Annotated in this window: 48 protein-coding genes and 1 pseudogene (2 of these 49 running past the window's edge); 34 read left to right on the forward strand and 15 right to left on the reverse strand. The window is 61.1% G+C overall.

What is annotated here, in order from left to right; genetic code table 11:
- Nucleotides 1-418 carry the 5' portion of a 3-hydroxyacyl-CoA dehydrogenase NAD-binding domain-containing protein gene (locus Q7V46_RS15750; protein WP_304914491.1) on the reverse strand. 1760 nt of this gene lie to the left of the window's left edge, so the window shows 418 of its 2178 coding nt (coding positions 1-418); its start codon is at nt 416-418; its stop codon lies off the left edge, out of view.
- 21 nt (nt 419-439) lie between these two features.
- Entirely contained in the window at nt 440-1645 is a 1206-nt protein-coding gene (locus tag Q7V46_RS15755; RefSeq protein ID WP_304914492.1) for an acetyl-CoA C-acetyltransferase, read from the reverse strand.
- A 124-nt stretch (nt 1646-1769) separates the two neighbouring features.
- Between Q7V46_RS15755 and Q7V46_RS15760 the strand changes: the two genes are divergently transcribed.
- Nucleotides 1770-2933, forward strand: a complete 1164-nt coding sequence (locus Q7V46_RS15760) for an acyl-CoA dehydrogenase family protein (RefSeq protein ID WP_304914493.1) — start codon at nt 1770-1772, stop codon at nt 2931-2933.
- Nucleotides 2934-3106: 173 nt separating this feature from the next.
- Here the strand turns inward: Q7V46_RS15760 and Q7V46_RS15765 are convergent.
- Nucleotides 3107-4016: pseudogene (locus Q7V46_RS15765) on the reverse strand (transposase); the annotation flags it as partial.
- A 375-nt stretch (nt 4017-4391) separates the two neighbouring features.
- Here Q7V46_RS15765 and Q7V46_RS15770 point away from each other — a divergent pair.
- The 20 genes from Q7V46_RS15770 (at nt 4392) to Q7V46_RS15865 (ending at nt 25037) form a co-directional block, all read left to right on the forward strand.
- On the forward strand, nt 4392-5444 hold the full coding sequence (locus tag Q7V46_RS15770; RefSeq protein ID WP_304914494.1) for a lytic transglycosylase domain-containing protein: 1053 nt from the start codon (nt 4392-4394) through the stop codon (nt 5442-5444).
- A 20-nt stretch (nt 5445-5464) separates the two neighbouring features.
- Nucleotides 5465-5806, forward strand: coding sequence for a TrbC/VirB2 family protein (locus tag Q7V46_RS15775; protein ID WP_304914495.1), 342 nt, complete (start codon nt 5465-5467; stop codon nt 5804-5806).
- Nucleotides 5807-5883: 77 nt separating this feature from the next.
- Nucleotides 5884-6207, forward strand: a complete 324-nt coding sequence (locus Q7V46_RS15780) for a type IV secretion system protein VirB3 (protein WP_304914496.1) — start codon at nt 5884-5886, stop codon at nt 6205-6207.
- Nucleotides 6208-6244: 37 nt separating this feature from the next.
- Nucleotides 6245-8728: a VirB4 family type IV secretion/conjugal transfer ATPase gene (locus Q7V46_RS15785; RefSeq protein WP_304914497.1), complete on the forward strand. Its 2484-nt coding sequence runs from the start codon at nt 6245-6247 to the stop codon at nt 8726-8728.
- On the forward strand, nt 8725-9183 hold the full coding sequence (locus Q7V46_RS15790; RefSeq protein ID WP_304914498.1) for a hypothetical protein: 459 nt from the start codon (nt 8725-8727) through the stop codon (nt 9181-9183). The genes Q7V46_RS15785 and Q7V46_RS15790 overlap by 4 nt, the downstream gene beginning before the upstream one ends.
- Nucleotides 9180-9863, forward strand: coding sequence for a hypothetical protein (locus tag Q7V46_RS15795; protein ID WP_304914499.1), 684 nt, complete (start codon nt 9180-9182; stop codon nt 9861-9863). Before Q7V46_RS15790 ends, Q7V46_RS15795 begins: the two co-directional genes overlap by 4 nt.
- A 235-nt stretch (nt 9864-10098) precedes the next feature.
- Nucleotides 10099-10491: a hypothetical protein gene (locus tag Q7V46_RS15800; RefSeq protein ID WP_304914500.1), complete on the forward strand. Its 393-nt coding sequence runs from the start codon at nt 10099-10101 to the stop codon at nt 10489-10491.
- A gap of 8 nt (nt 10492-10499) precedes the next feature.
- Nucleotides 10500-11105, forward strand: coding sequence for a hypothetical protein (locus tag Q7V46_RS15805; RefSeq protein WP_304914501.1), 606 nt, complete (start codon nt 10500-10502; stop codon nt 11103-11105).
- An 87-nt stretch (nt 11106-11192) separates the two neighbouring features.
- Nucleotides 11193-12812: a type IV secretion system protein gene (locus Q7V46_RS15810; protein ID WP_304914502.1), complete on the forward strand. Its 1620-nt coding sequence runs from the start codon at nt 11193-11195 to the stop codon at nt 12810-12812.
- A gap of 50 nt (nt 12813-12862) precedes the next feature.
- Nucleotides 12863-13291 carry a hypothetical protein gene (locus Q7V46_RS15815; protein ID WP_304914503.1) on the forward strand — a complete coding sequence of 143 codons (429 nt, stop codon included), beginning with the start codon at nt 12863-12865 and terminating at the stop codon, nt 13289-13291.
- Between the two features lie 68 nt (nt 13292-13359).
- On the forward strand, nt 13360-14259 hold the full coding sequence (locus Q7V46_RS15820) for a virB8 family protein (RefSeq protein WP_304914504.1): 900 nt from the start codon (nt 13360-13362) through the stop codon (nt 14257-14259).
- Between the two features lie 102 nt (nt 14260-14361).
- Complete coding sequence (locus tag Q7V46_RS15825) at nt 14362-15114, forward strand: TrbG/VirB9 family P-type conjugative transfer protein (protein WP_304914505.1); 753 nt, start codon at nt 14362-14364, stop codon at nt 15112-15114.
- Nucleotides 15114-16190, forward strand: a complete 1077-nt coding sequence (locus Q7V46_RS15830; RefSeq protein WP_304914506.1) for a TrbI/VirB10 family protein — start codon at nt 15114-15116, stop codon at nt 16188-16190. Before Q7V46_RS15825 ends, Q7V46_RS15830 begins: the two co-directional genes overlap by 1 nt.
- A gap of 101 nt (nt 16191-16291) precedes the next feature.
- On the forward strand, nt 16292-17341 hold the full coding sequence (virB11, locus tag Q7V46_RS15835; protein WP_304914507.1) for a P-type DNA transfer ATPase VirB11: 1050 nt from the start codon (nt 16292-16294) through the stop codon (nt 17339-17341).
- A 162-nt stretch (nt 17342-17503) separates the two neighbouring features.
- Nucleotides 17504-18325, forward strand: a complete 822-nt coding sequence (locus Q7V46_RS15840; protein WP_304914508.1) for a lysozyme inhibitor LprI family protein — start codon at nt 17504-17506, stop codon at nt 18323-18325.
- A gap of 61 nt (nt 18326-18386) precedes the next feature.
- Nucleotides 18387-20360, forward strand: a complete 1974-nt coding sequence (locus tag Q7V46_RS15845; protein ID WP_304914509.1) for a type IV secretory system conjugative DNA transfer family protein — start codon at nt 18387-18389, stop codon at nt 20358-20360.
- An 80-nt stretch (nt 20361-20440) separates the two neighbouring features.
- Nucleotides 20441-21271 carry a hypothetical protein gene (locus Q7V46_RS15850; protein WP_304914510.1) on the forward strand — a complete coding sequence of 277 codons (831 nt, stop codon included), beginning with the start codon at nt 20441-20443 and terminating at the stop codon, nt 21269-21271.
- Between the two features lie 11 nt (nt 21272-21282).
- Complete coding sequence (locus tag Q7V46_RS15855; protein ID WP_304914511.1) at nt 21283-23022, forward strand: hypothetical protein; 1740 nt, start codon at nt 21283-21285, stop codon at nt 23020-23022.
- Between the two features lie 171 nt (nt 23023-23193).
- A complete protein-coding gene (glmM, locus tag Q7V46_RS15860; RefSeq protein WP_304914512.1) occupies nt 23194-24537 on the forward strand; it encodes a phosphoglucosamine mutase in 1344 nt (447 codons plus the stop codon).
- Complete coding sequence (locus Q7V46_RS15865; RefSeq protein WP_304914513.1) at nt 24534-25037, forward strand: GNAT family N-acetyltransferase; 504 nt, start codon at nt 24534-24536, stop codon at nt 25035-25037. Before glmM ends, Q7V46_RS15865 begins: the two co-directional genes overlap by 4 nt.
- Nucleotides 25038-25053: 16 nt before the next feature.
- On the opposite strand, the gene Q7V46_RS15870 is transcribed toward Q7V46_RS15865, so the two are convergent.
- The 4 genes from Q7V46_RS15870 to Q7V46_RS15885 form a co-directional block, all read right to left on the reverse strand.
- Nucleotides 25054-26256 (reverse strand): DUF1343 domain-containing protein, encoded by a 1203-nt coding sequence (locus Q7V46_RS15870; protein WP_304914514.1) that lies wholly within the window; start codon nt 26254-26256, stop codon nt 25054-25056.
- 40 nt (nt 26257-26296) lie between these two features.
- A complete protein-coding gene (locus Q7V46_RS15875) occupies nt 26297-26818 on the reverse strand; it encodes a DOMON-like domain-containing protein (protein ID WP_304914515.1) in 522 nt (173 codons plus the stop codon).
- Between the two features lie 152 nt (nt 26819-26970).
- The gene (locus Q7V46_RS15880; RefSeq protein WP_304914516.1) at nt 26971-27441 is read right to left on the reverse strand and encodes a hypothetical protein; all 471 of its coding nucleotides are present in this window, start codon (nt 27439-27441) and stop codon (nt 26971-26973) included.
- A gap of 180 nt (nt 27442-27621) precedes the next feature.
- Nucleotides 27622-28950, reverse strand: a complete 1329-nt coding sequence (locus Q7V46_RS15885) for a hypothetical protein (protein WP_304914517.1) — start codon at nt 28948-28950, stop codon at nt 27622-27624.
- Between the two features lie 321 nt (nt 28951-29271).
- Here Q7V46_RS15885 and Q7V46_RS15890 point away from each other — a divergent pair, with 321 nt between their 5' ends.
- From Q7V46_RS15890 to Q7V46_RS15905, 4 genes are all read left to right on the forward strand, one after another.
- A complete protein-coding gene (locus Q7V46_RS15890) occupies nt 29272-30138 on the forward strand; it encodes a GNAT family N-acetyltransferase (protein ID WP_304914518.1) in 867 nt (288 codons plus the stop codon).
- On the forward strand, nt 30138-31052 hold the full coding sequence (locus tag Q7V46_RS15895; protein WP_304914519.1) for a UDP-2,3-diacylglucosamine diphosphatase: 915 nt from the start codon (nt 30138-30140) through the stop codon (nt 31050-31052). The genes Q7V46_RS15890 and Q7V46_RS15895 overlap by 1 nt, the downstream gene beginning before the upstream one ends.
- Nucleotides 31053-31260: 208 nt before the next feature.
- Nucleotides 31261-33339: a polyphosphate kinase 1 gene (ppk1, locus tag Q7V46_RS15900; RefSeq protein WP_304914520.1), complete on the forward strand. Its 2079-nt coding sequence runs from the start codon at nt 31261-31263 to the stop codon at nt 33337-33339.
- Nucleotides 33340-33356: 17 nt separating this feature from the next.
- A complete protein-coding gene (locus Q7V46_RS15905) occupies nt 33357-33839 on the forward strand; it encodes a histidine phosphatase family protein (RefSeq protein WP_304914521.1) in 483 nt (160 codons plus the stop codon).
- A gap of 293 nt (nt 33840-34132) precedes the next feature.
- On the opposite strand, the gene Q7V46_RS15910 is transcribed toward Q7V46_RS15905, so the two are convergent.
- The 4 genes from Q7V46_RS15910 to ppx all read right to left on the reverse strand — a co-directional run bounded on the left by Q7V46_RS15910 (nt 34133) and on the right by ppx (nt 40620).
- Complete coding sequence (locus Q7V46_RS15910; protein ID WP_304914522.1) at nt 34133-34735, reverse strand: hypothetical protein; 603 nt, start codon at nt 34733-34735, stop codon at nt 34133-34135.
- A 96-nt stretch (nt 34736-34831) separates the two neighbouring features.
- Nucleotides 34832-37780, reverse strand: a complete 2949-nt coding sequence (locus Q7V46_RS15915; protein WP_304914523.1) for a hybrid sensor histidine kinase/response regulator — start codon at nt 37778-37780, stop codon at nt 34832-34834.
- Between the two features lie 73 nt (nt 37781-37853).
- The gene (locus Q7V46_RS15920; RefSeq protein ID WP_304914524.1) at nt 37854-38975 is read right to left on the reverse strand and encodes a response regulator; all 1122 of its coding nucleotides are present in this window, start codon (nt 38973-38975) and stop codon (nt 37854-37856) included.
- 160 nt (nt 38976-39135) lie between these two features.
- Entirely contained in the window at nt 39136-40620 is a 1485-nt protein-coding gene (gene ppx / locus Q7V46_RS15925) for an exopolyphosphatase (RefSeq protein WP_304914525.1), read from the reverse strand.
- A 328-nt stretch (nt 40621-40948) separates the two neighbouring features.
- Here ppx and pstS point away from each other — a divergent pair, with 328 nt between their 5' ends.
- From pstS to phoR, 7 genes are all read left to right on the forward strand, one after another.
- Nucleotides 40949-41983, forward strand: a complete 1035-nt coding sequence (gene pstS / locus Q7V46_RS15930) for a phosphate ABC transporter substrate-binding protein PstS (protein WP_304914526.1) — start codon at nt 40949-40951, stop codon at nt 41981-41983.
- A 98-nt stretch (nt 41984-42081) separates the two neighbouring features.
- A complete protein-coding gene (gene pstC, locus Q7V46_RS15935; protein WP_370690362.1) occupies nt 42082-43104 on the forward strand; it encodes a phosphate ABC transporter permease subunit PstC in 1023 nt (340 codons plus the stop codon).
- A 25-nt stretch (nt 43105-43129) separates the two neighbouring features.
- The gene (gene pstA, locus Q7V46_RS15940; RefSeq protein ID WP_304914527.1) at nt 43130-43984 is read left to right on the forward strand and encodes a phosphate ABC transporter permease PstA; all 855 of its coding nucleotides are present in this window, start codon (nt 43130-43132) and stop codon (nt 43982-43984) included.
- A gap of 45 nt (nt 43985-44029) precedes the next feature.
- Nucleotides 44030-44851 (forward strand): phosphate ABC transporter ATP-binding protein PstB, encoded by an 822-nt coding sequence (gene pstB / locus Q7V46_RS15945; protein ID WP_304914528.1) that lies wholly within the window; start codon nt 44030-44032, stop codon nt 44849-44851.
- Between the two features lie 46 nt (nt 44852-44897).
- Nucleotides 44898-45599 carry a phosphate signaling complex protein PhoU gene (phoU, locus tag Q7V46_RS15950; RefSeq protein ID WP_304914529.1) on the forward strand — a complete coding sequence of 234 codons (702 nt, stop codon included), beginning with the start codon at nt 44898-44900 and terminating at the stop codon, nt 45597-45599.
- Nucleotides 45600-45642: 43 nt separating this feature from the next.
- On the forward strand, nt 45643-46374 hold the full coding sequence (gene phoB, locus Q7V46_RS15955; protein WP_304914530.1) for a phosphate regulon transcriptional regulator PhoB: 732 nt from the start codon (nt 45643-45645) through the stop codon (nt 46372-46374).
- On the forward strand, nt 46371-47681 hold the full coding sequence (gene phoR, locus Q7V46_RS15960) for a phosphate regulon sensor histidine kinase PhoR (protein ID WP_304914531.1): 1311 nt from the start codon (nt 46371-46373) through the stop codon (nt 47679-47681). The genes phoB and phoR overlap by 4 nt, the downstream gene beginning before the upstream one ends.
- A gap of 128 nt (nt 47682-47809) precedes the next feature.
- On the opposite strand, the gene Q7V46_RS15965 is transcribed toward phoR, so the two are convergent.
- The 4 genes from Q7V46_RS15965 to trxA form a co-directional block, all read right to left on the reverse strand.
- Nucleotides 47810-49633, reverse strand: coding sequence for a hypothetical protein (locus Q7V46_RS15965; RefSeq protein ID WP_304914532.1), 1824 nt, complete (start codon nt 49631-49633; stop codon nt 47810-47812).
- A 134-nt stretch (nt 49634-49767) separates the two neighbouring features.
- Complete coding sequence (locus Q7V46_RS15970; RefSeq protein WP_304914533.1) at nt 49768-50031, reverse strand: type B 50S ribosomal protein L31; 264 nt, start codon at nt 50029-50031, stop codon at nt 49768-49770.
- Nucleotides 50032-50330: 299 nt separating this feature from the next.
- Nucleotides 50331-51593 (reverse strand): transcription termination factor Rho, encoded by a 1263-nt coding sequence (gene rho, locus Q7V46_RS15975; RefSeq protein ID WP_304914534.1) that lies wholly within the window; start codon nt 51591-51593, stop codon nt 50331-50333.
- A gap of 203 nt (nt 51594-51796) precedes the next feature.
- Complete coding sequence (trxA, locus tag Q7V46_RS15980) at nt 51797-52129, reverse strand: thioredoxin TrxA (RefSeq protein WP_304914535.1); 333 nt, start codon at nt 52127-52129, stop codon at nt 51797-51799.
- Between the two features lie 113 nt (nt 52130-52242).
- Here trxA and Q7V46_RS15985 point away from each other — a divergent pair, with 113 nt between their 5' ends.
- Together Q7V46_RS15985 and Q7V46_RS15990 are read left to right on the forward strand one after the other, a co-directional pair.
- On the forward strand, nt 52243-54972 hold the full coding sequence (locus Q7V46_RS15985; protein ID WP_304914536.1) for a PD-(D/E)XK nuclease family protein: 2730 nt from the start codon (nt 52243-52245) through the stop codon (nt 54970-54972).
- A 94-nt stretch (nt 54973-55066) separates the two neighbouring features.
- Nucleotides 55067-57671: the 5' portion of an exodeoxyribonuclease V subunit beta gene (locus Q7V46_RS15990; protein WP_304914537.1), read on the forward strand. It continues 860 nt past the right edge of the window; 2605 of the gene's 3465 nt are visible here — the first part of the coding sequence; its start codon is at nt 55067-55069; the stop codon falls past the right edge of the window.

The following is a 57671-nucleotide window of genomic DNA, read 5'->3' on the forward strand; positions in this document are numbered from 1 at the left end:
CCGGCAGGCCAAACTGCACTTTGGGGTTGTTCACGGCAATGCGGTGGTGGCCCACCAGCGCCACCTCCCAACCGCCCCCGAGCGCTGCGCCGTTGAGGCAGCTCACCACCGGCACACCCTGCGTTTCAAGGGTGCGGAAGTTGCGCTTGATGCGTTCAATCTCGGTGAACACGCGGGGGCCGTCGGCCGCGGTGGAGCGCATCACGCCCTTCAGGTCAGCGCCCGCAAAGAAAGTGCTCTTGGCCGACGCCAGCACGATGCCCTTGATCTGCTCGCGGTCCTTGACCACTTGTGCAGCGATGGCGTCCAGGTCGTCCTGCCACTGCAGGCACATGGTGTTGACCGGCGAGCCCTGTTCGTCAAAGGTGATGGTCGCGATGCCGTTGGCGAGGTCGTAGCGGATGGTTTGGGTGATCATGTTTGTGGTCTCCGCTTTTGATCAGACGCGCTCAACAATCGTTGCAATGCCCATCCCGCCGCCAACGCAGAGGGTTGCCAATCCATATCTTTTCCCGGTGCGGTGCAGCTCATCAATCAGCGTGTTCAGAATCATCGCGCCCGTGGCCCCCAGCGGGTGCCCCATGGCGATCGCCCCTCCGTTCACGTTCACCTTCTCGTGCGGCACACCCATCTCTTGCATGAACTTCATGGGCACAGCGGCAAATGCTTCGTTCACTTCAAACAGATCGATCTGGTCGATGCTGAGTCCTGCCTTGGCCAACGCCTTGCGCGCGGCCGGCATGGGGCCGGTGAGCATGATGGTCGGGTCTGCACCTGAGAGGGCCACCGAGACGATGCGGGCGCGCGGCGTGAAGCCATGCTGTTTGCCTGCGGCCTCGCTGCCAATCAGCATGGCCGCAGCGCCGTCCACAATGCCTGATGAATTGCCCGCGTGGTGTACATGGTGGATGCGCTCCACCTGCGGGTAGCGCTGCAGGGCCACGGCGTCAAAGCCCATGGCACCCAGTTGCTCAAAAGCCGGCTTGAGGCCACCCAGGCCTTCCATCGTGGTGCCGGGCTTGATGAATTCGTCCTGCGCCAGAATGGTCTGGCCCAGCGCGTCTTTCACGGCCACCACCGAACGGTCAAAGTGGCCAGCCGCGCGCGCAGCCGTGGCGCGTCTCTGCGATTCCAGTGCGAAGGCATCCACGTCGGCGCGGCTGAACCCATTGAGCGTGGCGATCAGGTCTGCGCCAATGCCCTGCGGCACAAACAGCGTGGCGCTGTTGGTTTCCGGGTCTTGCGCCCAGGCCCCGCCGTCTGAGCCAATGGGCACGCGGCTCATGCTCTCCACACCGCCAGCCACCACCAGGTCTTCCCAGCCGCTCTTCACCTTCATGGCGGCCATGTTCACCGCCTCAAGGCCTGAGGCGCAGAACCGGTTGAGCTGCACGCCTGAACACCGCCAGTCCCAGCCCGCCTTGAGTGCGGCCACCTTGGGTAGCACAGAACCTTGTTCGCCAATGGGCGAAACCACGCCCATCACCACATCGTCCACAGCGGCCGTGTCCAGATCGTTGCGCCGCTGCAGCTCGCTCAGCAAGCCTGCCAGCAGGTTGACCGGCTTGACCTCGTGCAGGCTGCCGTCCTTTTTGCCCTTGCCGCGCGGCGTGCGGATGGCGTCGTATATGAAGGCTTCGCTCATGGTGGGTGTCTCCTGGGGAACGTTCTGGGGATGCCGCCGGTGGCCGGTACAGGCGAATCAGTATAGACTTTTGCCAAGCATTTGCTTTGTATAAATCTACCGACCCAGTCTGATAGGTGACACCATGATCGACCGCACCCTGTTTTCCCCCGACCACGAAGCCTTTCGTGACAGCTTTCGCCGCTTCATGGAGAAAGAAATTGCACCGCACCATGAGGCCTGGGAAGAGCAGGGCTACGTGGACCGTGCCGTGTGGAACAAGGCCGGTGAAAACGGCTTCCTATGCATGACCATGCCTGAAGCCTATGGTGGTGCGGAAGGCGACAAACTCTATTCAGTGGTGCAGATGGAAGAGCTGGCGCGCGGCGGCTTCAGCGGCATTGGCTACGGCCTGCACAGCGAAATCGTGGCGCCGTACATCCTGCATTACGGCACTGAGGCGCAGAAACAGAAATACCTGCCACTGCTGGCCAGCGGCGCCATGGTGGGAGCCATTGCCATGAGCGAACCCGCCGCCGGCAGTGATCTGCAAGGTGTGAAAACCACAGCGCTCAAACAGGCCGACGGCAGCTACCTGCTCAACGGCAGCAAGACCTTCATCACCAACGGCTGGCATGCCGACCTGGTGATCGTGGTGGCCAAAACCCAGCCCGACGCCGGCGCCAAAGGCACCAGCCTTTTTCTGGTGGAGCGCGGCATGCCCGGTTTTGAGAAGGGCAAGCGCCTGAAGAAGCTGGGCCTGAAGGCACAAGACACCAGCGAACTGTTCTTCGACAACGTGAAGCTCGACGCCAGCCAGTTGCTGGGGGGCACCGCCATGGAAAACCGTGGCTTTATCTGCCTCATGGAACAGTTGCCGTGGGAGCGCCTGCAGATCGCCATTGGCGCCGTGTCCGCCGCACAGGCCGCCATCGACTGGACTGTGACCTACGTGAAAGACCGCAAGGTATTCGGCCAGACCGTGGCCGCCTTCCAAAACACCCGCTACAAACTGGCCGAAATGCAGACCGAGGTGCAGGTGGCCCGCGTGTTTGTGGACAAATGCTGCGAACTCGTCAATGTGAACAAGCTGGACACGGCCACTGCCAGCATGGCCAAGTACTGGTGCTCAGATCTGCAATGCAAGGTGATGGACGAATGCGTGCAGCTGTTCGGCGGCTACGGCTACATGTGGGAATACCCCATCACCCGCGCCTATGCCGACGCGCGGGTGCAGCGCATTTATGGTGGCACCAACGAGATCATGAAAGAGGTGATCTCGCGGGGGATGGGGTTGGGTGGGCGCTGAACCCAATTGGTGACCCCGAAGTCGGCGTACCAGAGCCCATCTTGACCAACTGGGTGTTTGCCATGTTGTCCCTGGGCTGAGCAAGCGTCACCTCTGGGTAGGTAACGACAGGCATCAATTGCTGTCCCCAGAAATCGATTCTCCATTGCCAATGCTCGGAACCAGTGGGCGTGCTCAGCCGGTGCAAGCAGCATCTCGCGCACGAGATCATCTGGCAGTCCCTTACCCTCCCAGGCGCGCCAGGCGACCACTTCGCGGTCGTAGCAATTCTTGGCGAACGTGGTTGTCACCTTCGTTCCCGAGTCGCACATGATCTCCAGACCATCGGCGCACCAGCGCAGATTACTGCGCCCAACCGTTACCTTGCCCTCGTGCCTTCTGCTGGACTGGCGCCGTCGGGGGTGCCTTGGGTAGCAGCAACGCGGCTGCGCCATCACGGGGCAGGCGCACTGAGAATCGACCCTGCGCGTTGCGTTGGCGTTTGACCAGGGCGAAGGCACGTCGATATCCGTAGTTGGGCAGATCGGTGATCTGCTCCCGGATTTGGTCGTGCAACTGCGCATAGCCCGCCAGCGTGCGCCCCTTGCGACCAACGCGCCAGTCTTCGCAGCGGTGATGCAGCTCATCTAGAAGCGAGCGCGCCACGCCCAGTGCCCGGAAGACTATTTTCGTTGTTCGTCCCAGGGCAACAAGGGCGAGCACACCATCCACTTTTTCGGCTGCGTGCTCCACGGTTTCTTTGAGGATTTCGTTCTCCAGGGTCTTCTTGCCCGGCACCCGCGGCAGCTTGGCGATCTCGGCGTGGGCAGCGGTCAGCTCCGATGCCGACACCACCGCCTCTTCAGCACTGACTGCCATCAGGGCACCTTGGAGATCGAGCTTTTGCCTCTGGAACAGCAAGCTGGCCGTGACGCCCTCCTGGCGTGCCACCAAAGACACGCTCATGCCTGGCTCGTAGGTGCGCCGCACCAGCGCAGTTTTCTCCGTAGGGGCCCAGCGACTGTGGCGCCGGTTTTTCAAGATGACTTCAACCGTGTCCGTATGCCTGATCGCACTCGTAGTCCTACTTCCATCTTCAAAAATAAGCGATAGGACGGGTCCGGGGATTCAGGCGGCTATCTCACCCTTCTCAATCTCTATCGCTTCTTAGCAGCGGTTTGAAAGAATAAAAAAGAACGAATAGAGCAATAAAAGTAGGTATACCCTGTCAACATTGACAGGGTATCTTCCTGAATAAATACTACCTAAGTAGCTATACTCCCGCCCAGAATTAAACAGAGCAAGGGAGGGGTTTTCCACAGCAATCCGGTGCAACGGGTTCCGGCGAGCGCGTATTCGATCGTCCATCGGTCATGTGCATCGCGCGGTTTCCTGCACCTGTGCCCACCAGGGCGCACACACCATACGTTCGCCCGCTTGGGCGGAGGTGTCATTGCTGAGGTGGCCTGCAGGCACCACATGTTCGATTGTCCCGATCTGGCCGTTCCCCGAGAAGTCATGCAGCACGTGGTGCAGGTGGAGTCTTCTCGCAACCCTTTTGCTATTGGCGTGGTCGGCGGTTATCTGGCCCGTCAGCCGCGCAATGTCGAAGAAGCGCTGGCGGCTGTGCAACTGCTGCGGCAAGAGGGCTACAACTTTTCCGTTGGCATTGCGCAGGTCAATCGCTACAACCTGGCACCCTACGGGTTGAATACGTACTCAGAGGCCTTTGATGTTTGCGCCAACCTGCTGGCCGGGTCGCGCATCCTGCGCGAGTGCTACGACCGAGCGCAGGACTGGGGTAAGGCATTCAGCTGCTACTACTCCGGCAACTTCGTCACCGGTTTCAAGCACGGTTACGTCCAGAAGATCTACGCCTCGATGCGCAAAGTGCAGGCCGGCGGCTCCGACCGGGCAAGCCTTCGCATCATTCCATACAACAATCTGCCACGCCGCCCGGCTCGCCAAGAAAACCTGCCGCTGGGGGCGCCCAATGTGGTGCCGCCGGTGGACCACCGCGCGCCGTACCCGGAACCCTACGCTGTGCGGAAATACCTTCCACACACCCCGCTGGAGGTCAATGCCAAGGCCATGGCGCTCGCTCACAGCCAACCCACCAAGCCAGAGACCGCCGAGAGCCGGCCAGCCATTCCGGTGCCGGGGCCTGGAGCGGTGACGTCAGGCAACACTGGCCAAGCACCCAGCAGCCTTGCGCATATTCCGGTCCAGGTCGTCGGCGTCAATGGCAACCCCTACCAGACCCGAGTGATCCTGCCTGCTCCTTCAACGCCAGGCGAACAACTGCCCCTGCCCAATCCCCACGCGGTACCCGATTCGCCTGCCACCAGCAGCCGCACTGCAACTGTGTCGCGTTCAGGAACAGGCATGGCGGTGCTGAAAGGCGGCAGCCTGCTTCATTCCACCGAGCCTTCAGGGCAACCTGAAAACCCCGATGCCGGCGTTCGTTCTGGCGGCGGAGCCCAACCCCAACCGGACCCATCGGATGTTTCCGACAGGTCATTTGTTTTTTGACAACTCAAGGAAGTACCTCCATGCACCCCAGCGCAAATCGCAGTCGCATCGAAATGAATGTGGTCCTCACGACGATCGTCGGCCTTTGTCTTGTGGGCTTCATGCCTCAGGCTGTGGCTCAGGTGCCAGGGTTTGCAGAAGCCTGTGCAAACGTCGATGGCTTCATGCAAAGCGTCGTGACGCTGTTGGGTGCCGTCTCGATTGGCGTGGTCACTGTGGCGATCATCTTTGCGGGCTATCAGATCGCTTTCGCTCACAAGCGCCTTTCCGACGTCGCACCCATCCTCATCGGTGGCTTGCTCATCGGCGGCGCCGCCACGATTGCGACCTGGTTCGTGGGTTCATCGGTCGCCACTTGCTGAGCGAGTCGTGTGCATTCGGGATGGCGTAGCCACCTCGTGACCACACCACTTGCCCCTAACTGAAGCCCTGAGTCCACATGCACAAAGACACGCTGTTTCGCGGCTGCACCCGCCCCGCGACCATCCTCGGGGTGCCGTACATCCCGTTCCTGGTGGGCGCGGGTGGGCCGCTGATTCTCGCCATGTACGTCTCGCTGTACCTGCTGCTGGTGATCCCTTTCTCCATCTTGATCATGCGACTCATGACCAAGAAGGACGAAATGATCTTCCGCTTGATTGGGCTGAACCTGGTGTTTCGCTTTCTGCCGCGAAACCACGCGGCCTACCACAACGCCTGGGTGTTTTGTCCTGTGGCCTACCGCAAGCGGGCGGCCCGCATGCGCGGATACGACCAGTGCTGAACGCGCCTCTTCAGTGATACACAGCCCGGTCTCAAACATGTCTCTGCTTTCGCCCGACGCCAACTTCAGCAACTTCATCCCGTTCAGCACGCACGTGGATACGCACGTGGTGAAAACGCGTGAAGGCGACTACCTGATCACCTGGTTGCTCAGCGGATTCCCCTTTGTGGGCAGGGAAGACTGGGAGCTCGAGCACCGGCACAAGACCTTCAACAACCTGTTGCAGAGCCTGCGCGCACCCGACTTCGAGAACGTCGCCTTCTGGGCGCACGATGTGCGCCGCCGCAGACCACTGAAGGCGGGCGCACGGTTTCGTCAGCGCTTCAACCAGGATCTGCACGACCGCTACATCCAGCGTCTGTCCACCCAGCGATTGATGCAGAACGAGCTGTACCTGACCATGATCTACCGGCCCGTGGTCAGCGGCAAACGCTTTGCTGCGCTTTCCAGAGACATCGAAGAACTGCGCCACCAGGAAAAGGTGTCGCTGGAAAAAATCTACGAGCTCGCTGGCAACTGCGAAGCCTTGCTCAAAGACTATTCACCCTACAGGCTGGGCCTGTATGAGAGTGCCCAGAAACAGGTGTTCTCTGAAAACCTCGAGTTCTTTGGCTACCTCGTCAACCATGTGGACGAACCGGTGCCGGTGCTCAACGCACCCATCCACCAGTACCTGCCCACCAGCCGCCACATGTTCTCCACCGGCAGCGGCGACTTTGCCGTGCGCACCAGCAATGGCGACAACCATTACGGCGCCATTCTCAACATCAAGGAATACGCCGACAGCACCTGGCCGGGCATTCTGAACAGCCTCAAGTACCTCGAGTTCGAGTACGTGATCACGCACTCGTTTACACCCATGAGCCGTTATGACTCCATGAAGGCGCTGGAGCGCACCAAGGGGGCCATGCTGTCTTCTGAAGACAAGGCCGTGAGTCAGATCGTGGAGCTCGACTACGCCATGGACGAACTGGCCTCCGGCAACTTTGTGCTGGGCCAGTACCACTTCAACATGGTCATCTTTGCGGCGAGCCAGGAAGAGCTGTACACCAGCGTGGCGCAGGCGCGCGCACAGCTCTCCGGCGCAAGCTTCGTCACCACCAAGGAAGACGTGGCCGTGGCTGCTGCGTACTACGCGCAGTTGCCCTGCAACTGGCGCTTCCGCCCCAGGCTGGCCAACCTCAGCTCGCTCAATTTCCTGGGCCTGAGCCCGCTCCACAACTTTGCCACTGGCAAGCCCAATTTCAACCCATGGGGCCCCTCGGTCAGCATCCTTCAGACGCTGAACAACCAAGCCTACCACTTCAATTTCCACGCAACCAAGCCCAACGAATATTCGCTGGGTGAAAAGGCGATTGCGAACACCATGGTCATCGGCAAGTCCGGTACCGGCAAAACCGCACTGATCAACTTTCTGCTCAGCCAGGTCCAGAAGCTCGACCCCGAGCCCACCATCTTTTTCTTCGACAAAGACAAAGGCGCGCAGATCTTCATCCAGGCCTGCGGCGGGCGCTACTTCACGCTGGAGAAAGGGCAGCCCACTGGCTTCAATCCGCTGCAATGCGACAACACGCCTGAGAACGAGCAGTTTCTCGTCGAACTGCTGCAAACGCTGTGTGGCAAAGAGAAGTACAGCGCCTCCGAGTCCGAAGATCTCATTCGCGCCGTGCGCGCCATGCTCGACACACCGCGCCACCTGCGCACCATGACCAACCTGCGCAAGAGCCTGACCAATCACGGCGAAAACAGCCTGTACGACTGCCTCTCGCTCTGGTGCCAGGGCGGTCCGGCCGCCTGGGTGTTCGACAACCCGCGAGACGCGATCGAATTTGGTGGTGCCAGCATCGTCGGCTTCGACTACACCGAGGTCATCGAAGACGCCCGCACCCGCGAGCCCATCATCCAGTACCTGCTGCACCGCATGGAAAGCCTCATCGACGGGCGCCCGTTCATTTATGTGATGGACGAATTCTGGAAAGTGCTGGAAGGCAAGGGCGGGCTGAAGGAGTTCGCCAAGAACAAACAAAAGACGATCCGCAAACAGAACGGCCTGGGCATCTTCGCCACCCAGAGCCCACAAGACGCGCTCAACAGCGACATCTCAGCCTCGCTCATCGAGCAGACCGCCACCCTCATCCTGCTGCCCAACCCCAACGCCGATCCCAAGGACTACCTGGACGGACTCAAGCTCACGCGGGCCGAGTTCGAACTGGTGGTCGGGCTGGACGAGCGCAGCCGCTGCTTTCTGGTCAAGCAGGGCCACAACGCCGTGCTCTGCCAGCTCAACCTCAACGGCATGGACGACGAGCTGGCCGTGCTCTCAGGTTCCAGCGACAACGTGGAAATCCTGAACGATCTGCTGCGCCACCACCCCGAACCGGGCAACCCTGATGCCTGGCTACCTGAATTTCACGCCCGCCGAAAAGGCTTGCGCACCCAGCGCGAAACCTTCATGGCCAACAACCATGAGTTCCTGCGGCATGCCCGACCTCAGTCCGCCACTGAGGCGGTCGCTGGTTGAGCCGCAGCCCGCCGCACCGCAATACCAAAACACCGATCAGGAAGGCCGTCAAGAAAATGAAATCCAGACATTGGTTGTTGTGTGCAGCCTTGGCGTTGAGCGCCGGTCATTGTGCGGCCCAGTCGTCCAGTTGCGATGGCGTCGACGCACACGGTGAAACAGGCGGGGCCCACTTCAATTCCAACCTGCCGTATGAGCAGGACGTTTTTTCGTTCTGCCGCATCGGGTACCCCCTGCATTGCTGGATTTCAGTGGCACCTTCGGCCGGCACCTGGGCCTGGATTCCCAACTGTTATCCGCAGAACAGCCAGTGGATTCCTTCATTCATGCAAACCTGCCCTCAGTCTTCCACGGAAGGCACTTGGCAAGGGTCCGGTGGTCCGATGGAGGCGTTGGAGAAAAAGGGAGACCCCAATGGCACCAACGGAATCAGCGATTGTGAGCACCGCAGATGACGTACTTCAGCCAACTGGCACTTCTAGCTGACGATCATTTCCGGTGGTTTGGACTGAAGAGGTTCATCTCACAGATAGCGAACGGCATTCGCCCCCACATTGCAGCGCCTGCGATGCTGCTGGCCATTTCATTGCTCGGCGCTTGTGCAAGTCCACCCCAACCCGCACAAAAGGAGATTGTCGTTGATCTCAAAGCACCTTTTGAACTGACCGGGCGTGCGCCTGCCCATTGGCCGGAATGGAATAACCAGGGTCGAATTCGATTCCATCTCGCGGACTGGCTGAAATCGCCGAATGAATCATTGGCAGACCAAGCTGTTGTACAAGTCACCCGCCAAAACGAACGGGTAATGGAAGTGCAGTACAGCTATCCACGCGCGATGATCGATGCGAAAGCACCGCCTATCAACACGGACCAACAAGGCGTGTACCACTACTGCATTGCGGCCCGTCTGGCCGCTCTTCAGGGCACCAGCCATTGGGGCGCCGGAGACGCATTTGATGATGTTGCGATGGAAAAAGATCGATCCGTGCGGCTGTTGGCATTGGCGTTGGATGCAGAGCACGTGCCATACCGCCATCTGCTGCCCGAACACTTGCGGGATTCGATTGATGCCCTGGAATTTAGCAAGGCACGCGCGGTTTGTGAGGCGCACATGCGACCGGAGTTTTTATGGTGAGTGCTGTTATCGAATTGAATGCTTGGCCAGATGCGTGTTCCGGTCAATCCATGAATAAATATGTCAGTTTGTCACGCGCCAGGGAGGAAGAGTTCACGGACGGTGTTGTGCCTTGTGCGCAACACCGGTCCAGTGGACCAACGATCAAGACCTTGCGGACCTGTTCAAGCAATGTGCTTGTACTGGAACGCAGCTAAAGCCCAATTTTCACACCACTCAATTCAGGAGGATAGTTATGCAAGCCTACAAGAATAATCAAGTCCAACCCAAAGAGTTGCCAATTAATCGCCGCACTTTGGCGCGCTGGGCATTGGGGGGATCGACTGCGTTGGCGCTGGTTGCTTGCGGTGGCGGGGGCGGGGGCGATGATGACTCTGCACAGAGCGGAAAAAGCCTTAGACCTGCGCACGACGCTCTGCAAGCGGGAATGGATAGGCAGGATGTGATCAATGTGGTTGGCAGACTCCCTGATAATGACGCGCCCGAAACCATGACATGGGAGCAGAATGGGGAAGTTCTTCGGGTAACTTTTGGATGGATAAGTCGTACCGATGAGTACTACATTACCGGCTCCTTGTGGATTGCACCTTCACCAAGCCCTGTTCGTGATAATCGTCAGTTTGTATAGAAACTGCAATGAAATACGTAATTTTCACCGTTAGCTTGGCCATCAGTCAGTCTTGTTTGGCGCAGTGGGCTGTCTTTGATAATCGTGTGCATCAAGAGTTGGTCAAGATCAATAATGTGCGATCGTATACACAGCCTTCCCTGGATGATTTTGAAGAACAGGCGGAACTCGGTTCGGATTTTTCAACAATCGAATTGGCAGAGCGCGCGAGATTCATCACAACCGAGGAGGATTGTGGCGATGAGCGGCTTAATGAAAAACACTTCAAGGCGTGTCAAGGTTTGCGCAACTTGCGACTCAAGACTTTGGAGCAAAGCGAAGGATTGTTGGAAATTATTCATCGACGAAGAGAGCGGATCACCGCGTTGATTCGTACTGCGCGTGGAGCTTCTACGGAAGCAGGCCAGCTGCAGCGCTACCAGTTTGAACTTCAAGGCGTTCAAGCACAGATTCAGAACGACGCGATGCAACTCCAAGTCCTCATGGACGGCTACAAGCAGCGCGAAAAAATGTACGAAATGCAGATGGCGGAAGCTCGGCGTGTTTCCGATACGCGCAGACCTGGGTCAAGAAGCCTGGGCGCGGTGCCGTTCATGCCTGCTCTCATGCGGTAGCGCGGCCATGAACTCACATTTTTGTGCTCATCAGGGGCTGTTTCAGTTCGCCCGAAACGCCCAGGCCACGCGATTGGGAGGCTCCCCATGAACTGCGACGACGGCATATTGCTACAGGCCGTGGCGGCCTTGTTGATGATGGTGGCGCCAGAGTACGTCGCCACGCTGACCGACGCGGTGTTCTTCTGCACGGTTCGTGAGTACCTGATCCAGGACATGCTGATTGGCACCTACCGCGATGCGGCCGCAGCGCGGCTGGGCACGGCCCTGGGCATGTTGTCCACAACGATCGTGACGCTGTGGGTGCTGTACCAGGGCTTCATGGTGATCTCGGGGACCAACCGGCAGCCGTTTACAGGGCTTCTTTTCAAGACGGCAAAGCTCGTGTTCTTGCTTTCACTGGTCAGTCTGGTGGCCAGACAGTCGCCCGCGATTGCGGACACGGTGCTGGATTTTCAGCGGCTCGTGACCACGGCCGTGGTTGGAGAAGACACCAACGTCTATCGCATGATCGACATCAACCTGGGCCTGGCGCAGGTGATCAATCAAGTCATCAACAACCTCGCGGGCGGACAGCAGGCAGGTGTCTCGGGCAACAGCCTGACCACGGCGGCTGGTTTGCTGGGGCAAAGCGGGCCGGCCATGATCACCACCGTGTTGGCCTTGCTGGCGGAAATTGCCATCACGTTTGCCATCATGCTGGCGCCTCTGTTCATCTTTTTCTTGCTGTTTCAGCAGACGTCGTCCCTGTTCTGGTCGTGGGCCAAGTTTTTGCTGGGTGCCTTTGTGTCGCTCGCAGCGCTTGCCGTGGTGTCCGGTATCGCGCTCCGCATGTCGGCGATTTATGGCGCGTCTGTGCTGGCCGCCTACTACGCCAACGGCAGCGAGGGCCTCGGCTCAATTGCCTCCTTTGACATCTCCGGCAGCGCAATGCGCATGGCCACGCTGGGAACCCTGATGAGCGCCATCATCATTTCAGTGCCGCCCATGGTCATGCAGTTCTTCAACGCCGGCGTCGGGTTTGCCACCGGCGCCATGGGTGGAATGATAGGTGGTGCCATGGCGGGTCGCATGGCTGGCGGAGGCACCGGCATCCCGGGGATGGCTTATGGCGGTGCAGGTGCTTTAGGTGCAGGCCAGGGTGCGCAGGGTGAGAGTGGGTATCTGACGCCTCCGCCCAGTTTGCCTGCACCAGCAAACGGCCCCTCTGGTGACGGAAGCACGGGTATCGGTGGGCAGCAAGTCTCAAGGACCACCGGTCATCTCACTGGCGGAGATTCAACCGCCTCTGTGGGCGCAGCCCCAGGTACAAGAGGGTTGGCTTCTGAAAATTCCAGCGTTTCAAGGTTGGAGCAGATCAACGATGTTCAGGCGCGCTCGACAGAATTCCGAGATTTCGACACCGCCAACACCCAACACAACGGGCAGGGTAGCTGGAATGGGCGGGGCGGCCACCTGGGTGTGTCGGGTGCAGCCAACGAGCACGTGACACCCGCTGCCGCTTCGTCAGGCAGCAGAGCGAGTCACAACGGCACGACGAACACAGACGGTGGAGGAGGCAGCTCGTCGAGACCTGAGAACCCGGACACCTCAGTGCACCGCACGCTCCCGCCTGGCGCCACGCCCACGCCACCTGCACAAAGCGAGACGGCCTCGCGCCCGCAGGTGCCATGGGGTCAACGAAACACGGAAGGCGTTCGGTCGTGACTGCTCCGGTCAAGGCCACCACGCCCGCTCAGAACAGAACATCCTTCTTCATGACATCGCATCCCGATTTTTTTCCCACCCTGCGGCGCGGACTGCCCTTGTTGGTAGTCCTGCTCATGAAAGCCTGCGCCACCGTACCACCCATGTCCGAAGACTTTGGTGACAACTGGAAGCCAGTGAACGTTCTGGCAGAAACGCCCATGGAGATTCCCCTGAAGGAGGAGGTGGCCATGCACCGGTTCCAGTTGCTTCCCACAGACACCAGCCTGCAGGGTTTGCTGGAGCGCTGGGCCAAGGAATACGGTGGAACGCTGGACTGGCAGTACCCCAGCGACCTGACCCTGGTGGCAGCGCTGGAGCAGGCGGCTGACAACAACCTGCAGCGCGCCCTGACCGTGGTGCGGCGCACCTACAGCCCCCAGCGCTTGCGCGTGCAGGTGCTGGCCAATCGTGATCTGCGTGTCACGCGCCTGCCCTGAGGACGGGTCTTTCCCCACGATCTGCAGTCTGCCCGTCCAACAAAAACCGAACCCGGAACGCCTCACTCATGGCTCTCTTCAAGCGCGAGATTTCTGAAGCCTCGCAAGACATCCTCAAGAAGTCGATCGACTTTGAGAGCAACACCATTTTCCAGGTCAAGCGCAGCGAGCGTCTGGCCTGGATCGTCACTTTCTGTTCCATGGCCGTGACCGTGTGCCTGGTGGCGGCCATCGCCTTCATGCTGCCGCTGAAGGAAAAGGTGCCCTATCTGGTAACGGTGGATCTGAAGCGCAGCACCAGCACGGTCACCCACCTGCGTGACGATGTGGCGTATTCCGGTATCTATGCCAGTGAGGCGCTCAACCGCAGCTACGTGGCACGCTTCGTTCAGGCCCGCGAAGGTTACGACTGGGACACCATCAACGAGCACGACTGGGAGTTCGTCGCATCCATGTCGAACGATCAGGTGAAAAGCCTGTTCGTCAAACAGTTCGATGGCAGTGCTCAAAGTCCGGAGAAACGCTGGGGGCGCAACGCCGCCATCCGGGTCAAGGTCAACAGCATCGTCTTCCACGGCATGGACGAAGAACGGCGCAAGCCACCCGTGGGAGCGACGGTTCGGTTTGAAAAATGGAAGTTCGATAAGGCGAGTGGCCGCAGCGAATACCTCAGCAGCCACGTGGGCACGATGAACTACGAATACAAGACCAACCTGCGCATGAGCGACAGCTTGCGGCTGCGCAACCCGCTGGGGTTTCAGGTGACGGCCTTCCGGGTCGACGACGAGTTCAACGCGCCGGTGTTCAAGTCGCAGGAAATGGAAGGGGGCATTCCTCTGCTGGAAGAAGGAGAAGGCATGAGCTTCCGTGGTGCAGATGCAGCAGCGACCACTCTCCCTGCCACGGCCAGACAAGAAGTGCCTCAGATCGGCCTGCCTGGTGCGCCGTCCACGCCCACCACTCAGTGACAAACGTATCGAGTGAGAACACGGCGGCCTTTCGACGGTGATACCCATCGGCATGAGGCCATGGATGTCGCCAATGAATTTTGATTTCAGGGAGTGAATGGAATGAGCAGAACACGATGGTGGCCAGGCTTGGCGAGCGTGTGGTTTGGCGTGAGCCTTTGGGCGAATGCCGCCATCGCACAGGAGGTACGCACTGTGATGTACCAGCCCGATCAGGTGGTTCGCGTGAACACGGGGCTGGGCATTGCCACGCAGATCGAGATCAGTTCGCAGGAGCAGGTCAGCAGTTTCGGTACAGGCTTCAGTGACGGCTGGGAGCTGGTGCGAAAAGACAACGTGTTCTTTGTTCGACCGAAAAACGTGGACGTCGACACCAACATGTTCATTCGCACCAACATGCGCTCGTACCTGATCGAACTGGTGGTCACGGCCACCAAGTGGCGGTCCATCGAGGAGGCCAAGCGCGCTGGCGTGCAGTACAAGGTGCGATTTGTCTACGGCAACGAGGCCCCACCGGCTGCACAGAGTTCCCAGTCGGCCCTCAACCAGGTGCTGTCACCCACGGCCGCACCGCTGAACTCCCAGTCCACCTACCACCTGAAATACGACTACGCGGCGGTGCGCGAGGACTCGACCATCGTTCCTACCCGCGTGTACGACAACCAGCAGTTCACGTTTGTGCATCTGCCTGCCATGGCCAATGTGCCTGCGTTCTTTGGTCGCAATGAGCGCAACGGCGAAGAGTTTCTGGTGAACACCAAAACAGAAGACGGCGTGGTGGTCGTGCACGGGGTGTATCCCTATCTTGTGCTGCGCCTGGGTGCCGACATCGTCGGCTTGAGGAGGAACCCGTGATGAATGAACAATTTCCAGCGGCCGACGGACAGCGGGCCGTCTTCAACGACAACATGCCGCGTCTCTCATCCGGTTTGTCCCGTGGCGTGAACAAGATGGCTGTGGCCTACGTGGTGCTGGTCTCAATTGCCGTGATCGGCGCAACACTCTGGATCACCAGCAGCGCGTTCTCGGCCGACGACAAGAAAAAGCGGGTCAAGTTCGAAGAAGTGGAGGTGCCCAGGAAGCCGGAGTTCAAACCAGCACCTCCACCCCCGCCTCCTGCGAAAGCTGCCGCCGCCTTGCCGGTACCCGCCGCACCCTTGCCGCCCGTGCCGGAACCACGCGACGACCTCCTTGAGCGCCGCATGGCCAACCAGGACAACCTGGTGGCCGCCCAACAAGGACAGGGCAACAAGAGTCCGTTCTTCCAGGACGAATACTCATCGGTAAAGCGCGGTGCCGTGCAGCAACTGGCCAACGCCGACTTCACCCTCACGCGCGGCACCTTCATTCGGTGTGCCCTGGAGACCAAGGTCGTGTCGACCCATCCCGGCATGACCTCCTGCATCGTGACCGAGCGCATCTATTCTGTGAACGGTCGACGGCTGCTGGTCGACAAGGGGTCCAAGGTCACCGGCGAATACAAGTACGTGGACGAGCACTTTGACCGCATCGGCATCGTCTGGACGCGGATTCTCACCACCACCGGCCTCGACGTTCGCATCGACAGCGCAGGCACCGACGCGCTGGGGGGCGCTGGCGTACCCGGCATCTACGACGGCCACTGGGGCGAACGCATTGGCGCGGCCTTGTTGGTGAGCCTGCTGGCCGACACCATCGACGCGGGCGCGCAGAAGTTTGCCGACCGAAACGACATAAGGGGCAGAGAGACCACCCAGTACGACAGCGATGGTCGGGTGGCGTCCACCCGGGTGGACCCCTGGGAGTCGCACACGGCCACCACCACCAAACGCGCTGCCACGGAAATGCTGTCCCGCTCAGCCAACCGCAAGGCCACGGTCACGGTGCTCAACGGCACGATCGTGAACATTTTTGCCGCGCGCGATGTGGATTTTTCTTCAGTGATGCGCTGATCACAACGATCCGGCGACCCGTCGGCACCTGCGAGATGCAGGTGCCGCCGCTTGGCTGTCCAACCCAATCTCCCGCTACGTCTCTGCCTGACTGCTTTTTCATGACGCCTCACGACATTCCCGCAGAACCGGTTGCCGACATCTCGACCGAGTTTCTGGACTACCAGTACCACGTGCTGGGCATCACGGCGTACCTGAACGATCCCGAGGTCACAGAGATCTGCATCAACAGACCCGGTGAGTTGTACCTGGAAACGCAGGCCGGTTGGCAAACGGTGAAGGTTCCGGGGCTGACCTACGAGCGCGCCAGACAGTTCTGCACCACCGTGGTCAATGAGAGCAAAACCGGACAGCGCATCACCCACACCGATCCGGTGGTTTCACTGACTTTTCCGACCGGCCAGCGAGCGCAGTTCGTGCTGCCACCAGCGGTGCCGGCCGACACGGTGTCCATCACCATCCGCCTGCCTTCACGCTACGTGAAAACGCTTGATCAGTACCAGGCAGACGGTTTTTTTTCGCACATTCTGGAGTGCAACGGCGAGGTCACCGAGCTCGATCGGGAACTGCTGGCGCTGCAAAAGGCGGGCGACTTTCATGGCTTCTTCAGCAAGGCCGTGCTCTACAAGAAGAACATCGTGGTTTCAGGCGCCACGGGCAGTGGCAAGACCACGTTCATGAAGTCGCTCGTCACGCACATTCCCGCACATGAACGGTTGATCACTATCGAAGACGCGCGTGAACTGTTCATCGAGCAGCCCAATGCCGTGCATCTCATTTACTCGCGCGGTGGCCAGGGGACCGCAAACGTCACATCCAAAGGTTGCATGGAGGCCTGCCTTCGGATGAAGCCGGACCGCATCATCCTGGCAGAAATTCGCGGTGACGAGTCGTTCTATTACATCCGCAACTGCGCGTCCGGTCACCCGGGTTCCATCACCAGCTGCCATGCCGGCAGCACCACGCAGACCTGGGACCAGATGGCCCTGATGGTCAAGGCGTCGCCCGAAGGGGCTGGACTGGGCTTCAACGAGATCAAGCGCCTGCTGATTCTGACCATCGACATCGTTGTGCACATACAGGCGCATGCCGGCCGACGGTACATCACCGGCATCGACTTTGATCCGGCGCGCAAGCTGGCGATGGTCTGACACGCCCGGTAAGTACTTTTGCAACTTCAGGAGGAAAGAAGAATGAACGTGTGGAAACCTATTCGACGCACCTGTATCGTGGGCGTGTCGCTGTGGATGACGGGCTGCGCGCTGCTACCCAGGCCGGCAACGCCTGAGCTTGCTGTGGTGCAAACGGAGGCCATGGCAGGCGCCGACGCCTATCGCTTCAAGTTTGTGGAGAGCGACAGCCCGGATGCAGAAGGCGGCTTATTGGGCGCCGGGTTCATCGTGGTGACGCAAGACGAAACCGAGGTACAGACCATTGCGCACGACTTCGGCATGTCCATATCGGAGATTGATCCCGAACAGTGGTTGACAGTCGTTGACGCCAACGGTGATGGCCTGCCGGACTTTCTGGTGCCGAACCGCCGAAGTGATGGCGACGCGTCAGTGGTCGGCAGCCTTTACCAGTTCGACGAGGCCGCCGGAAAATTCGTGCTGGTCGAGACCCTTTCCAACATCGGCCTGATCGATGTCATCAATCCTGGATGCCTGACGATCACTCAAGAAGCGGCAGATGCCCGCTTGGTTCGACATGAGCACTGCTACTCCCCCCAGGCGGGCCGGTGGATCCGGCAGTTGTCTTTGCCCGGGTTGATGGAAGAAGGTGAAAGGTCAGCGTTGGATTGGCCGGAGGAACGGCAGGCCTGCGCCGGCCCCACGCCGTCGCTGAGCGAATGCCGGCGGTTGCGCCTGACCACCGACCGTACGCTGCACACCGCTTTGGTGGAGCAAAAGCAAGCGCAGCGACCCGCACTTGCGCGTGAACGTGGGCGCGCGTATGCCCAACGCTATGCGGTCAATCTCGATGCCAGTCACCGTTCGTGGCTGCAGTACCGGGACAACCGCTGCCTCGCCTACGTGCGTGAGCAAGGCTTCCAGGCGCCGCTGTTCCAGTCGGCCAACGAAGCCTGTCGCTTCCGCCTCGCGCAATGGCAAATGCAGCAGTACCGTGTGCAATGACACAACTGTCCGGTTTTGGGTTTGCACCCCTCGTTGCGGTTGATCACAAGGGAGGCTGGCGGTGAGCAAAGCGAAATGGTGGTTTCTGGCTGGGCTTCTCGTGATCGCGATGGCGTGTGGGGCCTATCTCAGTGGCCTGCTGCTGTTCTGGCGACTCGACATGCCATTGAAGCAGGTGGCCTTGACCAGCTATGTATCGTATTGGCTGGCGCATGCGGACCACCCCATTCACGGCGCAACCGTCAGAAGCAGTGGGCTGATCGGAATCGGCTTTTCGCTGTTGGTTGGAATGGCCCTGGTGTTGGCTCTGGTGTTGCACAGAAGGCCGAACCTGTACGGTGACGCCAGATTTGCCACCCTGGCTGACCTGCGCGGGAAGAACATGCTTAAACCCGAGGACACAGCGCTGGTGGTAGGCAAGAAGGATGGCAAATTCCTGTATTTCAACGGCCAGCAATTTGCCATGGTGGCCGCGCCCACCCGTTCAGGCAAGGGCGTGGGCATTGTGATTCCCAACCTCCTGAGTTACCAGGGATCGGTGGTGGTGCTCGACATCAAACAGGAAAACTTCGACCTCACCAGCGGCTTCCGGGCCAGGTATGGTCAATCCGTCTACCTCTTCAACCCCTTCGCTGAGGACTTCCGCACCCACCGGTGGAATCCGCTGGGCTACGTGTCGTCCGACCCCAACTTCCGGATCAGCGACCTACAAAGCATCGCGGCCATGTTGTACCCCACGTCCAGCCCGCACAAGGACCCGTTCTGGGCCAACCAGGCACAGAACGCCTTCATGGCCTTTGCCTTGTACGCATTTGAACAGGCGGATTATTTGTCAAAGCGGTTCAAGGCAGACACGTCTGTGGCTGCTCCCACCATGGGCAGTCTGTACCGTTTGGCCTCGGGCCGTGCCGATCAGGACTTCAAGAGCTATCTCAAAGACCTGGCGAGCTGGTTATTGCTGAGCCAGCCGGCGCGAACCGCCTTTGTCACTCTGTTAAGTCAGGCCGATGAAACCTTTGCCAGCATCATGGGCACGTTCAAGGAGCCGCTGAACCCTTGGCTGAATCCGGTGGTTGACGCTGCTACCACAGTCAATGATTTTGACCTGCGCGAGGTGCGCAAGCGGCGCATGAGCATCTACGTGGTGATCCAGCCAAACAAACTCGCCGAAAGCCGGTTGATCCTCAACCTGTTCTTCAGCCAGTTGATCAACCAGAACACTCGCGAACTCCCACAGGCCAACCCGGAGCTGAAACACCAGTGCCTGCTGCTGATGGATGAGTTCACCAGCATCGGCCGGATGGACATCATTGCCAATGCGGTCAGCTTCATGGCCGGCTACAACCTGCGACTGATGCCGATCGTGCAAAGCCTTTCGCAGCTGGAGTCAACCTACGGCCGTGAGGTGGCGCGCACGCTGTTGACCAATCACGCGCTGCGCATCATTTTTGCGCCACGCGAACAGCAGGACGCCAATGAGTACAGCGAGATGCTGGGCTACACCAGTGTGCGCAAGCGCAGTGTCAGCCGCAGCCGCTCGCGGGAGTCGAGCTACACACGCAGCGAGAGCGAGGAGCGCCGCGCCCTGATGTTGCCGCAGGAACTCAAGGCTCTGGGCGATGACAAGCAGATCCTCATTGTGGAAGGCATGGCACAACCGGTGATGTCCCAGAAAATTCGGCACTTCAAAGAAGCCGTTTTCAAACGGCGGGTGGAGCCTCGTGTGGTGCCTCCGTTGTTGCAGTTAGGCAGTCTGCGTGCCAGTGCAGCCACACCCTCCGGCTTCCCGACGGCTGCTGCGACGGGGCTGCCCCCAGAAAGGGTGATGCAAATGCAACCCAAGACGCCGCCGCCACCATCGCCAGCCGCTGCGGAGCCGCCTGCCACGGGTGCAGTAACAAGATCTGGAGGCCTTCCCTCCGAATACACCGGACTGGGCGGCATTGTGGGCGAGTTTGACCGCGCGTTGACGCATGTTCGGGCCTGCACCGCCGGACAGATTTCAGGTTTTTCATCAACGGAGGTTCGTACATGAGTGCAAGACGTGTTGCATGGCGCATCGCACTCTGGGTAGTGGGATTGGTGCTCGCAGCTGCGGCCACGCTGGGTGCCGCCGTGGCCTACGAGGTGTACGCCTACCGCTTTCTCCGGGTATGGATGGGCATGGGATTGGCGGGGTTTGAAACAGCCAAAGCGAAGGCACTGAGTGCCGAGCAAAGGGCGGCCTATGAGCATGAGTTGTTCGAAGAATTGTCCTTGTGGAACCAGGGTTCCAAGCGGTTCCCTGACGGTCCAGACCTCAAGAGCTTCCAGGAAGCACGCTGTGCTCGCGACGACCGCTGGAAGGCCATGGCGAAGGACGGCTTCGAGCTGGCGCACTTGGCACGGCGTGCCTACAACCCCTGTCGCAATCTGGTGTTCAGTTTCAAGGGGCCCCTGAATCGCCTGCAAAAATTGGCGGAGCAGGGCGATGTGGGGGCCATGTGCATGATGGGGGCGCTGCGCGACGAGCGGCAGGATCTGTCGGGCTTCGATGAAGTGACACGAAGGATGCTGGAAGCAGGAGCAGCAAAGGGGCACCCTGAGTGCCTTTGGAGGATGGCGCAGCGGACCTACCCAGGTATTGGCGGCGACAAGGCGCAGGTGGAATCCAGTCTGTCGATGGCAGCTCGCGCGGCATCTGCAGGGGCGTACCGCGCGGCGGCACATCTGGCAAGTCATTTTCGAGCTCTAAGCAGAACGGACCTGCGTTATGTCGGGCGAGCGTATTGTTGGTCGGTCATTCACGACCAAAGTGCTTCCATTGACTCAGGGGCGACCATGGTTTACCAGACCTATCTCGTTACCGCGCGCGCGGACGGCAACCCGGCACTTGAGTCCACGCTGTTGGAACTCAAGGCAGGCTCGCATGACGCCCCAAGCTGCATTGCTCTTGGCTGGCACTGAGGAAGACATCAATGGACAAAGATGCGTTGATGCAGGGTTGGCGCGCGCACGGCAAGCGCTTGCAAAACGCCGTCGAGCTTGCAGTGTCTACTGGTCGCCCCAAAGCAGGGCTGGAGGCCGCCGCCGAACTCAACCGATTCCTCGATCATCCCCGCGACCTGATGAGACTGGACGCCGAGGCAGACAGACATCTGTCCGCGCGCAATGCACAAGGCGAATGGCGGGTCAATGGCTACGATCGGGTGGCTCTACAGGCGCACCGGGAGCGCTTGGCCAACGAGCACCAGTGGTTCATGGAATACAAGCAGGAAAGCGGGATTTCGCCAGTGTATCCAGCCAAGGTCAGCCATGGCGCTCAAGTCAGTGAACTGTCGGAGGATGGTCGATCGGTGATCATGCGATGGGACACCCGAACCCTTCCTGGTTTGATCCGTCAAGGCTGGGAGGACTTGAAGTCCGAGGCACCGCAGGTGGTACAGAGCATTCGCCAGACGTGGGTTGACCGCGGCCCCAGCGACCGCACTTTGTACGAGTTGTGTGTGAGTCTGAACCGGACCGCAGTTGGTGCTCTGGGTGGATTCACCGCGCCGATAACCAGAGCGGGCGTGGCGGGGCACTTGTCCAACGATGTCTGGGGTGAGGCCGCTGGAATGGCGGCTCAGAAACCCATCGAACAGAAATGCCGGCTGGCCATTCCACGCAGTGCTCCTTCCCTGGCCGATTGGCATCGCCAGGTGATCGGAGCGGCACCAGAGGGGCACGGTCTGCAGATTCACGAAGGTGAGGCGGTGGCCCATGTGGATGTCCCGGCCACGTGGTTCGCTTCCCATGCGGTGGCCGACGAACTGGCCACGAGAACGGCACATGGTCAGCTACTGCCTCAGGAAGCGCAGACCGTCCTGCAGCAGGTGACAGAACCGAAAACAGGCATGGCAGGGATCTGGCCAGACCTGCTGGCACAGCAGGCTCAACGGGAGAGAGCCGCCTCGCAGAACCTTCAAGAGCACACCCACACCGCCGCCGATATGTCCGGTCGCGCATGGGTGGCGGATTCACCCATGCTGTCGCCCGTACAGAAGGCCAACTTTCATGAACTGGTGAATCACTTCGAAACGCCGCTGTCCCAGTTGACGGCCCAGGACCGGCGACTATCGGAGCAGGTGATGGCCTTGCACTATGTGGACGAAGTGTCGGTGCATGGCGGCATGGACGAGTCGGTGGCTGCCAAGCTCGCCGCGCTGAATCGAGCTGTGCACGCGCCTTCTGGGCAAGCAGCCACCATTCAGGCACCGTCTGGCGGGGTTCTCCATCTTGAGCCTCAGCACTGGCCCGATGGCTTGTCTGCCCACCGGCAGGCTTTGAATCAGGCATTGGCACCGGTATTGGAAGGAAAAGAGGGGCATGACCAATGGACCCATGAACAGACCCAGCGGTTGCAAGCCTATGCGCTGCGCACAACCGTGCATCACCATTTGGGTCCCGACTTCAACGGCGCCTGGCTGAGCCATGATGGGCAGCGCGTCGGGGTGCTGGATTCGGTTGGTGTGCTGCGCGACTTTGCAGTGGCCGACGCAATGAAACAAAGTCCCCAGCAAAGCTGGTCAGATGCGGCAAGCAGCTGGGAAGCTGTGGCACATGGAGCGACCGTGGCACGCGCAACAGGCAAAGATCGTGCTGTGTCGGAAGTTTCACGTTCCTCTGGCGCAAACGCCGCTGAACCCAGATCGGCGGAATCGGTTTCTCAATCATAGGAACCATGTTGAGCGCATTCCGCAATGGAATGGATCGTCCTTTGTCGCACCGGGAAAATGCAAAAGGTGTGAAGTCGGTGGGTCGGTGGTGAGCACGCCATAAAATGCGTGATCGCTGTTCAGCGCCTTACTGCCCTTCAGGTGTGTACGCACCCTTACCAATCTCCCCCCATGACACGCACCTATTTCGGCACCGACGGCATTCGAGGCACCGTGGGCCAACCCCCGATCACGCCCGATTTCGTTTTGCGCCTCGCTCATGCCGTCGGCCGCGTGCTCAAGCGCACCGAGGCACACCCCACAGTGCTGATCGGCAAAGACACGCGCATTTCTGGCTACATGCTGGAGAGTGCGCTGGAGAGTGGCTTCAACTCGGCCGGGGTGGACGTGGTGCTGCTGGGGCCGGTGCCCACGCCTGCGGTGGCTTACCTCACCCGTGCTCAGCGCGCCAGCCTCGGCGTGGTGATTTCGGCCAGTCACAACCCGTTTGCGGACAACGGCATCAAGTTTTTCAGCGCACAGGGCACGAAGCTCACCGATGAGTGGGAGCAGGCGGTGGAGGCCACGCTGGCAGAAGACCCGGTGTGGGTGGATTCGGCAGGCCTGGGCAAGACGCGGCGGCTGGATGACGCGGCTGGCCGTTACATCGAGTTCTGCAAAAGCACCTGCTCGCACCTTTTTTCGCTCAAGGGCCTGAAGATCGTGGTCGATGGAGCCAACGGAGCGGCTTACAACATTGCCCCTGACGTGTTCCACGAGTTGGGTGCCGAGGTGGTGCGCATTGGCTGTTCACCTGATGGCCTGAACATCAACCACAACGTGGGTGCCACGCACCCACAAGCGCTGGTGGAAGCCGTGAAGCAGCACGGGGCAGACTACGGCGTGGCACTGGATGGTGATGCCGACCGGCTGCAGATGGTGGACGCCAGCGGCCGGTTGTTCAATGGCGATGAGCTGCTGTACCTGATCGCTGCCGATCGGATCGCGCGTGACATTGATGTGCCCGGCGTGGTGGGCACGCTCATGACCAACAAGGCCGTGGAAGTGGCCTTCCGCAACAAGGGCGTGAAGTTTGTGCGCGCCAAGGTGGGTGACCGCTACGTGCTGGAAGAACTCGAACGCCATGGCTGGACGCTGGGCGGGGAGGGCTCCGGCCACATTCTGGTGCTGGACCGGCACACCACGGGCGACGGGCTGGTGTCTGCGCTGCAGGTGCTGCATGCTTGTGTGGACAGCGGCAAGACCATGGCACAACTGCTGGCAGAAGTGACGCTGTTTCCGCAAACGCTCATCAATGTGAGACTGAAGCCGGGGCAGGACTGGCGCATCAACACCCGCCTGGCAGAAGAAACCCGAGCGGTGGAGGCCGAGCTGGGCGATTCGGGGCGGGTGCTGATTCGACCCAGCGGTACGGAGCCGCTGTTGCGCGTGATGGTGGAAGCCAGCGATGCGCACCAGTCGCGCAGCTTTGCCGAGCGGCTGGTGGACGCGGTCAAGAGTCAGGTCCCCGCATGAGCATTGCGCTGAATGCCCAAGTCAAGATCGTGCGGGCCGACTACGCCGACACTGCTCACGCCGCTGCACTGGTGATGCTGCTCGACGCGTACGCGAGCGACCCCGCAGGTGGCGGCGAGCCGCTGACGGACTTCGCCAAAGCCAACCTGGTGCACGAACTGGCCTTGCGACCACAGGCCTACAGCGTGCTCGCTTTCGATGGTACGGCGCCCGTGGGGCTGGTCAATTGCATCGAGGGTTTTTCGACCTTTGCCTGCAAGCCGCTGGTGAATGTGCATGACGTGGCGGTGCTGGCCAGCCACCGAGGCCGTGGCATTGCCGAGCTGATGCTGGCCGAGGCAGAAAGCGTCGCGCGCGAGCGCGGCGCGGTGAAGATGACGCTGGAAGTGCTGTCCGGCAACGGCGGTGCGCTGCGGTTGTACGAGCGCGTCGGTTTCGCCGGCTACCAGCTGGACCCGGCCATGGGCACGGCGCGGTTCATGCAGAAGTGGCTGTATTGAAGCCTGCGCACGCAGATCAATAGAGCAGGTGGCGCTGGCGCTCTGCCGACCAGGCTTCTTCATCCGGGCGTGTGATCGCTTCCAGGTCTGCCGGTTTGGCCGTGGGATCGTCGACCCATTCCCTCAGCGCCGGCCCGCCGTTGATGAGATCGATGGCCAGACGGTCGTGTTCGTACTCGTAGGGAAAGTCGCGCCACAGCGGGTACCCGGGCGCCTGCAAGCGCAGCGCCTTGAAAGCCAGGGCCTGCAGACGCCAGGGTTTGAAGGCGTGGTGGTCGTAGTGCCGAGGGTCTTCCACATGGATCTGCACACCCGCGCAGAGCTTGCCCACGTGTTTGTGGAAGGTGGGCTCGAAGAAACATTCACGCAGCACGCAGCCTTGCAGCCATTCGGGTGCCATTTTGCGCATGTCGTGCATCAACCGACTGGCGTCCATATCGGGTGCGCCAAACAATTCCAGCGGTCGCGTGGTGCCACGACCTTCTGACAAGGTGGTGCCCTCCAGCATGACCGTGCCCGCGTAGGCGCGGGCCATCCACAGGTTGGCGGCGTTCGGGCTGGGATTGACCCAGGTGCGTTCGGTGGGCCAGCCGAAACCGGGCGCGTCATCAGGCTGCCAGCCTTCCATGGCTATGACGCGGTAGTCCAGATCCAGCTCCAGCGTGGAGATGAACCAGTGGCCCAGTTCACCCATGGTCATGCCGTGGCGCATGGGCATGGGGCCGGCACCCACAAAACTCTCCCAGCCCGGGCGCAGCATGAGGCCTTCCACTGGCCGGCCGGCAGGGTTGGGCCGGTCCAGCACCCAGACGGCCTTGCCCGTGCGGGCAGCGGCTTCCAGCACATAGCGCAGCGTGGTGATGAAGGTGTAGATGCGGCAACCCAGATCTTGCAGGTCGACCAGCAACACGTCAAAGCTTTCCAGCATGGCGTCGGTGGGCCGACGCACCTCGCCATACAGGCTGAACACGGGAATGCCCAGGTGCGGGTCTGCGTAGTCGGGCGACTCGACCATGTTGTCCTGCTTGTCACCGCGCAAGCCGTGCTGAGGGCCGAAGGCTGCCGTCAGGCGCACGTCGGGCAGGGCGGCCAGGGCATCCAGCGTGTGGGTTAGGTCACGGGTGACAGAGGCCGGGTGAGCCAGCAAGGCCACGCGGCGGCCAGCGAGTGGCGCGCGAAGGTCGGGTTCAGCGAGGAAGCGTTCGATGCCGAATTTCATGTGATGTCGAGATGGGAGTGGCGTGGGCGTGCGGGGCCGGCTATGCGTTGGGCTTCGGAGGGATCTGCAGGGCAAATCCCTGGCGGTTGTGAAAATCAGGCTTGGCACAGGGGTGGCGCAGTGCCCAGTAGGTCAGCTCGTGATCCCTGGATTCAATCACGGCAGTCAAACCGACATCCAGCGTCTCACGGGAGCCGGTTGACCGAAGCGCTGCCACTGGAATACAGGCTTCGAGCACGAAGGCATCCGGGAAGCAATGCCACGCTACCGATGGCTGGGAATTGGATGTCGTTGCCTGCGCGGACTCTGAAACTGTATCGCGCACACGTTCGTCGCTGAACAGGTAGCTTGCCCACTGGCCCGAGGGGGAAAAATTGAACTCCTGATAGGCGAGGGAACCGCTCGGTCCGACAAATGCTTCAAAGCAGGTGTGTTGCCACAGGCCGTCAGCGGGTCCTGGCGCCACAGGTGTCGGGATGAGCAATGCATCAAGATCGCCTCGCAGTTCATAGCGAAGACTCCAACCTCCACCCGGCAGATTCGTCGCGGCTTCCACCGACACCGTGATCGACAAAGAAAAGCCACCCGGCATGGCAGGGTGGCTGATCAGTGGCTGCGATGGGACCAGCCAGCGCGCAGCTTCAATGCGTCGGGCGGATGGGGTTGGGCAAAGCGATGTCACAGGCGCCATTCTGGCAGGCGCCGAGCTTCAGTTCATGGCTGGTAGCAACGACCGCTGGGGTCCACTTCGATGCGGATCAATTGACTGCCGCCTCTGCCCCAGTCGTTGCCACCGGTGAAGGTCAGACAGCCTTCACCCCTGTAGAACGTGATCATGCGGCGCGCATCGGTGCCGAAATAGAACGGAATCCAGCGCTTGCCGGTTTCGTGGGCATGCATGGCGTCAGGAATGCCGATCAGGCGCTGAACAGGCAGTGCCTCCATACCGATCTGCAGTTGGGCAAAGCGGCTACCCGGGGCGGCAGTGCCCACGATTTCGCCTTCGAACGAGCCGTCTTTGGAGGGAACGATGCGCCTTTCACCCGTCCCGACCGTGCCTGCGGTGCTGGCTGCTCCCGGGTTGGAAGCAGAGGGTCTTGCAGGTTCGTCCAATGACACGGTGGCACAGCCCGCCACCAGTGAAGCCACGAGGATCAACGGAAAACAAAGGCGAATGGCATGCATGCAGGAGGGTCCTTGAAGGTGCTTTTGGGTGGGCGGGTGAGCTTGCAGATTCGTGGTTGCTCATGGCCTGTCGGGCAGGTTGACCCACCATTTTAGGGAGTGTGGGGCTGTATGACGCCGATCACCGCCCCACGGAAGTAACAGTCTGCAGCGTTGGCTGCAGGGTGAATCCCGCCAGCCTCAGTCCGGCCTGTACTGCAATGATGTGGCGCTGGTGTCCACCTCAGGAAACGGAAGCGCCGGCAGCACCACCACAGGAGAGAATCCGCCCCCTTCGGTTCGGAAGTTCGTGGTTTGCCCTGACCAGGTTCGAGCGGCCAGCAACTGCACTTCGCCTCTGTAGGTGTATGCGCGCAGGTCCACTTTCAGCCGTTTGGTCTCACCATCCACCCACACCAGCCGCTCGCTGGGGGGGACCATGGTCTGCGCCACGTAGCTGCCGGAGAGGATGTCGCCCCAGACGCGCCGCGTCAACTTGTCGCCCCGGTAGGCGGCCCGCGAGCCGAATCCTGCCGAGGGCTTGAAGAACAGCGAGCGCCGCTGTGCCCACAAGGTCTCTGCGTTCTCGGTCGTAACCAGCCGGGTCGTGGGCACCGACTGCGCCAGCACAGCCAGACTGTCTGTATCAATGCCCCATGACGCCAGCAAAGGGGCGTCTGACAGGGTGATGAGGTTGCGTTTGTCTGCGTACAACGCATGGGTGCGCGGATGCGGCGTGACCACCACCGCGCCGGCCTCGTAGGCAATTCTCAACGCCGCATGCTCATCGGCCTGCAAGTAAAAGTCGGTCAGGCGGCTGTAGACCATGTCCACCGGCATGTCGCGGGGCAGGGCGGGGTGCCAGAGTGAACCGTCGCGCCATTGCAATTCACCCGGGTCTGCAATCACCGCAAGCAGGCCATGGGCAGCCAGCAAGCCACGAACCATCTCGAATTCCGGCGCCAGGTACTGCTGAGCCGGCGAATCGTCCACGATCACGATGTTCCGCAATGAGCGCTCCGCTCGCTGAGATCGCCATTCGGCCTCGAACATGGAAACAAACGTATCGTCCTGGGCTTTGGGCGTTTCTGGAGCCTTGAAGATCTCGTCAAAGGCTTCGCAGCAAGCTCGGTGTGCGCGGGCCAGTGCCGCGTTGAGGATCGCACCGCCCGCGTTGCTGTTGATTTCAATGAGCCTGGGACCTTGGGCTGAGAGGTGGAAGTCGTAGCCCATGAACACGCCTGAAGGCCCCCAGTCCAGTCGCGCTATCGATGGTGCCTGTGCGATCGCCCGCGTCTGCCATTGCGGGCGTGCGATCACGCGCTCCAGTGCGCGCACTGTTTTGGCCAGTTGCTGACCAGTACTCGCGTCCACAAACACGGCGGTAGAGGAAAACAGGTGAGGGTGGCTTTGCGCCAGTTGGGCAACCAGCCCTTTGAGCGCAGGGTGGGTTTCCAGCTGTTCTCGCAAGCGTTCGGGTTGCAGGGTCTGGCAGGCGCAGCCCAGGTTGAGAGATTCGGCCAGGTTCATGTTGTTGTCGGGCTATCCGTTGCCGTTGCCGATGCCGCTGGGCAGAGCCGTCGCGGCGGACGCCATCTTTCAAAGGAAATTGCAGTGTTTGAGCATGCAGGTTTTCTCCTCGCCGTGCAAGAAAACCTGCATGGCTGGCAAAAAATGTCATCAAAACTTCACGCAGTTGCCACGCGTGAGTCACGCGGAATTCCCAGAATGCAGGTTCATGAACAGACACACAAACCACACGGAGCCGTCGAGCGCCCCGTTTGCGAAGGATACGATCATGAACCAGACCCGGCGTCGTCGTTTGATGCTGAACGCTTGTGGAGGCCGTTCATGAAAGAACTGCCCACCCCCACCCTGGACCTTTCGCCATTGAAGATGCCACGGCGGTGGTCTTCACCCAAGACAGATTTTGTCCCAGCGGTGGTGATCCCATCCGCGATCACGCCCGAGATCCGCAAGGGAGGCATCGAAGTGGCCTGGGCCCGGCATCAGGACGAAGTCCGCGAAGCCCAGCGGCTGCGTCACGACGTGTTCGCCGGTGAAATGGGTGCCATTCTCTCCAACGCCCTGCCGGGGCACGACGTGGACCTGTTTGACGATTTCTGCGAGCACCTGCTTGTGCGCGACAGCGAGACACGCGCGGTGATCGGCACCTACCGGGTGCTCACACCAGCGCAGGCACGCCGTGTGGGCAGCACCTACAGCGACACCGAATTCGACCTCACCCGGTTGCGGCTCATGCGTGAGCGCATGGTCGAACTGGGCCGCAGCTGTGTGCATGCAGACCATCGCCATGGCGGCGTGATCATGGCCTTGTGGGGTGCGCTGGCCGAATTCATGGTGCGCAACCAGCTGGACACCATGATTGGCTGCGCGAGCATACCGATGAATTGCCAAGGCCTGCACGGCCGGGTGGGTGGTGGGCATGCAGCCGCCAGCATCTGGCGACAGGTCAAGGAAAAACACCTCGCATCGATCGAATTCCACGTTCGCCCCCGCCTGCCCCTGCCCATCGACAAGCTGGACGACACGCTGGACGTGGAGCCGCCGGCATTGATCAAGGGCTATCTGCGCCTGGGCGCGAAGGTGCTCGGCCCGCCAGCATGGGATCCAGACTTCAACGCGGCGGATCTGCCGATGATGATGCGCATCACCGATCTGCCGCCTCGCTACCGCAAGCATTTTCTGGGGGCGTGATGAGGACCGCGTTCGAAGCACTCGGCGGCTGGGCATACAAAGCAGGGCTGCCGAACGGTTTCGAAGACGTCACCGATGAAGACGATGCGGGTCAGGGGGGGGGTGAACGCGCGCGCTTCCGGGCCGTGTTCATTTCAGACTTGCACCTGGGTACAGCAGGTTGCCAGGCCCATGCGCTGCTCGACTTTCTCAAGCACCACCCGAGCCATACGCTGTATCTGGTGGGCGACATCATCGACGGCTGGCAACTCCGCCGCAAATGGTACTGGCCCCAGGCGCACAACGACGTGGTGCAAAAGCTCCTCCGCCGGGCGCGCAAAGGTTGCAGGGTGGTGTTCGTGCCAGGCAATCACGACGAATTTGCGAGGCAGTTCCACGGGCACAGCTTTGGTGGCATCGAGGTGATCAACGAGGCTGTGCACACCATGGCGGACGGGCGCCGGTTGTGGGTGGTGCACGGTGACCATTTTGATGGTGTCATCCAGTGTGCCAAGTGGCTGGCGTACGTGGGGGACAATCTTTACGAGTTCACGCTGCGTCTGAATCGGCACCTCAATTCATTGCGCGCACGCATGGGCCTGCCCTATTGGTCGCTGTCGCAATACCTCAAGCACAAGGTGAAAACGGCCGTCAACTACGTGTCGGACTTTGAAGGCGCCGTTGCCGCGGAAGCCCGCCGGCAAGGCTACCAGGGCGTGGTTTGCGGGCACATTCACCGGCCAGAGATGCGCACCATCGACGGCACGCTCTACTGCAACGATGGTGACTGGGTAGAGAGCCTGTCCGCGCTGGTGGAGCACATGGACGGCCGGCTCGAACTGGTGCATTGGGCGCCTTTGGTGAGCAAGCAGCCGGGCACACCAGAGATGGCATCGCTACCTCAAAGCATCGAGCGTCCAGGCGAGCTGGTCTGACGGCATGGAGGGCTGCCTCACCGGACAGGGGCAACACGTTCGATGTCGGCAGCGCTGCAGGCGCAGATGGGTCTTGACAAGATGTGCTTTGACATGAAACTGTCACATAAACCCCGGTTCCCCGTTGAATAATGATGGGTTTTGTGTGGTGGTCGGTCGGGTCTTGCCGGCTTCTTTCACCCCGCAGTCCACTTTTCCCTTGGTATTCATGAGCGCGAGCAGCCCACAGACAAAAATCCCCTTCCTGGATCGCGACCACAGCATCCTGGCTTTCAACGAACGGGTGATGGACTGGGCACGCCGACCCAATGTGCCGCTGCTCGAGCGTTTGCGCTACCTGAGCATCGTCTCAAGCAACCTGGATGAGTTCTTCGAGGTGCGCATGGCGCCTCACCTGAGTGCTTTCAAGGCCAATGAACAGCGGGGTCTGTACACCGCGCAGACACACCAGCTGATTGCCGACAAGATTCACCAGCTGGTGGCGCAGCAATACGCCATTTACAACGACGAGCTGCTGCCCTTGCTTGAGAAGAAGGGCATCAAGCTCATTTCCCACGGGGAACGCAACCCCCGCCAGCGTCGCTGGATCAAGGAGTATTTCAGCCGCGAAGTGCAGCCCCTGCTGCTGCCGATTGGCCTTGACCCCTCGCACCCCTTTCCACAGGTGGCGAACAAGTCGCTCAACTTCATCGTGCGCCTCACGGGCAAAGACGCCTTCGGCCGCGAGAACGAAATCGCCATTGTCAAGGTACCGCGCATCCTCCCGCGCTTCTTTCGCATGCCGCCGGTCAAGGGGTCGAAACAGACGCACTTCGTGTCGATCTCCAGCCTGATCCGCTCCCACCTGGGTGACTTGTTTCCGGGCCGACAGGTCACAGAGTTTTCGCAGTTCCGGGTCACCCGCCACTCCGATCTGGCGGTGGACGAAGAAGAGGTGAAGAACCTTCGAACCGCCTTGCGCAAGGGGCTGCAGCAGCGCCACTACGGCGAGGCCTTGCGTCTGGAAGTCACCGCCGGTTGCTCGGAATACCTCTCGGGGTTCCTGCTGGCGCAGTTCGGTCTGCCTGAACAGGCGCTCTACCGCGTGCCAGGGCCTGTGAACCTGGTGCGGCTGAACCAGCTGATCGACCAGGTGGACGCACCCGCGCTGCGCTTCGAGCGCTACAGCGCTGGCTGGCCCGCCCAGCTCACACCGGGACAATCGTTCTTCGAACGCTTGCAGCAAGGCGACGTGCTGATTCATCAACCCTACGAGAGCTTTGACGCGGTGCTGGCCTTTTTGCGCGAAGCGGTGGAAGACCCGCAGGTGCTGGCCATCAAACAAACCATATACCGGGCAGGCGCGCGTTCTGAACTGATGAACCTGCTGCGCGAAGCTGTGCGGCGCGGCAAGGAAGTCACTGCTGTGGTGGAGCTCAAGGCGCGTTTTGACGAAGAGGCCAACATCAACTATGCCGAACGCCTGGAGTCTGTGGGTGCGCAGGTGGTGTACGGCGTGGTGGGCCTCAAGACACACGCCAAGATGCTGCTGGTCACGCGGCGCGAGGACGGGCAATTGCGCCGCTATGCCCACATGTCCACCGGCAATTACAACGCATCCACCGCCAAGCTCTATACCGACCTCAACTACCTCACGGCAGATGAGGCACTCACCGCCGACCTCGACCAGATCTTCCTGCACCTGGCCAGTCAGAACCGTTTGCCCAAGCTCAACAAGGCCTTGATCGCGCCGTTTCACCTGCACAAGGCCATGCTGGAAAAGGTCGACGCTGCGGCGGCCGCAGCGCGCGAAGGCAAGGAGGCGCGCATCATCCTCAAGATGAATGCGCTCACCGATGAACAACTGTCGCGCGCGCTCGCACATGCCTCCCAGCAAGGCGTGAAGGTCGACATCATCGTGCGTGGGGCGTGCATCCTGCCTGCGCAGGTGCCCGGCATCACCGACAATGTGCAGGTGCGTTCCATCATAGGCCGGTTGCTCGAGCACTCCAGGGTGTTTTACTTCCGGGTCGACGGCAACGAAGAGTTGTGGCTTTCGAGTGCCGACTGGATGAACCGCAACATGCTCCGCCGACTGGAACTCGCCTGGCCCGTGACCGACGCCAGCCTTCGCAACCGGATCATGGACGAATGCCTGACCGCCAGCCTGCACGACAACAAGGATGCCTGGCTGCTGCAGCCTGACGGGCGCTACGTGCCAGCCGGGCAAGGCGGCACTGTCAAGGCCCGCAGTGCCCAGCATTCTGCGCAGGCCGCACTGATGGCCCGGTACGGCAGCAAAGGTTGAACCCAGGAGCACCAATCGTGGATCTCATTCTGTGGCGCCATGCCGAAGCCCATGAGCATCCCGACTTGTTGCAGGGGGTGCCGGGCGATGCCCAGGATCTGGCGCGCCGCCTGACCTCTCGCGGTGAAAAGCAGGCCTCACGCATGGCGGCGTGGCTGGACAGGCAGTTGCCAGAGGGGGCACGGGTTTTCTCCAGCCCGGCTGCTCGCTGCGAACAGACCGTGATGGCGCTTGATCGCAAGTTCAAGCTGCGCGACGAACTGCTGCCCGAGGGCGACCCGCTGGATCTGCTGGAACTGGCTCAATGGCCTCTGGGGAAGTCACCCGTGGTGGTGGTGGGCCACCAACCCACGCTGGGGCGTGTGATTGCCCGGCTTCTGAGCTTGAACGAGGAAGACTGCTCTGTAAAAAAGGGGGCTTTGTGGTGGCTGCGCCACCGCGAACGGGGCAACGTCAGCCAGACCGTCGTGGTGACGGTACAGACGCCGGAGTTGCTTTAGGGCAAGGCTGAAAAAGCCCTAGGAGCCTGCGCGGCAGAACGACATCGGCTGCAACGCATGGGAAAAGAGCCCAATTCGCCTCCGTTTTTCCGGCTGTGGCTACGGCCACAGTCCTCAAAATCGACGCCGAATTGGGCTCTTTTCCCACGCGTTTCACTTCGATGCCTTCTGCCGCGCAGGCTCCTAGCCGGCTCGCGTGCCTGTGTGGACCTGCCCCGCGTCGCCATGGACGCATCCCGGGAAGAACCCTCGACGCATTCAGAAACCCCAGGGAGGTTTCAAAACGGTCGTTCTCAGGCTTGTGGAGCAGGGGATTTGGCCGCCAAAACCGCCTTGACGGCGGGATGAGCGCTGACAACGGGCTTGGCGACCGCTTTCACCTCAGGTGTTGCAGCAGGGTTGGCTGCTGCCTTGGTCGCAACTTTGCGTGGAACAACCGCTTTTTTCACCACGGCCTTGGCTGGCGCGGGCTTGCTCTGGACAGCCTTGGCTGCTGGCTTGCTGGCAGCGGCAGGTTTTGCTGCGGGCTTTGCAACGGGTTTTGCAGCCGGTTTGGCTGTAACGGATGCGGCAGGGCGACCGGTTTTCAGGGTGGGTACCGATGCCAGTGCGGCCTTGAGTGCGCCGTCATTCAACCCGGTCAGCAGCATCAGTCCCGCGCGGAGCAGCTCACTTTTCTTGACGCTGGTACCTAGCGAAATGGCGCGGGTTTTCAGGAGGTCGATGGCGGCGAACTCGGCTTTGGGGATGGTGAAACTGTCGCGAACGAGCTTTGGCTTCTTGTTGCTGGATTTGGTGTTCTGGCTGGCCATGAGGCGCTCCGGGTGGTTTGAGATGGGCGATAGTGTAAACGGTATATACGGTTTATGGATGCATGCGGAGAGCGTGATCTGCATGACATTTTCGTGACAAGTCGAATCCAGGGGCAAGGGATGGAGCGCAGGCAAACTTGTTCCTCGTGCGCCTCTTTTGCACCCTTGCGTTGAGCCGACTCAAAGGCCCTTCAGTGCCAGCTCTGTGGCCTGCGCTGCCTGTTCCAGCGCAGGCAGCAGAGCACGGGCGCGACCTGGCTGGTCCGCCTGGCGCTCGATGTCCTCGCACAGACGCGCCAGTCCCTGTGCGCCCACGTTGCCGGCAGAACCCTTGAGCACGTGCGTGGCGTGGCGCAAGGCCTGGGCGTCTTCGGCAGCGACTGCCCGTTTGATCTCAACGGTTCGGCTTCCGAGCGAGGACAGGAATTCACCGATGATCTCGCGGCGAAGACTACCTGTGGCGTCATCGAACTCTGCGAAAGCCTCCCAGCGTTCCGGGTCGATCCAGTTCTTCTCCGCTGCGTCGGTCTTGGCCTGTACGGTTCCGGAAGTGGCTTCGCTGCTCACCACGTCGAAAGCGGCAATGGGCGACTTTCGTGCTGTGAGCTGGCGCAATGTGTGCGCCAGATGCGCCAGGTTGAGTGGCTTCGGAAGGTAGTCGCTCATGCCGGCGTCCAGGCATCGCTGGCGGTCCTCGCCCAGCGAGGACGCAGAGACGCCCACCATGGCGGGTGCTTGGGCCCCGAGTTGCTCGAGGATGGCTCGTGCTGTCGCCATGCCATCGAGTTCTGGCATGTGGCTGTCCAGCAGCACCACGGCAAAGGGGCGACCCAGCTGCTGCGCCTGGGTCACTGCAGCGAGCGCCATGCGGCCATTGGCAGCAGCGTCCGGTTGGTAACCCAGGTGCTGCAGCATCGCTTCTGCCACTTTGAGGTTGATCGGGTTGTCGTCAACCACCAGGACACGCTGTTGATCGGTGGCGCAGGGCAGATCGGCCACCACAGCTGATGGAATGAGGGCGGGGTCGGCCGCCGCCGAGCGGATGGTGAAGCGAAATGTGGACCCCACGCCTGGCTGGCTGTCGACCGTGATCTGCCCACCCATCATTTCCACCAGGTGCTTGCAGATCATCAGACCCAGCCCGGTGCCGCCATACACGCGTGTGGTGGACGTGTCACCCTGTGCAAAAGGCTGGAAGAGCGCGCCGATGCTGTCCGGCTTGATGCCCACGCCCGTGTCGCTCACGCTGAAGTTCAGAACGGTGCCATTGGCATCGGGTTCCTGCCAGACCCGCAATGTGACCTCGCCCTGGTTGGTGAACTTGATGGCGTTGGACAGCAGGTTGATCAGCACCTGGCGCAATCGCGTGATGTCCCCGATCACAGCTTGCGGCACATCTGCTGCAATGTGCAAGGTCAGGTGCAGCCCTTTTTCCTGGGCGCGCAGCAACAGGATGTCGTGCGCCTGCTTGATGGCGGCGCGGAGATCGAAGGCCTGCTGTTCCAGTGTGAGCTTGCCCGCCTCGATGCGCGAGAAATCCAGAATGTCATCGACCACGGACAACAGCTGTTCGCTCGACACTTTGAGCACACCCAGCAAGTCTTGCTGGGCTTGCGTGAGCGGTGTTTCATTGAGCAGGTCGCTCATGCCGACCACGCCATTGAGTGGCGTGCGAATTTCATGGCTCATGACCGCCAGGAATCCGGCTTTGGCCTTCACGGCGGCCAGCGCTTCTTCTCGCGAAGCCGCCAGTTCGGCGGTGCGCTGCCGAACCCGCTCTTCAAGCAACAGTGCGGCTTCGCGCAACTGCTCGTTCTTCTCGCGTATCTCGCGGGTGGAGCTTTTCAAGGACTGGGCACTGTCATGCAGCACCTTGGACAGCAGGTGCACCTCCTTGAACCCGGCTTTCTGTTGCACCACTGGCACCTGACCCGCGCCCACAGCGGTCGCAGAAGCGATGAGCAACTGAAACTGCCCCGACAGACCTCTGGCCACCATGTAGGCAAGAACACCTGCAAGGGCAATGAGTGCAATCAAGGCACCCAGCGCCACTTGCCGGGCCTGGATGACCTGGTGGGTGAAATCCGATTCGGGGGCCACCACGATCAATTGCCAGTTCAGGTTGTACTTTTGGCCGAACGGACGCTGCAGGGCGATCAGACGGTTGGAGCCCAATCCCAGCCATTGCTTCCAGTCTGATGCTGTATCCAGCCTCACCAGACCCGGGTTGTGTCGCAGGGTATCGCGGTATTGCGCGCTGAGCTGGGTGAAGGACTCACGCACCAGCAGGTCCTGGCTTTGCAGGGGTGAGAGGCGCTGGAACTTGTTGTTCACCTCGACACTGAGGTCTTCGTCCACCGAAGACGCGACAAGCAGACCCTGGCTGTCGACCAGGTAAGTCACGGCGTTTTCGCTGATACGGGAACTGCGGATCAGGTCGGTCAGGCGGGCCAGACTCATGTCGACGGCGAGCACACCCAGCACGGTGCGGTTGTCGGTGTCGAATATCGGGTGCGCCAGGGTCAGGTCAAACTGCGCTTTGACCGCCGACCGGTACACATCGGTGAACGTGCGCTGACCGGTGCTCATGGCCAGTTGGTACCAGGGACGTTTGCGCGGATCGTAAACGCTCGTTTCTGTTCGAACCAACTTGCTGCGATCGCCGGGCTGGTCGATCAGAAAGTGTCTTCGGCCGCTGTCGCCGGGCCGGATCTCGCGCACGATGAAGCCGTGGCTTTCCCGCTCCAGACCGAAGAACGAGCCGTCGGCGGTGCCCACGTAGAGGTAGGGCACGTTGGGTGACTGCTGGGTCAGCGCGTAGGCCATGGTTTCAAAAGCAGCCGTGTCCGTGAGCCAGTTCCGGGTGCGCTCGGCCTCGGCGCCGGAAGCCACAAAAGGGGGCACCAGGGCGTTCACCACCGTGTGAGATTCACCCAGGTGGGCCAGTGCACCCACGTCCACGCGATGCGCGGCCTGGCTCATGGCGTTCTCGGCCAGGGTGTTGATGGAGCGGGAGCTGTTGGTGGACAGCAGCCACGCCGCCAGCAAGGCAGGGATCAACGCCGCCAGCACCAGGGCGGCGATCAGCGTGGGGCCTATGGACAGGCGTCTGCCGAACAACAATTTCATGCGCAAGGCGTTTTCAGGAACGAAGAAAAGGCGGGTACACGCGCGTGGTCGCCAGCCACCCGAATCGACTGCTTCAGTTGGGCAAGGGCTCGACCAGACAAACGTCCATGGGATCGACGCGGTGGGGCAGGGCAAGCAGGTACCGGCGCACGGGGTGCACCGCTCCAGTGACGCTGCGCAATACCTGAGCCGACACCGTGATACCCGTCCGCCCTGGGTACTGGGCATGCTTTTGCAGTGCCACGGCATCCATCACGGTTTCGCCAACGGGCACCGATTGTGCCGCACCCCCCAGCAGACCATCGAGGCGCATCATGGCCACCGGCCCAACGTGAAGGGCCACGCCCAGGTCCACACTCTCAAGGCCGTTGCGTGGTGCCAGTGTCTGCACAAAGCTGTTCAATCCCGAAACCGCCTTGCGCAGCGCCAGCGCCGCCTTGGCGGCCCGCAGGCCATGTGGCGACGATGTGGGCGCAGCGGAGCCGTCCGCAAACACGGCGACCACACCATCACCCAGAAACTGCAGGCTGTGTGCGCCGAACAGGAACACGGTGTCGCCACAGCTGTCATAAAACCGCTTGAGCAGTTGCGCCATGTCCTGAGCGCTCAATGCGCTGTTCCATGCCCCGTGATTCACCAGGCCTGCGCTGAGCACGGTGGCCTGATCATGGTGGCTGGCCTTGCGTGCTGTGCCTCCGCCTGGCCATTGCTCGTTCAGGGCGCGCGCCAGACGCTCTTCATAGGCATCGCTGAGGTCGCGCGCCTGTGCATGGAGGGCGCCGGTCAGGGCCGCCTGAACCTGCAGGTCCAGCGACTGGGCGCGCATGTGGTTCTTGTTGACCTGGGCCATGACCGCTTCGGCCAGTTCGCGGGCACGAAAGGGCTTGGCAATGTAGTCGTCAGCACCCAGATTCATGCCATGTCGCATGTCGCGACGTTCCTGAAGGGATGTCAGAAAGATGAATGGCGTCAGTGCGCTGACCGGGTGCGCGCGCACTCGCTCCAGCAGCTCCAGACCACTGAGACCGGGCATGTCGATGTCGCTCACGATGACATCCGGGCGCAGCTTCTGAATGCTTTCCCAGGCGGTGGCACCGTCCGACACGGCGACCACATCATGACCTTTCTTTTCCAGGACCACTGTCAGCAATTTGAGCGTGCCCGGGTCGTCCTCTGCCACCACAATCAATGTCATATCGGATCACAGGTTCTTCTATTTGGAATGAACCATGCTAGCCCGGCGGTGGACAAAAACGGGTGTCAAGGGTCGCAGTGCGACCGCAATGTGTGACGGATTGCCGCCGACTGTGCGTTTGGAGCGTGCCTGGACGCTACGTGGGGGCCGTCAACCCCGCTTACCGCACGTCGGCATTGAACTTCCATGCCGTCTTCTGCCAGGCGAACACCTCTTCACCGATCAGCCAGGCCGACTGGGGATAGCGCTTGGCCCAACCGGGATTGCTTGTCAGCTTGAACGACCCCGTCTTGTAGCTCAGGCGGATCGATTCGTGTTCTGGCATCTGGCGGGCGTGACAGAGCAGCACCGCCAGACGCAGACACATCAATTGTTTGGCAAACAGCTCGTCCCCGAGCGACTGTTCCAGTTTGCGCAGCTTGCCCCGCTGGCCCAGCACCAACTGGCTCATGCGATGCAGCTCGGGAAACGAGAAGCCCGGGGCATCCACGTTGTCCAGGATGTATGCACCGTGGTAATAGGAGCGGTCGTGGGAAATGTGGGTGCCGATTTCGTGCAGGCGCGCTGCCCAGGCCAGTTTTTGAGAGTACCGCTCGTTCTGTGCGTCGACAGCAGCGACCTGCGAAAACAGCGCGGTGCTCACCGTGCTCACCCGCTGCGCCTGGGCTTCGTCGATGGAAAAGCGCTCTCCCAGCCAACGCACCGTGCGCTCGCGCACGTCGCCGCCGTCGGTTTCCCGGTCGATCAGGTCGTACAGCGCCCCCTGGCGCAATGCGCCTTGCGCCGGCAGCAATTGCTGAATGTCGAAAAGATCAAAGATGGCGCAAAGCACGCTCAGACCACCCGCAATCACGGGGCGGCGGTCGTCCTTGAGACCGTCAAGCTTGACCTGATCGACATGGCCCGCTTTGATGAATCGGTCGACAAGCCAGTTCAAACCCGAACGGGTGATCACACCTGACGCCCAGCCGTTGGCCGACAGCATCTCCATCACGGCACCCACTGTGCCTGAGGAACCGTACGCGGCGCTCCATTCAGACGGGGGGAAACTGTCCAGCGCTTCATCGAGCACCGCCTTGGCCGCCACTTCGGCTGTCTTGAAGGCGCTGGCCGAGAAAACGCCGCGGGGAAAGTACTTGCCTGACCAGGCCACACTGCCCAGTCTGTAGGACTCCATGCGGTGGGCTTTGTAGCCCTCGCCCAGAATCATTTCGGTGGAGCGGCCGCCAATGTCGAACACCAGCCGCTTTTCGTCCGATTGCGGCAGCAGGCGCGACACACCTTGATAGATCAACCGCGCCTCTTCCTGACCGGAGACCACCTCGATGGCGAACCCCAGGATGGCCTGGGCCTGCTTGAGGAAGTCGTCCCGGTTTCGCGCTTCACGCAGGGTCTGTGTGGCCACCGCGCGCACTTGCTGCTTCTTGAAACCGTGCAAGCGCTCGGCGAAGCGCGCCAGGCATTCCCAGCCGCGCTCCATGGCGGCCTGGCTCAGGTTCTTGTTTTCGTCGAGACCGTTGCCCTGACGAACGGTCTCCTTGAGGTATTCGATCCGCTCGATGTGACCCGAGTGGTAGCGGCCAATTTCCAGCCGGAAACTGTTGGAGCCGAGGTCGACCGCGGCCAGAAGCGTTCCGTTTTGCATGCGTGCTGCGTTGGCCGGCGACCGGCCCTCCGCGAATCCTGAATCTGTTGGGTTGCGGAGATTGTGACGCATCGACGGCCGGTGAACCGCACTCCGAACCGCCGTTTGGTAAATCGAAAGTGGCAGCGAAAGGGTTGCAGGCCAAAGATTTCTGGGCGCTTTCCGGGTGCCCTGCAGGTGATCAACAGCGATGCCGGGATTGGAGCTGCAGGTGCCAAGGCGCAAGCATGACAAGTCTGCACATGTCACACAGTTGTCACATTGGGCTCATAGAGTCCTGCCTAGCACTTTTCTTTTCCTTTTCCCCCAACCCCTGAGAGGACTCTCAATGAACACCAAACGCACTTTGCTCAAGACCGTGGCCGCTGCCGCGCTGGCTTCCCTGGCCATGGGTTCCGCCATGGCCGCCGACATCACGGGCGCTGGCGCTACGTTCCCTTTCCCCATCTACGCCAAGTGGGCAGAGATGTACAAGGCCCAGACCGGCACTGGCATGAACTACCAGTCCATCGGCTCGTCCGGCGGTATGCGTCAGATCCGCGCCAAGACCGTGGCCTTTGGTGCTACTGACGCACCGATCAGCGGTGAAGAGCTCGACAAGGACGGCATGGTCCAGTTCCCCGCCATCATCGGTGGAACCATTCCTGTGTTCAACCTGGAAGGCTTCGCTCAGGGTGAAGTGCGCATCAACGGCCAAGTACTGGCTGAAATGTTCATGGGCAAAATCTCCAACTGGAACGATCCCAAAATTGCCGCTTTGAACCCCGGCAAGACCTTTCCCAGTCAGGCAGTGACTGTGGTGCACCGCGCGGACGGTTCGGGCACGACCTTCAACTTCACCGATTACCTGACCGCTGTCAGCAAGGACTGGGCCGACACCGTCGGTAAAGGCGCTGCCGTCAAGTGGCCAGCTCCCACCTCCATCGGTGGCCGTGGCAACGAAGGCGTGGCCGCCAACGTGAGCCGTACCCGTGGTGCCATCGGCTACGTTGAGTACGCCTACGCCAAGAAGAACAACATTCCATACATGTCCATGCTGAACGCCGATGGCCAGTATGTGCGTCCGGACGAGAAGTCGTTTGAAGCTGCAGCTGCCGGCGTGGACTGGTTCAGCGTTCCCGGCATGGGCGTGTCCATGGTCAACGCCAAAGGTGCGAACAGCTGGCCCATCAGCACGGCTTCGTTCATCGTGATGTACAAAGAGCCGACCAACAAGGCCGAATCCGCTGAAGTGCTCAAGTTCTTTGACTGGGCTTTCAAGAACGGTGGCGCAGCCGCTGTTGAGTTGGACTACGTGCCCATGCCTGCCGCAGTGACGCAGCAGATCGCTACCCGCGTGTGGTCGCAGATCAACAACAAGTGATAGCGGGCTGAATGCCCACGTAAACCCATCGGCTGGCTCTGGCCGGCTGATGGGTTTTTGCAGTTAAATGACTGTCACATTGATCCGGAGGGGATTCGATGAACAACACAACAACGACTGACAGCAGCATGTCCAGTTCCACTTTCAGCAGCGGCAAGCCCGATCAACGCAGCGATGAATCCATGCGAGCGGTCGCGAGCCGTGCCCGCATTCAGGACTTTGTTTTCCACCGCCTGACTCAGACTTTTTCCCTGTTGGTTTTGATCGCCCTGGTGGGCATCATCATCTCGCTGTTTTACAACGCCTGGCCCACTTTCCAGAAGTTTGGTTTGGCGTTCGTCACCACCATCGAGTGGGACATCATCAACGAAGAATACGGTGCCGCGATCTCTATTGTCGGTACGCTGCTGAGTGCATCCATTGCCATGGTGATTGCAGTGCCTTTGGCATTCGGCATCGCGGTATTCCTCACAGAGACCTGTCCGGTCTGGCTGCGCCGCCCACTTGGCACTGCGATTGAGCTGCTGGCCGCTGTGCCGTCCATCATCTATGGCATGTTCGGCCTGTTCGTGTTTGCGCCCATCTTCGCCGACTACATGCAGGTGCCTTTACAACAGGTATTGGGCGGTATGCCCCTGGTGGGGTGGCTCTTTGGGGGGGCCACCAATGGCCTCGGCATCATGGCAGCGGGCATCATCCTGGCATTCATGGTGCTGCCCTTCATTGCCGCCGTGATGCGTGACGTGTTCGAGATCACGCCCCCCATTTTGCGGGAATCGGCATACGGCCTGGGTTGCACCACCTGGGAAGTGGTGGGCAAGGTGGTGTTGCCTTACACGCAAAAAGGGGTTGTGGGCGGAATCATGCTGGGGCTGGGTCGCGCACTGGGCGAAACCATGGCGGTCACCTTTGTGATCGGCAACGCGAACCGCATGCCCAACTCCCTGTTCGCGCCTGGAACGTCCATCGCTTCGGTGCTGGCCAATGAATTCGGCGAAGCAGAAGGCCTGCACTTCAACACCCTGTTTGCACTGGCCTTCGTCCTGTTCTGTATTACGTTTGTGGTGCTTGCTCTGGCCAAGTGGATGATCATCCGTGCCGAGAGAGCCAAGGGCAATTGAACTGACTGTCGAGCGAGATACCACCATGGAAATGAACAAAAATCTGTACGCCCGCCGCCGTCGCACCAACTGGATCGGTCTGACGCTTTCGATGACCGCCATGACCCTTGGCCTGACAGTACTGCTCTGGATCTTGTGGGTGCTGTTCTCCAACGGCATTGCGGGTCTGGATGGCAACATCTTCACGGCCGACACACCCGCTCCGGGTTCTGAAGGCGGTGGCCTGCGCAATGCCTTGCTCGGCAGCTTGATGATCGTGGGCCTGGCTGTGGTGGTGTCCACGCCCATCGGCATTCTGGCGGGTGTCTATCTTGCCGAATATGGTGACACCAGCAAGACCGCCGAGGTCACGCGCTTCGTCACCGACATCATGCTCTCGGCCCCGTCGATCGTGCTGGGTCTGTTTGTGTACGCCATCGCCGTGGCAACCGTTGGCAACTTCTCGGGCTATGCGGGCAGCCTGGCGCTTTCATTGATTGCCGTTCCGGTGGTCGTTCGCACCACTGAAAACATGCTGCGTCTGGTTCCTGGCAGTTTGCGGGAGGCCGCGTTTGCGCTGGGTGCGCCCCGCTGGAAAGTGGCCACCATGGTGACATTGCGCGCGGCCAAGAGCGGCGTGATCACCGGTTTGTTGCTTGCCGTTGCGCGCATCGCGGGCGAAACGGCACCCCTGCTGTTCACTGCGCTCAACAACCAGTTCTTCAGCACCAACATGGGCGGCCCCATGGCCAACCTGCCAGTGGTGATCTTCCAGTTCGCGCTCAGCCCGTACGACAACTGGATCCGGTTGGCATGGAGCGGCGCGTTGATCATCACCATGACCGTGCTGGTCCTCAATATTCTGGCTCGTGTGGTTTTCCGCGAAAAAGTCAAAGTCTGACCGCAGCCCACCAGCGCACACATCCCATATCGTCAAGGAATCCTCATGTCTGAAGCCGCTTTTGCAATCAAGCCCGAAAACTTTGCTGTCAAGACGCCACAGAAGGGCGAGGTACGCAACGCCCTTGAGGTGCGTGATCTGAACTTTTTCTACGGCAAGTTCCAGGGCCTGAAGGATGTGTCGATGGATATCCAGGAAAAGCGGGTCACCGCCTTCATCGGTCCGTCTGGCTGCGGAAAATCCACGTTGCTTCGGGCGCTGAATCGCATGTACAGCCTTTACCCAGGCCAGCGCGCAGAGGGGCAGATCAACTTCTATGGGCAAAACATCCTCGATCCCAAGCAAGACCTGAATTTGCTGCGCGCCCGAATTGGCATGGTGTTCCAGAAGCCGACACCTTTCCCCATGTCGATCTATGACAACATCGCCTTTGGTGTGCGCCTGTACGAGAACCTCAACAAGAGCGACATGGACGATCGCGTTGAGTGGGCTCTGTCCAAGGCTGCGCTGTGGAACGAGGCCAAGGACAAGCTGGGACAAAACGGCCTTTCGCTCTCAGGTGGTCAGCAGCAACGGCTGTGCATTGCCCGCAGCGTCGCCGTCAAACCTTCGGTGCTGCTGCTCGACGAACCCACATCGGCGCTGGATCCGATTTCCACCGGCAAGGTGGAAGAACTGGTGCACGAACTCAAGGCCGACTACACCATCGCCATCGTGACGCACAACATGCAGCAGGCTGCCCGGTGCAGCGACTTCACCGCCTACATGTACCTGGGTGAGCTGGTCGAGTTCGGTGCCACCGAACAGATCTTTTTCAAGCCGACGAAGACGGCCACGGAAGACTACATCACGGGCCGTTTCGGCTGAACGCAAGAGCGGCAAGGCCATCCATTCTTCAAAGGGAGACCTACAAATGAGCGACAAGCACATCTCCAGCCAGTTCGATGCCGAACTGAACTCCATTTCCACCAACGTGCTCGAGATGGGCGGCATGGTGGAGTCTCAGCTTCATCAGGCGGTCTACGCACTGGTCAACATGAGCATGGAGTCGGCCCAGCAGGTGATCGAGAACGAGGCACGCATCAATCAGATGGAGCTTCATATCGACCACGAGATCATTTCCACCATTGGTCGGCGCCAGCCAACGGCGCGCGACCTGCGTTTCCTCATGGCCATATCCCGGACCACGCAGAACCTGGAGCGCGCCGGTGATGAAGTGGCGCGCATTGCGCGCATGGTCAAATCCATCATCGAGAGCGGGTCGCCGCGCAACCTGCCCATTTCCGAGCTTCGCCTGGCGGCCGATCTGGCATCCGCATTGCTCCGAAAATCACTGGACTCCTTTGCGCGCCTGGACACCAGCATGGCGGTGGCGATCATCAAGGACGACAACGAGATCGACAACGAATACAACGGTTTTCTTCGCAAGCTCATCACCTACATGATGGAAGACGCCCGCACCATTTCGCCCAGCCTCGATCTGTTATTCCTCGCCAAATCGATCGAACGTGTCGGCGACCATGCGAAAAATATTGCAGAGCAGATCATCTTCATCGTGAAGGGCGAGGACGTCCGGCACACCTCGATGGAAAACGTGGAATCTGTCGTCGGATGAACTTATCGAAGTACCTGCTCAATCAGCGCGCGAGAGCCTCAACATGAGAAAGCTTCCCCGCGTTCTGGTGGTCGAAGACGAACCTTCAATCGCTGAGCTGATTGCTGTCAACCTGAGGCACAACGGCTTTGCGCCTACGGTTGTTTTTGACGGGGCCTCTGCCCAGCGTGAGGTGGACGCCGTGTTGCCCGACGTGATCTTGCTTGACTGGATGCTGCCAGGCGAAAGCGGGGCGTCGCTGGCTCGCCAATGGCGCAAGAATGAGCGGACCAAAACCGTGCCTATTCTCATGCTCACCGCTCGCAGCGACGAGTCTGACAAGGTACAGGGTCTTGACGCCGGTGCTGACGACTACATCACCAAGCCTTTTTCGACCCAGGAGTTGCTGGCCCGGATTCGCGCGGTGCTGCGACGGCGTGCACCTGAAATTGTCAACGACTCTGTTCAAGTCGGCGAACTTGCGCTGGACGCAGGCACCTACCGCATCACATTCCGCGGTGCTGAACTCAAAGTTGGCCCGACCGAATTCAAGCTCCTTCACTACCTCATGAAGCACGCAGAACGTGTGCACACCCGTGGTACCCTGCTCGACAAGATCTGGGGAGATCATGTCTTCATCGAGGAGCGTACCGTGGATGTGCATGTCAAGCGTTTGAGAGAGTCGCTCGGCGAAGCCGCCGGCATGGTGGAAACCGTGCGTGGAGCGGGGTATCGACTGACCGCCATGAACAACACGGGCCGTCCCGTACCAGCGACCACCAGCCCTGGCGCATGACCCGGCGGGCGATCGAACTGCTGCTCCTGGTAGCGTTTGGAGCAGCCGCTGGCTGGATCCGAGGTACCGAAGGCTGGACTTTTGCCGGCGCATTGTCGGGCGCGTTGATCTGGAGCATTCTGGACGGACTGCGCGCACGAAAGGTGCTCCGTTGGCTGAACAAAGGCGAGGTATCCCGGACGCCCGACCTATCTGGTGTATGGGGCGAACTGGTCGACCGCAACCGCAAACTGATCCGGCGGCTTGAAAAGAAGGTCAGCAACAGCGACGCTCGACTGGAGGACTTTCTGGCCGCGATCCAGGCCTCTCCCAACGGGGTGGTCCTTCTTGACTCGACTGGAAGAATCGAATGGTCCAACCTCACGGCAGCCAATCAGCTGGGGTTCGATCCAAAGCGCGACCTCGGCCAGTACGTTCGCAACCTGGTGAGAAACCCGGCTTTTACCGCTTACCTGACCGCCGGCAACTTTCAGCACGAGATCCAGATCGATGGCCCTGGCGTCAGACCGTCGCAGCCCACCAAGATCCTCTTGCAAATACACCCTTACGGCAAGAAGCGCAAGCTCCTGCTGACGCGCGACGTCACGGCCGTGCAACTGGCTGAGGCCATGCGGCGCGACTTCGTTGCCAATGTTTCCCATGAAATCCGCACGCCGCTGACTGTGCTCAGTGGTTTTGTGGAAACCATGCAGACCATACCTCTGGAAGAATCGGACCGGACCCGCTACCTGGGCATGATGAGCCAACAGGCGCAGCGCATGCAGACCCTGGTGAGTGACCTTCTCACGCTTTCCAGGCTGGAAGGCAGTCCGGCGCCTGGGCAGGGCGAGTGGATAGACGGTGGCGAGCTGTTGCAGCACGTGGTGCAGGAAGCGCGAGGCTTGTCCGAGGTGATTGCGAAACCTGTGCACACCATCGATCCGGTCGAGGGGCCGCCTATGTGGGTGGCCGGCATCAAGACCGAGCTGCTCAGCGCCATGTCGAATCTGCTCAGCAACGCGGTGCGGTACACCCCGGGCGGCGGTACCATTCGCGCAGGCTGGCAGGTGCGGTCAGATGGTGGTGGCGAGTTCTTCGTGGAAGACACTGGGCCCGGCATCGCCGAAGATCATCTGCCCAGGCTCACCGAGCGCTTTTACCGGGTGGATCGCAGCCGTTCACGCGAAACCGGAGGCACTGGCCTGGGCCTGGCCATTGTGAAACATGTGGCGCAGCGCCATGGCGGCCAGATCGAGGTGCAAAGCGTGATGGGGCAGGGCTCGCGGTTCATGATGCGGCTACCGGCGTCGCGGGTGCGGGTGCACTGAGCTTCTCTTGCAGAAGCGCTTTCGGCGCGAAATGACCCCTTCCAGAGATACCGTCGGGCCGGCTTTGCCGGACAACTGGTATCGCCCGCTGGAGGGAGTAGCGCGAAGCGCTGCGGGGGTGTTTGGGTTCAATCGCTTACGCGCTGGTACAGCAAGAGGCTTTCCTTTCGGTCAGACAAGCGGCTCACCCTGGCCCGAAATGCCCACTGGGTCAGTGTGATGCGCTCGTCCAGTGTGGGCTGCGTGTCGGGCGAGACCACCAGTGCGCGACAAGTCGCACCGTCCGGGCCTCCGGTGCGAAGGAGCGTCAATGCGCCGTGGTGTCGCAAGGCGGCAATTTGCGCCTGGCTGAGACCATCCACAAGCACACAGGAATCGGCTGGCACCAGGCTGGCAATGCGCCTGGACAAGGGGCCATAGCTGCGCCCGAAATCGAGCAGCGGCAGCCAGAGTGTCATGAGCAAAAGCCAGCAAAGCGTGCTGCCTGCGGCGGGCAGCACCAGGCTCTTCCAGATCGCCTGGCGGTGCCGGCCCACTCGCCACTTGACCAGCCAGAACCATGCGATGGTGGCCAATGCCCCCAGCCCGAAGAGAAACCAGGAAAACTCGGGAATGAATCCGGGCGCCAAGCGAGCCACGTTGGCCGCCGGTTTCGCCGGAATGCCGGTCTGCATGGCGAACCAGATGACCCAGATGATGAGCGCGCAGCCTGTGAAGAACAGCAGCGTGAACCAGTCGATCAACGCCGAAACGCTGCGCTTCAGCGTGGGCAGCGAAAATGCAGCAAGCACGGCAAGCGAGGGCAGAACCAGCAGCAAGGCCCGGTCTTCTCGCTCCTGCAATGCACTGGCCAACAGGCAGACCACCGCGCCCCAGAGCGGCAGCGCCACATGAGGGCTCTGGAGCTGCCGGCGCCAAGACCACAGGCTCCACAAGACCAGAGGCCAGGCAGGCCAGGTGAACCACAGGAGCAGCCGTCCAAAGCCGACCCATGCGCCGCCTGGAAGGCTGACTGTTTCAATGTCGCTGGCACCCGGCAGAGCCGCCATGCCCGACTCGCCTGGGAGTGTGGTTTGCAGGCCCTCGCCATTGTTGGTCACCACGCCCCAGTCTCCAGCCAGGGGGAGTTGGGGGATGGATACCCAACCCATCCACATCCCGGCAAGCGTGACTGCCACCAGACCCGCGCCCATGCCCATCCTGCCACTGATCACGCTGGGCTGGTTGCCTGAGGTATCCCAGGATGACGACGCCGGTGATTTTCCCAACAGGAGCAACCATCCGCCAGCGAGCAGCAGCGCTTGCCAAACCATGTCACTGAGGAAGAGTCCCAGCAGGGCAAGAGATCCCAACCCCACACTCAGGAAGTACCGGTCTTTGGTGCCTGGAGCCAATCGGGCCATCGCATGAAGAAGCACCGCCAGCAACGCCAGCCTGACCAGATCAGGGGTGGTTTCGTGGCCGAGCTGAGCCAGGCCCAGACAGGCGATAAGCGCCAGCAAACCGGCGTCGGCCAGCGCCCGGGCATAGTCCCGCGGACTGGCTTCACCGCCAAATGCGAACGCCAAAGGTTGCGCTGCGGGCAGGCGTGCCAGGTGGTACACCGTGTACCAGCTGCTGGCCAGAGTGACCAGTAGCAACGCGGCAAATGGAATTCGCGAAGCAAAGACCGGGTCCAGGAACGGGAGCAGGCTGATGAACAATGCGCCGATCCAGTAGGGCAGCAGTGCACTCTCTTGCGGCGCCCCACCCAACAACTGAGGGTGCCACCAGCTGCTGAGGCCTTGCGCCAGTTCCTCCATGACCCCAAACGAGGCCACGTCGTCCACCTTCCAGGGCTCGCGGCCCAGGAAGCCTGGCAGAACATACGCCGCGCAGAAGAGCAGCAGCGCAAGGCGGGGAAGTGGGCGCACCGCCGTTTGGGTGACGATGGCAGGGGTCGGTCGGTTCACTGCGGGCAATATACAGGCGCTCACGCCTTTCGGCCTTGGCCGAATGTGAATTGATGAAAAAAAAGCAGCCTGCGTGGCTGCTTTCTTCTTCGTGAGACATGGCGGGCATCAGAGCGATGCAGGCCTTCGCCGAATCACTTGGCTGCTGGAGTGCCCTTGCCGTAGCGGTTGCGGAAGCGCTCGACGCGACCACCCATGTTGTCCACGCTCTTCTGGGTGCCAGTGTAGAAGGGGTGCGACTCGCTGGAAGTGTCCAGCTTGTACAACGGCAGCTCACGGCCGTCTTCCATCTTGATCATTTCTTTCGTGTTGGCGCAAGAGCGGGTCACGAACTTGAAGCCGTTGGAGAGGTCCTGGAAACAGACTTCGCGGTAGTTGGGGTGAATGCCGTCTTTCATGACGTTTCCTTGTGGTCAGGTGCGGCAGCCGCAGGAAAACCATTTCCCTGTACTTGTCGCAATTAGCAAAGCCTTGAATTATAACCCCCCGCGCCGCCTTGGGCGTTACCCCCCCAGGGGGCGATGCCTGTGGCCCGGCGGAGCCGGTTCCACGGCATCTCTGGAGTGGGATATGCGCCGGATACAGAGCAGCAGGAGTGAGGGGGAATTCGTCCAGAAACACCGAGGAACCGGCTCCGTCGGGCCTCTGGTGTTGTCCCCCTTCCAGGGGGAAAGCGCCCTCAGGCGCGCAGGGGGGGTTAGCCCCCTCTTCTCATCATGTCAAAGAACTCGGAGTTGTTCTTGGTGGACTTCATGCTCTTCAGTACCATTTCCATCGCCTCGATTTCGTCCATGTTGTACATGAACTGACGCAAGATGCGGGTCTTTTGCAGAATCTCGGGCTGCAGCAACAGCTCTTCGCGGCGGGTGCCGCTGCGGTTGAGCTGGATGGAGGGGAAGACGCGCTTTTCGTACAGGCGGCGGTCCAGGTGGATCTCGCAGTTGCCGGTGCCCTTGAATTCTTCAAAGATCACTTCGTCCATGCGCGACCCGGTGTCGACCAGTGCGGTAGCGATGATGGTGAGCGACCCACCTTCTTCAATCTTGCGGGCGGCACCAAAGAATCGCTTGGGGCGCTGCAGGGCGTTGGCGTCAACGCCACCGGTGAGCACCTTGCCGCTGGAGGGCAGCACGTTGTTGTAGGCACGGGCCAGGCGGGTGATCGAGTCAAGCATGATCACCACGTCTTTTTTCAGTTCGACCAGGCGCTTGGCGCGCTCGATCACCATTTCGGCCACGTGCACGTGGCGGGCAGCGGGCTCGTCGAAAGTGGATGCAATCACTTCCCCCCGCACGGTGCGCTGCATTTCGGTCACTTCCTCAGGGCGTTCATCGACCAGCAGCACCATCAGTTCCACCTCGGGGTGGTTGGCTGCAATGGCGTGGCAGATGTGCTGCATCATCACCGTCTTGCCGCTCTTGGGCGGTGCCACGATCAGCGCGCGCTGGCCGCGTCCGATGGGGGAGATGATGTCGATCACCCGGCCGGTGATGTTTTCGTCGCTCTTGATGTCGCGTTCCAGGCGCATCTGTTCCTTGGGGAACAGCGGCGTCAGGTTCTCGAACATGATCTTGTGCTTGTTGTCCTCTGGGGGCAGGCCGTTGATCTTGTCGAGCTTGTTCAGCGCAAAGTAGCGCTCGCCATCCTTGGGGATGCGAACCTCACCCTCGATCATGTCGCCGGTGTGCAGGTTGAAGCGCCGGATCTGGCTCGGCGAAATGTAGATGTCGTCCGTGCTGGCTGTGTAGCTGGTGTCGGGCGCTCGCAGGAAGCCGAAGCCGTCAGGCAGGACTTCGAGTACCCCGTCGGCATTCACCAGTTCGCCACCCTTGGCGCGCTTCTTGATGATGGCAAACATGAGCTCCTGCTTGCGCATGCGGCCGGTGTTTTCGATCTCAAGGGCTTCTGCCTGCTTGAGGACTTCAGACACGTGCAGTGCCTTGAGTTCGTTGAGGTGCATGGAATTCACTCCGAAGGGGAGTTGAGTCAAAAACCGGGGGGAGGGTGCGCCGGCGTCTGGTTGTCAGACGGTGCGCTGGGGTGAGGCTGGACTCTGTCAGTGCAGCTCTGGCGAAATTATGACAGGAAAAAAGCAGTCCGGCGCATGGGGTTCGGGCATTGCACCCGGCATGGGCCTTGTGGACTGCTTGTTGCGATCAGGAATCAGGACAGCTGCTGGTCGATGAATGCGGTGAGCTGCGCTTTGCTCAACGCCCCGACCTTGGTGGCTGCTGGTTGGCCACCCTTGAACAGGATCAGCGTGGGGATGCCGCGAATGCCGAACTTGGCGGGCACGTCCCGGTTGTCGTCCACGTTGAGCTTGGCAATTTTCAGTTTGCCGTCGTAGGTGCCGGCCACCTCATCGAGGATGGGGGCGATCATTTTGCAAGGGCCGCACCATTCGGCCCAGAAATCGACCAGCACGGGCGCCTGAGCGTCCAGCACATCGGCCTTGAAGCTCGCATCAGAAACGTGTTTGATCAGGTCGCTGGCCATGAATCTTCCTAAGGAACGTTGAACGGGGAAGTTAAAGTCTGTGCACCATCAGCGGTAGGCTTTGCCAGCCGCGTTGGCATCAACCACAACATTGTGACAGAAACCCCTATTCCATGACTCATGAAGGCCAGTCCGACGATTCCGGTCTGCCCAATGCGCACCGCAGCGAATCTCCAGCACCTGAACCAGCCACATCTGTGAGCGTGGATCCCCGTTGGGTGCGTTTGATGGATGAGGTTCATCGATTGACCGTGCAACACGGCATCACGCCCGGACGGGTGTTGGTGCTGGTGCCTTACGCCCAATTGATGGACGAGGGGCGGCGCGCCTGGGGCCAGATGCACCCGGGCGGGTTCCCACCCCGCTTTGAATCGAGCCGAAATCTGGCGGCATCGTTGAAGCCCTTTTTTCCGGAACCAACCGATCTGAGCATGGACATGGCCCGCGACAGCCTCGTCGCTGAGTCGTTTGTCGAAAGCGTGGCCAAAGGGCGCACCGATCCAGCCATTCGTTCCCTGATGGTCGCCAGGCTGATCGAGGCGGCAACGCAGCTGGCACCGATTGCCGCGTCCATAGCGCCTGATCAACGGCTGGCATGGTCCGCCTCGCTTCAGGCATCGCTGCGGCTGGGGCCGACAGCACTGCAATGGGAGTCGCTGCTGGGCTCCCTGGCGCTGGCATGGGTCGGCGCATCTTCGTTCGCCACCGATGCGCTTTGGGAGGAGGCGGCCCAACCCGGCGTATTGGCCGATGCAATGCTCATGGTCCCCGGATTTCATGACGACCCGCTGGCGGCGGCACTGGTCAGGCACTGGGGGGACCGCGCCACTGTGCTGCCCTTGGTCATGGAAACGCGGGATGCGCTTCTGGGCGCGCATGCGCAATTGTTCCGGTGCGGTGACAGTGAAGATGAGGCGCAACAGGCGGCGGCCTGTGTGCTGGCCCGAGCCAATGCGGGACTGGCGCCGGTGGCGCTGGTGGCCAATGATCGGGTTCTGATTCGTCGTATCAGCGCGATACTGACCGGTGCTGGCGTGTCGGTTCGAGATGAAACGGGCTGGAAGTTGTCCACCACGCACGCTGCATCGCAAGTGATGGCGCTGCTGCGTGCGGCCAGCTCGAACGCGCGCACAGACGATGTGCTCGACTTCATGAAGCTGGCACCCGCCTGGAGCGATACACACGTGCAGCAGCTTGAACGGCTTGCCCGAGATGCCGGTGCCTCCCGCTGGCGCGCCGTGATGAATACACCCGCCCTTGCCGGCGCGGTGCCACTGGATGTGCCATCGCTTCTCGAGGCACTGCAAGTCCCTCGAACACTCAGTCAGTGGCTCTCGGACACGTCAGCGGCGCTGGCGGCCTGCGGGATGTGGGATCCGCTCCACTTGGATGACGCGGGCAAACAGCTGATACGGGCCATGAGGCTGGGTCGCGGTGGCGCGGACGAGCTTCTGGCCGTGAGCCAGGCGTTGGCACAGACAGCCAACACACCAGAAGGGCAGCGCAAGCAGGGAGCTGGCGCAGGCGGTCGCTTGTCGCTTTCAGCTTTTGTCGACTGGGCGCAAGACGTGCTGGAAGGCGCCAGCTTCACCGCGAAGAACGGCGCCGCGCCCATGGTGGTGGTCGTGCCCATGGCACAGTTGCTGGGGCGAGGCTTCAAAGCAGCCGTGGTGCCGGGCTGCGATGAAAACCACCTGCCTGCCAGCCCCGAACCGCCCGGACAATGGACAAATGAGCAGCGCCATGCTTTGGGCCTTCCTTCGCGAGTCGAGCTGGCCGAGGCCGCAGCGAGCGCATGGCAAGGCACGCTGACAACGCCCCAGCTTGACATCCTGTGGCGAAGCCAGGAGCGGGGTGAATCCCTGCTGGCCAGCGCCTGGGTACAGTCACTGCCAGGGTTTTCTGGTGTGCATGTGTCAGGAAGTCCGAGCGGCCAGGGCTCAGACCTCCGATCCATGCGCTCACTCACGGCTCAGGTGGCACCCCGCCCCGCGCCTTCTGCGCGAGACACATTGCCGGATCGGCTTTCGGCCAGCGCTTACCAGGATCTGCGCCACTGTCCCTATCGTTTCTTCGCCCTTCGACAGCTCCGGTTGACCGAGACGCCGGAACTCGAAGAAGCGCCCGACCAGCGCGACATGGGCAACTGGCTTCACGCCGTGCTACGCGCCTTTCACGAACAACGAGGCGATACGCGCCCGGGCGTGCAAGCAGACCGGTCATCACTGGATCTGCTCGCCGCAGAAACCGCCAGCGCCATGGGGCTCAATGCAGACGAGGGCGCAGCCGGCTTTCTCCCTTTTGAGGCCATGTGGCCCGCGCTGCGCGAAGGCTACCTGACCTGGCTGGCAGGATTTGAATCCAGAGATGATCACGCAGGTCCGCGTTTCGAGATGGCCGAGGTAGCCCGTGAAGCGCAGCTCGGGCTGTGGAATCTGTACGGAAAGCTGGACCGTGTCGATGTACAGGACTCACCAGAAGGTCCGATTCCCATCGTGATCGACTACAAGACCGAGGGCCGGGCAAGGACGCTCGAACGGATCAAGGAACCCTTTGAAGACACCCAGCTTGCCTTCTACGCCACACTTTTGCCACATGACAATCTGAGGGCGGCGTATCTGAGCATCACGGACAAACGAGGCGAGGGTCCCAGGGACGCTGCCACCCTCTGGGTGGAGCAGGAGGACGTGCTGATGGCACGGGAACAGCTGCGTCAGGGCCTGGTGGACGACATGTCGCGTATCGCGGGTGGGCAACCCATGCCCGCTCTGGGCGAGGGGCAGGCCTGCGACTTCTGTGCGGCCCGCGGCTTGTGTCGCAAAGACTTCTGGGGGCAGCCATGAACGCAGTGCCCGGCCGCTTCATGGCCAGCTCGCAGCAACGTGCAGAGCACCTTGATGTGCGGCCTTGCGCAGTCCGCAGTGCGAAGGTGCTCCGATGAACATGCCGGCCTACCGCATCAACGGACAACCCGCTGACCGCGAATCGTTTTACGCACTCGCTTGTGATCCCGGGCGCAGCATCGCTGTGGAGGCCTGTGCCGGCGCAGGCAAGACCTGGATGCTGGTTTCGCGCATCCTTCGGGCGTTGCTCGACGGCTGTGCGGCGCAAGATATCCTCGCGATCACCTTCACCAAGAAGGCGGCAGGCGAAATGCGCGACCGGCTCAATGGGGAATTGCTGCGCTGTGCCGGCCTTTCTGACACCGAGCTGGCCAGCGAGCTGCGCGCGCGCGGACTGAGTGCACCGGACGCCACGCTGCGCGCTCCAGAGCTGCGCACCCTGCATCAAAGGCTGAACGCTGTGGGTCGCCAGGTGCAGGTGCGCACCTTTCACGGGTGGTTCGCTTCGCTGTTGCGGAGTGCTCCGTTGTCCGTGCTGCAGGAACTGAGGCTGCCACCGCGGTACGAGCTCCTCGAGGACGACGCCCAGGCAGTGGCATCGGTGTGGCCTCGCTTTTATGCCGCCGTCGTCAGCGATGGCCTGAGCAAGCGCGATTTCATGGTTGCGGTGGCCGAGTACGGACGCCATCAGACGCTCAAAGCCCTGGAAAACGCGCTTCAAAAACGGGTGGAGTTCGCCCTGGCAGACAGCGTGGGCGTGGTGGAGGACTCGGTACAGCCTTTTGGAGCGCTGTTTCCCCGCTGGGCCAGTCTGGCATCCCCCGAACAGGCCTTGCTCTTGCCCGGGGTGCGAGAGCGCTGGCTGGACAGAGCCAAGGAACTCGGCAGGGAAGCCACCAAGACGCCTCAGGCCGCAGCGCGTGCGGTGATCGACGCATTCCTGTTGCCGGACGACGCGCTGCAGATGCCCGCTCGGCTTGCCCAACTTCGCAAGGCCTTTTTTGTGGCCAACGAAGACCGCCTGACCAACAACCTGACCAAGTTCGTGGCTGCCCAGGATGCAGAACTGGAGCTGCAGGACTTGTGCACGGCCAGGCGCCAGCATCAGGCATGGTCGCACCACCAGCGCATGGCTCGGCTTTCACGGGTGCTGCTCAGGTCCTATGGCGAGCTCAAGCGCGAACGTGGCTGGGTTGACATGAACGACGTTGAAGGGGCTGCGCTGCGATTGCTGGGCGACAGCGAGATCTCTGGCTGGATGCAGCAAAGGCTGGACGCCCGGGTGCGCCATCTGCTGATCGACGAGTTCCAGGACACCAATCCGCTGCAATGGCAGGCGCTGTATGGGTGGCTGTCGGCCTATGCGGGCGCAGGGTCGGGCGAACCGCCCTGTGTGTTTCTGGTGGGCGACCCCAAACAGTCCATCTACCGGTTCCGGCGTGCCGAACCCCAGGTGTTCAAGGCCGCACAACAATTTGTGGTCAACGGGCTCTCGGGCGCGCTGTTGAGCTGTGACCACACGCGCCGCTGCGCCACGGGCGTGGTGGATGCCTTCAACAGTGTCATGCTGGACGCTCTGGCCAAGGGTGAATACGGCAGCGACTACCGCAGCCACACCACCGAGAGCACGGAAGAGGGCGCTGTGCTGGCACTGCCTCAGGTGCTGCGGGACGCCGCTATGCAGGGTGGCCGCACTTCGAGCGATGCGCCGGTCTGGCGCGACAGCCTGGTGACGCCCAGGGTACTTCCAGAAGACAGCATGTCGGTGCGTGAAGCGCGCCAGGCCGCCGACTGGGTGGCGGCCGAGATCGCATCGGGCCGCCTGCATGCCAAAGATGTGATGGTGCTTTCGCGTCGCCGAGAACGGCTGGGCTGGATGCATCAGGCGCTGCTGGAGCGGGGTATTCCGAGCGAGCAACCAGAGAAGATCGATCTTTGCGAGGCCCCGGCTGTGCAGGACGTGGTGGCCTTGCTGGATGCGTTGGTGTCCCCCTCGCATGACCTGAGCCTGGCCCGCGCGCTCAAATCTCCCCTGCTGGGTTTCAGCGACGACCTGCTGGCGCAGATTGCCCGTCTGCGTGTGCGCTGGACGGCGCGCGCGGAATCCGTCGTATCAGCAGGGTCGACTGCTCCGACTCGATTGGTGTCCCCTTCGTGGTGGGGCGTGCTTCAGCGGTTCGAAGCGCTGTCGCATGAAGAACAGGTGGAGTTGATGGCCTTGACGTGCCCCTCGCCTCAGCAGGCCAGCGAACAAGCCAGCCTGCTGGCCACATGCGCACGCCATCTGTTGCTTTACCGCGGCTGGCTCAACCGATTGCCACCTCATGACGCCCTGTCGGCCATCTACGATCACAGCGACGCGATGGCACGGTTTGCGCAATCCGTTCCCGCCAGCCAGCGGACTTCGGTGCTCGCTCAGTTGCGCGACCTGCTGTTGCAGTCCCTGACCCAGGAAGGCGGTCGCTTCCTGACGGCCTACCGCTTTGTGCGGGCGATGAAGGCCGGTGGTATCAAGGCCACGCCCGCCCAGACAACGGACGCGGTGCGCCTGTTCACCATCCACGGGGCCAAGGGACTGGAGGCGCACACCGTGCTGTTGCTGGATACCGACGCGCCATCCTCCCGCCCCGAAAGCATGGGCGTGTTGGTGGACTGGCCCGGCGAGAATCCGGCGCCCAGCCGTTTTGTGTTCCTGGCCA

It is taken from the genome of Hydrogenophaga sp. (assembly GCF_030651625.1).
Taxonomy (GTDB): domain Bacteria; phylum Pseudomonadota; class Gammaproteobacteria; order Burkholderiales; family Burkholderiaceae_C; genus Hydrogenophaga.

What these genes read in the sequence shown, in the direction of transcription:
- Q7V46_RS15920 (WP_304914524.1), bottom strand. Translation starts at nt 38,975, where the DNA reads ATGACATTGATTGTGGTGGCAGAGGACGACCCGGGCACGCTCAAATTG.
- Q7V46_RS15830 (WP_304914506.1), top strand. Translation starts at nt 15,114, where the DNA reads ATGAATGAACAATTTCCAGCGGCCGACGGACAGCGGGCCGTCTTCAAC.
- phoB (WP_304914530.1), top strand. Translation starts at nt 45,643, where the DNA reads ATGAGAAAGCTTCCCCGCGTTCTGGTGGTCGAAGACGAACCTTCAATC.
- ppx (WP_304914525.1), bottom strand. Translation starts at nt 40,620, where the DNA reads ATGCAAAACGGAACGCTTCTGGCCGCGGTCGACCTCGGCTCCAACAGT.
- Q7V46_RS15780 (WP_304914496.1), top strand. Translation starts at nt 5,884, where the DNA reads ATGCACAAAGACACGCTGTTTCGCGGCTGCACCCGCCCCGCGACCATC.
- Q7V46_RS15805 (WP_304914501.1), top strand. Translation starts at nt 10,500, where the DNA reads ATGAAATACGTAATTTTCACCGTTAGCTTGGCCATCAGTCAGTCTTGT.
- Q7V46_RS15810 (WP_304914502.1), top strand. Translation starts at nt 11,193, where the DNA reads ATGAACTGCGACGACGGCATATTGCTACAGGCCGTGGCGGCCTTGTTG.
- ppk1 (WP_304914520.1), top strand. Translation starts at nt 31,261, where the DNA reads ATGAGCGCGAGCAGCCCACAGACAAAAATCCCCTTCCTGGATCGCGAC.
- Q7V46_RS15985 (WP_304914536.1), top strand. Translation starts at nt 52,243, where the DNA reads ATGACTCATGAAGGCCAGTCCGACGATTCCGGTCTGCCCAATGCGCAC.
- Q7V46_RS15880 (WP_304914516.1), bottom strand. Translation starts at nt 27,441, where the DNA reads ATGCATGCCATTCGCCTTTGTTTTCCGTTGATCCTCGTGGCTTCACTG.
- Q7V46_RS15840 (WP_304914508.1), top strand. Translation starts at nt 17,504, where the DNA reads ATGGCAGGCGCCGACGCCTATCGCTTCAAGTTTGTGGAGAGCGACAGC.
- virB11 (WP_304914507.1), top strand. Translation starts at nt 16,292, where the DNA reads ATGACGCCTCACGACATTCCCGCAGAACCGGTTGCCGACATCTCGACC.
- Q7V46_RS15770 (WP_304914494.1), top strand. Translation starts at nt 4,392, where the DNA reads ATGTTCGATTGTCCCGATCTGGCCGTTCCCCGAGAAGTCATGCAGCAC.
- Q7V46_RS15855 (WP_304914511.1), top strand. Translation starts at nt 21,283, where the DNA reads ATGGACAAAGATGCGTTGATGCAGGGTTGGCGCGCGCACGGCAAGCGC.
- pstA (WP_304914527.1), top strand. Translation starts at nt 43,130, where the DNA reads ATGGAAATGAACAAAAATCTGTACGCCCGCCGCCGTCGCACCAACTGG.
- Q7V46_RS15825 (WP_304914505.1), top strand. Translation starts at nt 14,362, where the DNA reads ATGAGCAGAACACGATGGTGGCCAGGCTTGGCGAGCGTGTGGTTTGGC.
- Q7V46_RS15970 (WP_304914533.1), bottom strand. Translation starts at nt 50,031, where the DNA reads ATGAAAGACGGCATTCACCCCAACTACCGCGAAGTCTGTTTCCAGGAC.
- Q7V46_RS15755 (WP_304914492.1), bottom strand. Translation starts at nt 1,645, where the DNA reads ATGAGCGAAGCCTTCATATACGACGCCATCCGCACGCCGCGCGGCAAG.
- Q7V46_RS15890 (WP_304914518.1), top strand. Translation starts at nt 29,272, where the DNA reads ATGAAAGAACTGCCCACCCCCACCCTGGACCTTTCGCCATTGAAGATG.
- Q7V46_RS15775 (WP_304914495.1), top strand. Translation starts at nt 5,465, where the DNA reads ATGCACCCCAGCGCAAATCGCAGTCGCATCGAAATGAATGTGGTCCTC.
- Q7V46_RS15820 (WP_304914504.1), top strand. Translation starts at nt 13,360, where the DNA reads ATGGCTCTCTTCAAGCGCGAGATTTCTGAAGCCTCGCAAGACATCCTC.
- phoU (WP_304914529.1), top strand. Translation starts at nt 44,898, where the DNA reads ATGAGCGACAAGCACATCTCCAGCCAGTTCGATGCCGAACTGAACTCC.
- Q7V46_RS15865 (WP_304914513.1), top strand. Translation starts at nt 24,534, where the DNA reads ATGAGCATTGCGCTGAATGCCCAAGTCAAGATCGTGCGGGCCGACTAC.
- Q7V46_RS15760 (WP_304914493.1), top strand. Translation starts at nt 1,770, where the DNA reads ATGATCGACCGCACCCTGTTTTCCCCCGACCACGAAGCCTTTCGTGAC.
- trxA (WP_304914535.1), bottom strand. Translation starts at nt 52,129, where the DNA reads ATGGCCAGCGACCTGATCAAACACGTTTCTGATGCGAGCTTCAAGGCC.
- Q7V46_RS15895 (WP_304914519.1), top strand. Translation starts at nt 30,138, where the DNA reads ATGAGGACCGCGTTCGAAGCACTCGGCGGCTGGGCATACAAAGCAGGG.
- rho (WP_304914534.1), bottom strand. Translation starts at nt 51,593, where the DNA reads ATGCACCTCAACGAACTCAAGGCACTGCACGTGTCTGAAGTCCTCAAG.
- Q7V46_RS15885 (WP_304914517.1), bottom strand. Translation starts at nt 28,950, where the DNA reads ATGAACCTGGCCGAATCTCTCAACCTGGGCTGCGCCTGCCAGACCCTG.
- phoR (WP_304914531.1), top strand. Translation starts at nt 46,371, where the DNA reads ATGACCCGGCGGGCGATCGAACTGCTGCTCCTGGTAGCGTTTGGAGCA.
- pstS (WP_304914526.1), top strand. Translation starts at nt 40,949, where the DNA reads ATGAACACCAAACGCACTTTGCTCAAGACCGTGGCCGCTGCCGCGCTG.
- Q7V46_RS15815 (WP_304914503.1), top strand. Translation starts at nt 12,863, where the DNA reads ATGACATCGCATCCCGATTTTTTTCCCACCCTGCGGCGCGGACTGCCC.
- glmM (WP_304914512.1), top strand. Translation starts at nt 23,194, where the DNA reads ATGACACGCACCTATTTCGGCACCGACGGCATTCGAGGCACCGTGGGC.
- Q7V46_RS15910 (WP_304914522.1), bottom strand. Translation starts at nt 34,735, where the DNA reads ATGCAGATCACGCTCTCCGCATGCATCCATAAACCGTATATACCGTTT.
- pstB (WP_304914528.1), top strand. Translation starts at nt 44,030, where the DNA reads ATGTCTGAAGCCGCTTTTGCAATCAAGCCCGAAAACTTTGCTGTCAAG.
- Q7V46_RS15915 (WP_304914523.1), bottom strand. Translation starts at nt 37,780, where the DNA reads ATGAAATTGTTGTTCGGCAGACGCCTGTCCATAGGCCCCACGCTGATC.
- Q7V46_RS15795 (WP_304914499.1), top strand. Translation starts at nt 9,180, where the DNA reads ATGACGTACTTCAGCCAACTGGCACTTCTAGCTGACGATCATTTCCGG.
- Q7V46_RS15785 (WP_304914497.1), top strand. Translation starts at nt 6,245, where the DNA reads ATGTCTCTGCTTTCGCCCGACGCCAACTTCAGCAACTTCATCCCGTTC.
- pstC (WP_370690362.1), top strand. Translation starts at nt 42,082, where the DNA reads ATGAACAACACAACAACGACTGACAGCAGCATGTCCAGTTCCACTTTC.
- Q7V46_RS15800 (WP_304914500.1), top strand. Translation starts at nt 10,099, where the DNA reads ATGCAAGCCTACAAGAATAATCAAGTCCAACCCAAAGAGTTGCCAATT.
- Q7V46_RS15870 (WP_304914514.1), bottom strand. Translation starts at nt 26,256, where the DNA reads ATGAAATTCGGCATCGAACGCTTCCTCGCTGAACCCGACCTTCGCGCG.